At 54.1% G+C, this 57671-nt stretch carries 54 protein-coding genes; 42 read left to right on the top strand and 12 right to left on the bottom strand.

What is annotated here, in order from left to right; translation table 11 throughout:
- The first annotated feature begins 70 nt into the window (after positions 1 to 70).
- The 7 genes from ABX75_RS22965 (at position 71) to ABX75_RS22935 (ending at position 5761) form a co-directional block, all read left to right on the top strand.
- Complete coding sequence (locus tag ABX75_RS22965; protein WP_047882723.1) at positions 71 to 1039, top strand: AAA family ATPase; 969 nt, start codon at positions 71 to 73, stop codon at positions 1037 to 1039.
- A gap of 75 nt (positions 1040 to 1114) precedes the next feature.
- Entirely contained in the window at positions 1115 to 2314 is a 1200-nt protein-coding gene (locus ABX75_RS22960; protein WP_047882722.1) for a DUF3150 domain-containing protein, read from the top strand.
- An 80-nt stretch (positions 2315 to 2394) separates the two neighbouring features.
- Entirely contained in the window at positions 2395 to 4209 is a 1815-nt protein-coding gene (locus ABX75_RS22955; protein ID WP_047882721.1) for a nitric oxide reductase activation protein NorD, read from the top strand.
- Between the two features lie 69 nt (positions 4210 to 4278).
- Positions 4279 to 4695 carry a hypothetical protein gene (locus tag ABX75_RS22950; protein ID WP_011077959.1) on the top strand — a complete coding sequence of 139 codons (417 nt, stop codon included), beginning with the start codon at positions 4279 to 4281 and terminating at the stop codon, positions 4693 to 4695.
- Positions 4696 to 4768: 73 nt separating this feature from the next.
- A complete protein-coding gene (locus ABX75_RS22945) occupies positions 4769 to 5155 on the top strand; it encodes a hypothetical protein (RefSeq protein WP_011077960.1) in 387 nt (128 codons plus the stop codon).
- Positions 5156 to 5204: 49 nt separating this feature from the next.
- The gene (locus tag ABX75_RS22940; protein ID WP_047882720.1) at positions 5205 to 5450 is read left to right on the top strand and encodes a hypothetical protein; all 246 of its coding nucleotides are present in this window, start codon (positions 5205 to 5207) and stop codon (positions 5448 to 5450) included.
- Positions 5451 to 5515: 65 nt separating this feature from the next.
- The gene (locus ABX75_RS22935; protein WP_016502341.1) at positions 5516 to 5761 is read left to right on the top strand and encodes a hypothetical protein; all 246 of its coding nucleotides are present in this window, start codon (positions 5516 to 5518) and stop codon (positions 5759 to 5761) included.
- Between the two features lie 227 nt (positions 5762 to 5988).
- Here the strand turns inward: ABX75_RS22935 and ABX75_RS22930 are convergent, their stop codons facing one another.
- Positions 5989 to 7023, bottom strand: a complete 1035-nt coding sequence (locus tag ABX75_RS22930; protein ID WP_047882718.1) for an IS481 family transposase — start codon at positions 7021 to 7023, stop codon at positions 5989 to 5991.
- 343 nt (positions 7024 to 7366) lie between these two features.
- Between ABX75_RS22930 and ABX75_RS29795 the strand changes: the two genes are divergently transcribed.
- The 5 genes from ABX75_RS29795 to traN all read left to right on the top strand — a co-directional run bounded on the left by ABX75_RS29795 (position 7367) and on the right by traN (position 11214).
- Positions 7367 to 7501 carry a hypothetical protein gene (locus ABX75_RS29795; RefSeq protein ID WP_256203872.1) on the top strand — a complete coding sequence of 45 codons (135 nt, stop codon included), beginning with the start codon at positions 7367 to 7369 and terminating at the stop codon, positions 7499 to 7501.
- 270 nt (positions 7502 to 7771) lie between these two features.
- Positions 7772 to 7978, top strand: a complete 207-nt coding sequence (locus tag ABX75_RS22925; protein WP_011077965.1) for a hypothetical protein — start codon at positions 7772 to 7774, stop codon at positions 7976 to 7978.
- A gap of 1 nt (position 7979) precedes the next feature.
- A complete protein-coding gene (locus ABX75_RS29790) occupies positions 7980 to 8111 on the top strand; it encodes a hypothetical protein (RefSeq protein ID WP_011077966.1) in 132 nt (43 codons plus the stop codon).
- A gap of 142 nt (positions 8112 to 8253) precedes the next feature.
- Entirely contained in the window at positions 8254 to 8451 is a 198-nt protein-coding gene (locus ABX75_RS22920) for a hypothetical protein (protein WP_011077967.1), read from the top strand.
- 141 nt (positions 8452 to 8592) lie between these two features.
- A complete protein-coding gene (gene traN, locus ABX75_RS22915) occupies positions 8593 to 11214 on the top strand; it encodes a conjugal transfer mating pair stabilization protein TraN (protein WP_047882719.1) in 2622 nt (873 codons plus the stop codon).
- A 50-nt stretch (positions 11215 to 11264) separates the two neighbouring features.
- Here traN and ABX75_RS22910 read toward each other — a convergent pair whose 3' ends face one another.
- From ABX75_RS22910 to ABX75_RS22875, 7 genes are all read right to left on the bottom strand, one after another.
- Complete coding sequence (locus ABX75_RS22910; RefSeq protein ID WP_177329708.1) at positions 11265 to 11615, bottom strand: hypothetical protein; 351 nt, start codon at positions 11613 to 11615, stop codon at positions 11265 to 11267.
- Between the two features lie 131 nt (positions 11616 to 11746).
- A complete protein-coding gene (locus tag ABX75_RS22905; RefSeq protein WP_047882718.1) occupies positions 11747 to 12781 on the bottom strand; it encodes an IS481 family transposase in 1035 nt (344 codons plus the stop codon).
- Positions 12782 to 12879: 98 nt separating this feature from the next.
- On the bottom strand, positions 12880 to 13308 hold the full coding sequence (locus ABX75_RS22900; RefSeq protein ID WP_177329707.1) for a hypothetical protein: 429 nt from the start codon (positions 13306 to 13308) through the stop codon (positions 12880 to 12882).
- A gap of 81 nt (positions 13309 to 13389) precedes the next feature.
- Entirely contained in the window at positions 13390 to 13563 is a 174-nt protein-coding gene (csrA, locus tag ABX75_RS22895; protein WP_016502343.1) for a carbon storage regulator CsrA, read from the bottom strand.
- A gap of 10 nt (positions 13564 to 13573) precedes the next feature.
- The gene (locus ABX75_RS22890; protein ID WP_047882717.1) at positions 13574 to 14482 is read right to left on the bottom strand and encodes a KorB domain-containing protein; all 909 of its coding nucleotides are present in this window, start codon (positions 14480 to 14482) and stop codon (positions 13574 to 13576) included.
- 409 nt (positions 14483 to 14891) lie between these two features.
- Positions 14892 to 15740 carry a DsbA family protein gene (locus ABX75_RS22880; protein ID WP_011077972.1) on the bottom strand — a complete coding sequence of 283 codons (849 nt, stop codon included), beginning with the start codon at positions 15738 to 15740 and terminating at the stop codon, positions 14892 to 14894.
- Between the two features lie 6 nt (positions 15741 to 15746).
- Positions 15747 to 16304, bottom strand: a complete 558-nt coding sequence (locus ABX75_RS22875; RefSeq protein WP_047882715.1) for a hypothetical protein — start codon at positions 16302 to 16304, stop codon at positions 15747 to 15749.
- 422 nt (positions 16305 to 16726) lie between these two features.
- Here ABX75_RS22875 and ABX75_RS22870 point away from each other — a divergent pair, with 422 nt between their 5' ends.
- The 24 genes from ABX75_RS22870 (at position 16727) to ABX75_RS22760 (ending at position 46100) form a co-directional block, all read left to right on the top strand.
- Positions 16727 to 17245: a single-stranded DNA-binding protein gene (locus ABX75_RS22870; protein WP_047882714.1), complete on the top strand. Its 519-nt coding sequence runs from the start codon at positions 16727 to 16729 to the stop codon at positions 17243 to 17245.
- Between the two features lie 67 nt (positions 17246 to 17312).
- Positions 17313 to 18404 carry a RecT family recombinase gene (locus ABX75_RS22865; protein WP_047882713.1) on the top strand — a complete coding sequence of 364 codons (1092 nt, stop codon included), beginning with the start codon at positions 17313 to 17315 and terminating at the stop codon, positions 18402 to 18404.
- A 234-nt stretch (positions 18405 to 18638) separates the two neighbouring features.
- On the top strand, positions 18639 to 18848 hold the full coding sequence (locus tag ABX75_RS22860) for a hypothetical protein (RefSeq protein WP_017848002.1): 210 nt from the start codon (positions 18639 to 18641) through the stop codon (positions 18846 to 18848).
- Positions 18849 to 18943: 95 nt separating this feature from the next.
- The gene (locus ABX75_RS22855) at positions 18944 to 19123 is read left to right on the top strand and encodes a hypothetical protein (RefSeq protein WP_047882712.1); all 180 of its coding nucleotides are present in this window, start codon (positions 18944 to 18946) and stop codon (positions 19121 to 19123) included.
- Complete coding sequence (locus ABX75_RS22850; RefSeq protein WP_013100893.1) at positions 19104 to 19607, top strand: hypothetical protein; 504 nt, start codon at positions 19104 to 19106, stop codon at positions 19605 to 19607. The genes ABX75_RS22855 and ABX75_RS22850 overlap by 20 nt, the downstream gene beginning before the upstream one ends.
- Before the next feature lie 184 nt (positions 19608 to 19791).
- A complete protein-coding gene (locus ABX75_RS22845; RefSeq protein ID WP_016502347.1) occupies positions 19792 to 20835 on the top strand; it encodes a YqaJ viral recombinase family protein in 1044 nt (347 codons plus the stop codon).
- Between the two features lie 100 nt (positions 20836 to 20935).
- Positions 20936 to 23488: a MobH family relaxase gene (mobH, locus tag ABX75_RS22840; RefSeq protein ID WP_047882711.1), complete on the top strand. Its 2553-nt coding sequence runs from the start codon at positions 20936 to 20938 to the stop codon at positions 23486 to 23488.
- Positions 23485 to 25314 (top strand): conjugative transfer system coupling protein TraD, encoded by a 1830-nt coding sequence (traD, locus tag ABX75_RS22835; RefSeq protein ID WP_011077981.1) that lies wholly within the window; start codon positions 23485 to 23487, stop codon positions 25312 to 25314. Before mobH ends, traD begins: the two co-directional genes overlap by 4 nt.
- Before the next feature lie 14 nt (positions 25315 to 25328).
- On the top strand, positions 25329 to 25685 hold the full coding sequence (locus ABX75_RS22830; protein WP_011077982.1) for a hypothetical protein: 357 nt from the start codon (positions 25329 to 25331) through the stop codon (positions 25683 to 25685).
- Positions 25678 to 26325: a DUF4400 domain-containing protein gene (locus tag ABX75_RS22825; RefSeq protein ID WP_016502349.1), complete on the top strand. Its 648-nt coding sequence runs from the start codon at positions 25678 to 25680 to the stop codon at positions 26323 to 26325. The genes ABX75_RS22830 and ABX75_RS22825 overlap by 8 nt, the downstream gene beginning before the upstream one ends.
- Before the next feature lie 87 nt (positions 26326 to 26412).
- The gene (locus ABX75_RS22820) at positions 26413 to 27198 is read left to right on the top strand and encodes a thioredoxin domain-containing protein (protein WP_011077984.1); all 786 of its coding nucleotides are present in this window, start codon (positions 26413 to 26415) and stop codon (positions 27196 to 27198) included.
- Entirely contained in the window at positions 27195 to 27482 is a 288-nt protein-coding gene (traL, locus tag ABX75_RS22815; protein ID WP_011077985.1) for a type IV conjugative transfer system protein TraL, read from the top strand. The genes ABX75_RS22820 and traL overlap by 4 nt, the downstream gene beginning before the upstream one ends.
- Positions 27482 to 28120, top strand: a complete 639-nt coding sequence (locus ABX75_RS22810; RefSeq protein WP_011077986.1) for a TraE/TraK family type IV conjugative transfer system protein — start codon at positions 27482 to 27484, stop codon at positions 28118 to 28120. The genes traL and ABX75_RS22810 overlap by 1 nt, the downstream gene beginning before the upstream one ends.
- A gap of 184 nt (positions 28121 to 28304) precedes the next feature.
- Positions 28305 to 29345 carry a type-F conjugative transfer system secretin TraK gene (locus ABX75_RS22805; RefSeq protein WP_047882710.1) on the top strand — a complete coding sequence of 347 codons (1041 nt, stop codon included), beginning with the start codon at positions 28305 to 28307 and terminating at the stop codon, positions 29343 to 29345.
- A 12-nt stretch (positions 29346 to 29357) separates the two neighbouring features.
- Positions 29358 to 30674, top strand: a complete 1317-nt coding sequence (locus tag ABX75_RS22800) for a TraB/VirB10 family protein (protein WP_047882709.1) — start codon at positions 29358 to 29360, stop codon at positions 30672 to 30674.
- Positions 30675 to 30684: 10 nt separating this feature from the next.
- Positions 30685 to 31185, top strand: coding sequence for a type IV conjugative transfer system lipoprotein TraV (gene traV / locus ABX75_RS28735; RefSeq protein ID WP_011077989.1), 501 nt, complete (start codon positions 30685 to 30687; stop codon positions 31183 to 31185).
- A gap of 128 nt (positions 31186 to 31313) precedes the next feature.
- Positions 31314 to 38708: a DUF4165 domain-containing protein gene (locus tag ABX75_RS22795; RefSeq protein ID WP_047882708.1), complete on the top strand. Its 7395-nt coding sequence runs from the start codon at positions 31314 to 31316 to the stop codon at positions 38706 to 38708.
- Positions 38709 to 38877: 169 nt separating this feature from the next.
- Complete coding sequence (gene traA / locus ABX75_RS22790; protein WP_371264005.1) at positions 38878 to 39192, top strand: TraA family conjugative transfer protein; 315 nt, start codon at positions 38878 to 38880, stop codon at positions 39190 to 39192.
- Positions 39193 to 39310: 118 nt separating this feature from the next.
- Positions 39311 to 40024 (top strand): DsbC family protein, encoded by a 714-nt coding sequence (locus tag ABX75_RS22785; protein WP_011077994.1) that lies wholly within the window; start codon positions 39311 to 39313, stop codon positions 40022 to 40024.
- Between the two features lie 11 nt (positions 40025 to 40035).
- Positions 40036 to 42501, top strand: a complete 2466-nt coding sequence (traC, locus tag ABX75_RS22780; protein WP_011077995.1) for a type IV secretion system protein TraC — start codon at positions 40036 to 40038, stop codon at positions 42499 to 42501.
- Positions 42501 to 43073 (top strand): S26 family signal peptidase, encoded by a 573-nt coding sequence (locus ABX75_RS22775; RefSeq protein ID WP_011077996.1) that lies wholly within the window; start codon positions 42501 to 42503, stop codon positions 43071 to 43073. Before traC ends, ABX75_RS22775 begins: the two co-directional genes overlap by 1 nt.
- Entirely contained in the window at positions 43067 to 44305 is a 1239-nt protein-coding gene (locus ABX75_RS22770) for a TrbC family F-type conjugative pilus assembly protein (RefSeq protein WP_011077997.1), read from the top strand. Before ABX75_RS22775 ends, ABX75_RS22770 begins: the two co-directional genes overlap by 7 nt.
- Before the next feature lie 22 nt (positions 44306 to 44327).
- Positions 44328 to 45344, top strand: a complete 1017-nt coding sequence (locus ABX75_RS22765; protein ID WP_371264004.1) for a TraU family protein — start codon at positions 44328 to 44330, stop codon at positions 45342 to 45344.
- A 36-nt stretch (positions 45345 to 45380) separates the two neighbouring features.
- Entirely contained in the window at positions 45381 to 46100 is a 720-nt protein-coding gene (locus ABX75_RS22760; protein WP_126588711.1) for a nuclease-related domain-containing protein, read from the top strand.
- 232 nt (positions 46101 to 46332) lie between these two features.
- Here the strand turns inward: ABX75_RS22760 and ABX75_RS22755 are convergent, their stop codons facing one another.
- On the bottom strand, positions 46333 to 47019 hold the full coding sequence (locus ABX75_RS22755; protein ID WP_011078000.1) for a DUF1845 domain-containing protein: 687 nt from the start codon (positions 47017 to 47019) through the stop codon (positions 46333 to 46335).
- A gap of 409 nt (positions 47020 to 47428) precedes the next feature.
- Between ABX75_RS22755 and ABX75_RS22750 the strand changes: the two genes are divergently transcribed.
- From ABX75_RS22750 to ABX75_RS22720, 6 genes are all read left to right on the top strand, one after another.
- The gene (locus ABX75_RS22750) at positions 47429 to 47737 is read left to right on the top strand and encodes a hypothetical protein (protein WP_011078001.1); all 309 of its coding nucleotides are present in this window, start codon (positions 47429 to 47431) and stop codon (positions 47735 to 47737) included.
- A complete protein-coding gene (locus ABX75_RS22745; protein WP_011078002.1) occupies positions 47734 to 48357 on the top strand; it encodes a hypothetical protein in 624 nt (207 codons plus the stop codon). The genes ABX75_RS22750 and ABX75_RS22745 overlap by 4 nt, the downstream gene beginning before the upstream one ends.
- Positions 48358 to 48404: 47 nt before the next feature.
- Positions 48405 to 49520, top strand: coding sequence for a toprim domain-containing protein (locus ABX75_RS28725; RefSeq protein WP_011078003.1), 1116 nt, complete (start codon positions 48405 to 48407; stop codon positions 49518 to 49520).
- Between the two features lie 118 nt (positions 49521 to 49638).
- Positions 49639 to 50664 (top strand): thioredoxin family protein, encoded by a 1026-nt coding sequence (locus tag ABX75_RS22730; RefSeq protein ID WP_011078004.1) that lies wholly within the window; start codon positions 49639 to 49641, stop codon positions 50662 to 50664.
- Positions 50661 to 52061: a conjugal transfer protein TraH gene (locus ABX75_RS22725; RefSeq protein WP_011078005.1), complete on the top strand. Its 1401-nt coding sequence runs from the start codon at positions 50661 to 50663 to the stop codon at positions 52059 to 52061. Before ABX75_RS22730 ends, ABX75_RS22725 begins: the two co-directional genes overlap by 4 nt.
- 11 nt (positions 52062 to 52072) lie before the next feature.
- Positions 52073 to 55288: a conjugal transfer protein TraG N-terminal domain-containing protein gene (locus tag ABX75_RS22720; RefSeq protein WP_011078006.1), complete on the top strand. Its 3216-nt coding sequence runs from the start codon at positions 52073 to 52075 to the stop codon at positions 55286 to 55288.
- A 64-nt stretch (positions 55289 to 55352) separates the two neighbouring features.
- Here the strand turns inward: ABX75_RS22720 and ABX75_RS22715 are convergent, their stop codons facing one another.
- The 3 genes from ABX75_RS22715 to ABX75_RS28720 form a co-directional block, all read right to left on the bottom strand.
- Complete coding sequence (locus ABX75_RS22715; protein WP_177329706.1) at positions 55353 to 55715, bottom strand: hypothetical protein; 363 nt, start codon at positions 55713 to 55715, stop codon at positions 55353 to 55355.
- Between the two features lie 115 nt (positions 55716 to 55830).
- The gene (locus ABX75_RS22710) at positions 55831 to 56865 is read right to left on the bottom strand and encodes a hypothetical protein (protein WP_011078008.1); all 1035 of its coding nucleotides are present in this window, start codon (positions 56863 to 56865) and stop codon (positions 55831 to 55833) included.
- 10 nt (positions 56866 to 56875) lie between these two features.
- On the bottom strand, positions 56876 to 57445 hold the full coding sequence (locus ABX75_RS28720; RefSeq protein WP_082136195.1) for a transglycosylase SLT domain-containing protein: 570 nt from the start codon (positions 57443 to 57445) through the stop codon (positions 56876 to 56878).
- Positions 57446 to 57671: the final 226 nt, after the last annotated feature.

The following is a 57671-nucleotide window of genomic DNA, read 5'->3' as shown; positions in this document are numbered from 1 at the left end:
CTGGGGGAGTCTTCCCCTATGGGGATTCTCCTTTTCTTGGGCAACTGCTTTCGAGAACGGAGAATATAAAATGCAATTCAATGCAAAAGTTGAGATGAAAGAGTTCGGCTTCAATACCAACGCGCAAGCGCCAGGCTTTGCAGAAGGACACCAGTGGATGCATCACGTCGCGCCGAAGAAGAAGTATTTCTTCCGCGAGATGCTGGTCAAGCCGTTCATGAGTTGGCTCTACGCTCCGTTTGGGGATAGCTGCATGCTCCTCGGCCCAACTGGATCGGGTAAGTCTTCGCTCGTAGAGCAAGTCACTGCCCATCTTAATTGGCCCTGCATCACCGTTTCGGCACATAGTCGGATGGAAATGCCGGAGCTTACTGGTTACAACCTACCTGTCACTGATCCGGTGAGCGGCGACCTGAACACGAAGTTTGTGGATGGGCCGCTGACCCAAGCAATGCGTAATGGGTTTGTGTTCGTGCTCGATGAGTACGACACGCTTGATCCGGCAGTAACTGTAGGTCTGCACGCTGTCATGGAGGGGAGACCCTTGGTGATTGCGGAAAACAATGGTGAGGTTGTGAAGCCTCATGCCAACTTCCGGTTTGTCGCTTGCGGCAATACGGCGGGACAGGGTGATGCATCGGGAGTACATGCTGGCACCATGCAGCAGAACCTGGCATCGCTGGATCGCTTCCGAGTGTTTGAGGTTCCGTACCTTGAGGCTGATAACGAAGTAGCAACTTTGATATCTGCTTTGCCAATGCTTCCGGAAGATATGGCGAAAAACATGGTGAAGGTTGCGAACTCCATTCGTAATCAACATCAAGGGTTAGGTGGTAATTACCTAAGCGTCACGATGTCCACTCGGACATTGCTTCGCTGGGGGCGTATCTCTTGTGGATACACTCACCAGGGCGCAGCTAATCCGCTTCAACTTTCGCTGGATGAATCGCTGCTCAATCGCTGCGATTTAGTTCAGAAGACAGCAATTCGTAAGATCGCCCAAAGTGTCTTTGGTGGCGATTGGAAAGTTGCTGCGTAAAAACCCTAAGGGGGAATCTCCCCCACCGGGCGCGATTCCCCCTTTTTCATGCATGTGAGAAAGGAGAATCGTGAAATGTCCATTCAACAGAATGAGATAAAAATCCTAGACCAACTACTGCTGGTCGATCTTTCCGGTATCCATCTGTGGACTGCTCGGAAAAAGCTTAAACCTGAGATGCTGGAGGGGAAGATTCCTCCTGCTATTTTGGCTTCACTCGGCTCGATGCGTGTAATCGACCCGGAGAAGCTGAAACCGTTTGAGAAGATCAAGCGGCAGGCTACAAAGGTGGTGGAAGAGTGTGGTGTGCGGTTCCTGGGTGGCTATGCAGTTTCCCAGGACAAGATCCAGGAGGTTGTTGACCGACTGGAAGCGCTCAAATCTCAATTCTACGACTTGAAAAACAACTTTCTCCCTAACTACGAACGCTGGATCACTGAGTGGATCGACAAGGGCTGGGAGAAGCAAGAATGGCGTGATGCTATCCGCACCTCGGTGACACCGAAGGCGCAGGTAGATGCAGGGATGCATTTTGGGTACGCGGCATGCCGTGTTTCCCCTGATGGCGACAAGCACCTCTCTAACACGCTGGGTACGCAGGTCCGTGGTTTGTCAGATCAGCTGTACGCTGAGACGGCAGATACAGCCGAGCGCTTGCTTGAAACTGGCTTGGCCACTCGTGGCCATGTCACACAAACGACGCTGAACACTGTTCGGAAGATCAACGCCAAGCTTCGCGGCCTGATGTTCCTGTCCAGTGAGGTCAAAGCCCTAACCGAACACATTGAGGAAGTCCTTGCGGCTCTCCCCAAGTCCGGGGTGGTTAATGGCTCTCAGTACAACAGCGTTGTAGCTCTTGTGTCGGCCCTCTCTGATGAGGACTCGATCAAGCGGCTGATCAAAAACCTGAACAATGCCAACGGCCCACAAGATGTGTCGATGGCTTTCGTTCCAGCAACGCCTTTAGTTGAAACCGAGGCCCCGGCCGGTGTTGAAACAAAGGCTCCTACAACAGTTGAGATCGAGGCTCCGGCCGAGACTGTCGCTGCTGTTGCTGTACCTGCTGCTGAAGTACCCGAGTATGCCGTAACGATGGTCGAGGAAGAGCTGAGCGCAAGTGTCGCTACTCCGAGTTGTCACGACAGCATCAACGAAGTACCAGCAACATCCGAGGTTGTTGAACCAGATGAACCCGTTCCAGTGGAGCAGTCTGAAGAACCCCTCGTAATCAATCCGTCTGAACCCGATATGCCCTTCGGCACGTTCTGGTTCTGACATCACAAACAAACCCCGCGCGGGAGTAACCCTCCTCGCGGGGTTACTCCTTTTCGCGGTGGCGAGAAAGGAGATAAACGATGAGCAATCAATCCCTGGTCGGCACTCTGCCGATCTACGCACAGCACCTTGCCGAGCTAACTGGCGTCAAAGTGCATGTTGAGGGTGTCCAGGCTAAGACAGATGGAAAAAACGTATTTGTCCCCTTCACCGAGGACGATCTGCCGCTGTCCTTCGGGTACATCGCACATGAATGCTCCCATGTCCGCAACACAGACATGGGCTGCTTTCGCGACTCAAGCCCGACACCCTTCCGCAAGAATCTGCTGAACATTCTTGAGGACATCCGCATTGAACGATTGAGCATGGATCAGTACCCAGGTACTGAGTCGGACATCCGTTACCTGAACCGCAAGGTTCTGCTTGAGCCGTTCCGGCCAGAGCAGGTGGATGACTGCCCGGCGCTTCATGTGATTCACAACGGAATTCTCTACGGCGGTTACTGGCTACTCCAGGAACCGCAGCTTGAGGTTCCAGCAAAAGCCTACCTTGCCCGTATGGAGATTCTTCTTGGGGCTGACCTTACGGATCAGATCCTGACCCTGGTGAAGAACACCCTGGCGTGCGAGAGCACAACAGATGTTCTCGCTCTGGTGGACGCGATTATCGACCTGCTGCCTTCGCAAGAGGATGAGCAGGAAGATGAGCAACCGCAGCCCGAGCAAGGCTCTGAGGGTGCTCCTCAGGACTCGCAAGAGTCGGGTGGAGGCGATCAGCAGCAGGAGCAAAATCAAGGCGGTGGTGCGGGTGCAGGTGATGAAGGCAAAGAGGAGGGGCAACCCGAATCCAAGCAGGAAACATCTGATGGAGGCCAGTCCGGCTCCGAGCCGCAAGACCAATCCCAACCAAGTAGCGGCAGGAATGCCGGCGACGATGGCCAAGAAACCTCGCAGTCCAGCAATGGCAGCGGCAAACCTTCCCCAGAAGCCAGCAACCTGCGCGAGCAGGCCAAGGATGCAACCGAAGCCGACCTGAAAGGGTTGATCTCGGAAGTTGGCGACAAGGCGGGTGAGTTGCTAGGCCGTAAAGCAGTGCGCGACGGCAATCCGATCCGACCATTCTCTCTGGATGGGAGGGGCAGGAACCGATCCGATCAAGCGAGCGTCCGCCGTGTGCAATTGGGCATCGAGCAATCGGCCGGTCTGCGACAGTGCCTTAATGGGCTGTTACAGGCGCAGGTTGATTGCCGTGTTCGGCTGAAGCGGCAGGGCAAGCGGATCGACACTGGGCGTATCGCCATGATGAAAGGCGGCGAAACGCGGGTGTTTAGAAGTAAGTCTCGAGCAGAGCGTCAGTCTGCATCAATCCAGATTCTTCTCGACAAGTCGGGGAGTATGAAATCTGCGATGGATCAGGCCGAAGCCGCAGTCTACGCGGTGCTAAGCGCGCTGGAGGGACTTCCGCTGGTGACAACCGGCGCGATGTCGTTCCCCAACAAGGCGAACGATGGCGTTGAGCGCTGCGCACTGATCAAGAGCCCGAAAGAGCGATTGATCAAGGCGGTAAGCGAAGGTGGCTTTGGTGCGATGTCGGAGGGCGGTACGCCTCTTGCGCAAGCACTGTGGCCGGCTGCTGTTGAAGTTCTTCGTGCGAAGGGCGAGAAGAAGATTCTTTTCGTCATAACGGATGGTGAACCGAACGCAGGTACTACTCATGCAGCGAAGGAGTTTCTTCAGCGGTGTGAGGTCAGCGGCATCGAAGTGATTGGACTTGGTTTCGGAAGTGCCAATGAGCACATCCTGAAAGCATTGTTCAGCCAATACCGTGCTGTTGGGGAGGTTGCGAATCTCAAGAACTCGCTCTTTGAGCTTGTTCGCGAAGCATTAGCCGCCTGACAAATAACCATTCAACCCACTGGGGGCTTTCCCTAGTGGGAGGCCTCTGTCGGTTTGAGGAGGTCTGAAATGGAAAATACTGCGACTGCGTTGCCCTTGCTGGATCTGTTTGGGGAGCAAGTAATTATTCAGCGCCGCTCGTTTGAGCGGAGACCACGGAGAAAGGCAAGCCATGCGCGAGTTTTTCAACTTGGATTTCTCGACATTCTTGAAATGTCAGACGCTGAGCTGGAAGCCCTGCGGGCACGAGACGAAATCACCGATGATTACGTTGAGTGGATGCGGGAGTACCTGCTGAAAATCACTCTGAGGCAGATCATTCATCCTCAGGTCAGTGAGCAGAATTGGCGCGAAGCAATGGATTGGGTTCTTTCGGACGAAGTTCATCCGTTTAGCTTCCGGGTCTGTTGTGAAGCAATGATGTGCGACTTCGAAGATGTTCGTGCTACCACATTGAAAATCGCAGCCAAAGAACTGTTTAAGTAAATAGAAGCCCGATAGGGGGAAAGCCCCCTACGGGCTTTCTCCCTTTCTGCGCTTCGTGGAAATGGAGAATCAGATGAATGCTTATAGGGACGCCCAGGCAGGCGAAGCCAAGATGTTCGTTACTCGTAACGATCAGGTGGTCAAGCTAGTTGAAAGGCTGCTGAAGCGAGCCACCAGTGTTCTCGTCGAGAAGGTTTGCCGCAAGGCTATGACGGATGGCGAGTTTCAGGTTGTAAAGCAAGCGACTCAGCGTGGCGAGCTGTACAAGGTATTCAGCCTTGTTCGTCCAGCTGCCGACCAGATGCGACGTGTAGACAGCACGAACATTTACTGGGACTGGATTGACGCCTTCGGGAGCTATTCGGACGCAGTTGGCTCTTGTTGGCCATACATGAGCCAGGAGCGAAGAGCTTACGCTCTGCTTCGTGCTGAAGAGCTTGCCAACGCAATCTGCAAATAACCCTACCGGGGAACTCCGGCGGGGTTCTCCATGCAAATGGAGATTAAAAATGCATCGATTTGTAGAAGAAAAAATGGCAAAAGTCGCGCCTGTTCCATGCGATTTCATGCTTGGCGATACCGTAACGGTGACAAATGGGTACGGGCTCGAAATCAAGGGAAAGACAATCCTTGGATTCGTTCGTGAGATCGATGAGTTTCGGCCCGGGGCCATCATTTTCCTGGACTGGGATTGCTACTGGTTTCCAGTAGCACCGGAAAAGCTGAAGCTCGAAAGCCGAGACGTAGCGCTCTAATTAAACCACCTATGGGGGAGAAATCCCCCATGGGGCTTCTCCCTGTCGGATATACGGAGAAGTCGATGAACGCGATCCTTGAAGCTGCTCGTTTGCAAGGTCAGGCCTCGGTAGCCCGCAAGGCTTGGGTTACCAAAGGCGAAACAAAGGTTCACCTCTGGGAGCTGTCAACAGGGGGAGTCATATACCTGAAGCACTCGCGGGGGCATGGTTTTTTCCCCCCGATCATGCTGGAAGAACCAATGGAGATGGTTGTTGACCGTTTCCGGAATAAACGCGGTCATAAGGTGTTCTCACCGAGTGGGCTATGAGTGTGAAAGGGTGGCCTTCGGGTCACCCTTTTTTTTGGTTCAGCGTCTTGTTAAAGGGCATCGGTTTGGTATCATCGCAGCCACAGAGTGGGCTTCAGGTCGAGCTCTCAAGAATCCTTCCAGCACAGAGACCTCTGTGCTTAGAACTTAGCGCCATGCATGAGCTGTAGAAACTCAGACTTCATCTGACAGTTACCGGATTTGAGGTCGTGACTGTCAGGTCAAATTCAGTTGATCATTTTGACCAGCCAGATTTTCTTTCCATCCTCAAATGTCTCTGCCGGCGTCCGGCCACAGCACATTTTTCCCTGATGAGTCCGTTCATCATTATAGTGGGCCACCCACTGGTCAAGATCGGCCTGCAACTGCTCCATGCTTTGGTAGATCTTTTTCCGGAAAGTAACCTGGTAAAACTCCTGCAAGATCGTCTTATGAAACCGCTCGCAGATACCGTTAGTTTGCGGTGACGCGGCTTTCGTCCGGGTATGCTCGATGTCATTCATTGCCAGGTAGAGCTGGTAATCATGCTGCTCCAGCTTGCCGCAATATTCCGTTCCACGATCCGTCAAAATCCGCAGCACGGGGACGTTTTGCTCTGCAAAGTACGGTAGCACTTTGTCGTTGAGCAGGTCTGCTGCCGTGATTGGCGTCTTCGTTGTATAGAGTTTGGTGAACGCGACCTTGCTGTAGGTATCAACAAAGGTCTGCTGATAAATACGGCCTACGCCTTTCATAGTGCCGACGTAGAACGTGTCCTGGGAGCCAAGATAGCCCGGATGGGCCGTTTCGATTTCGCCGCAGGCGATATCGTCATCACGTTTCTTCTCTAGAGCAACGACCTGGGCTTCGGTCAGAACAGAGCCTGTAGCCGCAACGTGCTTTTCCAAAGCAGTCAGACGCTGCTTGAAGTTCGCCAGCGCGTGCCGCAGCCAGATTGATCGTACACCTGAGGGACTGACGAATGTGCCACGCTTACGCAGTTCATTGCTGACACGGACTTGGCCGTGGGCGGGTTGTTCAATGGCGTAGTCCAGTACGCATTGTTCAACAGCCTCATCGACACGGTTTTTTAGGTTTGGCTTTCTGCGATCTTTTTGTAGCAGGGCTTCGACTCCACCGTTCGCCTTGGCTTCCTGGTAGCGATAGAAGGTGTCTCGCGACACGCCCATGATTTTGCAGGCCTGTGAAACGTTGCCGAGTTCCTCGGCCAGGTTCAACAAGCCCAACTTGTGCTTAACAATCGGTTGATTTACAACGTTCATGCGGGGCTACTCCTCTTGGGTTGGTGATTGCTCGCACAACCATCAAACCCGGTAGCCCCGCTCTTTTTCAAGAGGGGTGTCAGATTAAGTCGAGACTTCTACACATGAGCATGTCCGCCAAGGCCTGAAACGTGTATGCGTTCAGGCAGTGTTCTCATCATGCATGTGATGAGTCACAAAAAAGCAGAGCCACGCTTTCAAACCGGCTTAAAAATAGCACTCAAATTATCGGCATCCAGGCAACTGGATATTGATTTTTCTGCGTGCCTAAAAACCCGCAGCGGGGAGATTACTTCCCGCCAGGGTGGTTCTCCGTCTGCATCCTTTGCTAACGGAGAACACCATGAAAACTCTTATCGTCCTTACCGCTCTTGTTGTTGGTGGCATTCAACTTGGCTTAAAGGCATTCGATTCCGGCGTTGCAACTGCTCAGCAGTCTCACACCGCAGAAATGATCAAGGCGCGTCACTCGCTTTGATTCAATAAGGCTCTTGGCAAATTACTTTCGGTTCTCCGGGAGTCTTTGCTCCATAAGAGGTCTTTCCGATGTTTCATGTAAACGCAATTGACGCTGTTCGCAGCGCATCATCGTTGGCTGAAAAATCGAAATGTGCCTATGCGATTTATTCGCAGGCAAATGGCTTTATTGTTGTTCTACTGACTCAGCCGAACGGCTCGGAGTTGGAAATAATTAAACCCTGACGGGGAATCCCGTTGGGACTCCTCGTCTTTTTGAGGAGTAAAAACTATGTACAAAAAAATACTATTCGACTGGATTAAGGCTTCACTTATGGGCGTTGGCTGTAGCTTGTTGGCAGCCGCTTTCGTTTCCATCGTTACACCAGGGACGCATCCGCTTGTCGTATCGTTCTGTCTGGTGCTTGGCGTGGTAATGATGATCGCCGATTTGGTGGTATCCTTGATTACAGCGATGAGCAATCCGAAAGGAGAATGAAATGGACTCGATGCAGATGCTTGTTTACGCAATCGTAGGTGTGGTCAGCGTTTTGGCCCTAACCGGCGTGATCGGTTATGTGGTTGCTGACCGTCTCGACAAGAAGCACGGCACCAACATCAAGGCCCACTGAGCCATCCCTTAGGGGTTTGCCCAGTGAACGGATTCAAGCCTAGCTTCGGCTAGGCCGCTGCGTGGTCACCCTCCGTGGGTGATCCACCAGAGCCCTTCCGTGTGAAGGGCTCTGGGGATCACCCACACCAGGAGAGTTGAACATGACCGCAGCAAACGCACTATTCTGCCAAGAACTCAAAGAACTGATGGTCGAGTCTGGTCGGGTGTTCAAAGTCCCCGAGCAGATCGCCAGAACTGTTTCATCCTCTGATCCGGATACCCGGTTCGTCAAATCATGGGCGGTGATTCATCGCTTGATCCCGAGTGATGGTCAGGTCTTAGTAGTGCCTCAGGCATGATCAAAAACATAGCGAGCCCCGGCCGGTGACACCACCAGCCGGGGCTTTGCTTTTTCAGGCGGTTTTATTGCCTGAAACCGCGCCATCGTGTTTCCCCCTTGCCATAGCATCGAAGCATCCCTCTTTCTGGACATGCGATCGATGCGACAACCACTCAAAACCACGCTCATACGCCTGGTCAACGCGACCGTCATAGGCCTATATCTCAATAGCATGACCTTCACTGCTTGGGCTGACGCAGTGACCGCAGGATCGGCGGCGGGCCAATCGGTAGGCCAACAGGCACTTCAGGTTTTCGACGGTGGGAATGCCTCGGTCACGCTCCAAGATCTTTTCCCTGACGCTGGCGATACGGTCTCGCTGGAGAAGGTCTATGGCGACGATGTGAAGACGATTGATCTTGGGTTGCGGGCCAATACCCGTCTGAAATCGGAATCGTCCTCTGAGGGGGAGGCATATAGAACGCTTATCGACAGCGGCAATCGCATGTCTGTAGATCTGTCCAAAGACCCTATGCTCAACCAGGCTGATAAAGTTCGCTCGCCCGACTTCATGGACGGGTTTAAGCAAAATTTCGCAGATTGCAAATCGACCGATGTATTTGAGAACGTGACGAAAAACGCCCACGTTGCTAACTACAAAACATGTGAGCGTGTAGTGGATCAGGGCGGGAACGTTGAGTTCTTGCATGATTACAAGGTAGGTGTAATCGAATATGTTTCCGGGCAGCCAAACTTCCAGTCATGCGGTCGCGGCTGCTTGTATATATGGGTCGGCACGGTCGGGGACAACTATTGGGGTGGTAACTGCGCGATTTATGAGGAGTACACCCGATTCCGCGTGATAGCTAAGGATGCCATCATCTCAGCCACAATTGACAGAGCTGTTTTCGATGACTATTTCCAAATTCTGTTCAATGATCAGATGCTTTGGACACATACACCAGGCGTTTTCCCACCTGAAACATCTGGCTCCTGCGAGCGTGGAACAAGCTGGAACGTAGCTCCGAACAAGGTGATCACTGACAAATTCGGCAGTGATGATGACGTGATTACGTTCAAAACTCGCACCTCGGTCACCGGCGGTGGTGAGGGTTACGCCCGTATCAAGATCATTTATGACCCGGCAAAGGCGTTTGTCGATAAAGGTTGGGGGCCGGAAGAGCGCCTGCCTATGTTCGACATGATCGAGGATGGGTTCTGCACCAACGCGCAGATGTCGTGCACGTCTATGCCGGCAGTGGATGCCAATGGCTGTACTGAAACCAATGGCGTTCAGATCTGCCGCTCGGACATGCCACCATCCCCGCATCCGAACATCGATCCGCTTTGCAAAAAGGCCAAGGTAAGCGCCGAGTGCTCTTACTACAAGGGCAATATGGATTGCTACACGGACGCCAAAGGTGTGCAACGGTGCCCCTCAAATGATGGCGGTAACCTGAATACCTGCACCCAGTACGAGCAGAATCCAAGCTGCGGTTTTATCTCTCAAGGCTGTATTGATGGCGCAAAAGGCGAGACAGGTGCTTGTTATGCCTTCGAGGAGGTCTGGGACTGCGGTTATGACACCAGCTACGAAACAATCGTGAACACTGGTGCCCAAATCGAATGCCCTGGTGGGGCGCGGTGCATGGGCAGTGAGTGTTTCGACTCGTCGAACACTAAAAGTGGCGATTTTGCCTATGCGGTGGCCATGCTTCAGGTTGCTCAGTTTGCTGAGCACGACCTGGACTGCGGTGGTGATGGTACCGATATCAATGAAGCCAATGACTGCAAAGTGTTCAAGGGCGAGGCAATGGAGTGCAAAAAAGCACTCGGCGGTTACGTCGATTGTTGTGAAGCGCCAGAAAGCGTATCCATCTTCGACTATGTGAACCTGACGATGAACACGCTCAAGATGACCAGTTCGCTGGAAGCGCTGAACAGAACGGGTAGCCTGTTCGCGCCCGGATACTGGGCTGCGGGAAGTAACGCTGTGATGGCAGCTGGTACCTCGGTCGTGAAGGGGCAATGGGGGTCTATCGTGGATGCTGCTACAGGCGCATTCGAGAAGACGCTCAGCGGCACCCTTGAGCAGACAGCCTTGAGTAAGCTGCAAACCTGGCTCATGCAACAGGCATATGACGCCATGGTGGATATGGGAGCGACCGCGGCAGCAGATGCTGTGTTTGCAACTGGGGCCGATGGCGCAGTAACTGGTCTTGGGGCAAACGCTGCGATGGTGGTGAACATTATCGGCTGGGTGTATATGGTCTACGTGATCGTAGATCTGCTGATCAATATCATTTGGGAATGCGAGGAGAAAGAGTTCGAGCTAGGGGCGAAAAAGGAAACCCGACAATGCCATTTTGTTGGCAGCTACTGCGCTTCCGAAGTGCTTGGGTCTTGCGTTGAAAAGCGCGAGGCGTATTGCTGCTTTGGCTCAGTTGTTGCGAGGATCATCCAGGAGTCGGCTCGTGAACAGCTAGGGTTGGGATGGGGAGAGGTGAAAACCCCGACCTGCGAGGGGATCACACCCGATCAGTTGGGCAAAATGGATTGGTCGCGTGTGGATCTGTCCGAGTGGATTGGCATGTTGAATCTCGCAGGCAGACTGCCAACTGCTTCGACTGTTTCTCTTGAAGATGTAACGGGAAGCGGTAGTGGCTTGGGACAGTTTTCTGAGGGAACCAAACGCCTGAATACCCTGGATCGCAACCTGGAGCGATTGGAGGGTTTCGACGTCGACGCGGTGAAGAAACAGTATGAGCTTGATATGAAGTGATCAAGCAGTAAAAAAGCCCCGCAATGCGGGGCTTTTTTATTGCTGCTGACTTATTTGCCGACGAAGTACTTGGCCTCGCCTCGATTGAAAATTGCTGCGGGAATTGAGTTCTTCCGCAGCTTCTGGCCAGGATGGTAGATGTAGACCCAATCCGGTAGGTAGCGCGATGCGAGTAGCATGGCTTCAGATGGCGTCATGCCATTTTTTGAGGCATCAAGGACGAATTGATTGTCCCGAATGAAGATAGGCCCGTATGCAGCGGCTGACTTCACGAAGTCAGGTGCAGGGGCGGCGTTGTCGGTGAATGGGATAGGACGTTCAGCGTAGCTATCAGCCAACGATGCGTAAGCACGGGAATGGCCATCCGGGTATTTACCAACATGCATTGGTAGCTTCGACATCCCTTTTTCAAAGACCTTCTTGCGGGCTTCTTCTACCTTCTTGAGTGCAAGTGCAGATGCCTCTTCAGGTGTAGAAACTCAGACTTCATCTGACAGTTACCGGATTTGAGGTCGTGACTGTCAGGTCAAATTCAGTTGATCATTTTGACCAGCCAGATTTTCTTTCCATCCTCAAATGTCTCTGCCGGCGTCCGGCCACAGCACATTTTTCCCTGATGAGTCCGTTCATCATTATAGTGGGCCACCCACTGGTCAAGATCGGCCTGCAACTGCTCCATGCTTTGGTAGATCTTTTTCCGGAAAGTAACCTGGTAAAACTCCTGCAAGATCGTCTTATGAAACCGCTCGCAGATACCGTTAGTTTGCGGTGACGCGGCTTTCGTCCGGGTATGCTCGATGTCATTCATTGCCAGGTAGAGCTGGTAATCATGCTGCTCCAGCTTGCCGCAATATTCCGTTCCACGATCCGTCAAAATCCGCAGCACGGGGACGTTTTGCTCTGCAAAGTACGGTAGCACTTTGTCGTTGAGCAGGTCTGCTGCCGTGATTGGCGTCTTCGTTGTATAGAGTTTGGTGAACGCGACCTTGCTGTAGGTATCAACAAAGGTCTGCTGATAAATACGGCCTACGCCTTTCATAGTGCCGACGTAGAACGTGTCCTGGGAGCCAAGATAGCCCGGATGGGCCGTTTCGATTTCGCCGCAGGCGATATCGTCATCACGTTTCTTCTCTAGAGCAACGACCTGGGCTTCGGTCAGAACAGAGCCTGTAGCCGCAACGTGCTTTTCCAAAGCAGTCAGACGCTGCTTGAAGTTCGCCAGCGCGTGCCGCAGCCAGATTGATCGTACACCTGAGGGACTGACGAATGTGCCACGCTTACGCAGTTCATTGCTGACACGGACTTGGCCGTGGGCGGGTTGTTCAATGGCGTAGTCCAGTACGCATTGTTCAACAGCCTCATCGACACGGTTTTTTAGGTTTGGCTTTCTGCGATCTTTTTGTAGCAGGGCTTCGACTCCACCGTTCGCCTTGGCTTCCTGGTAGCGATAGAAGGTGTCTCGCGACACGCCCATGATTTTGCAGGCCTGTGAAACGTTGCCGAGTTCCTCGGCCAGGTTCAACAAGCCCAACTTGTGCTTAACAATCGGTTGATTTACAACGTTCATGCGGGGCTACTCCTCTTGGGTTGGTGATTGCTCGCACAACCATCAAACCCGGTAGCCCCGCTCTTTTTCAAGAGGGGTGTCAGATTAAGTCGAGACTTCTACACTTCAGGGGAGGAGGCCTCATCAGCCGGCACCCAGGCCACAACCTGAGTTGCGTGCGCAGGGTCACTCGACCCGCCAAGCATCATAAGGCCGAGGCTTACGCTTGCAGCAGCTCCACCACTAAAGCCGCTTGGCGGTGCCGCGAGACTGACGCCGGCAATCGCAGCATCAGCGCCTGCTGTCCCGCTGGTGCGGCCTGGTGCTGAATTGGCGAAGGTCTCAGCCATTTCACGCGGCACGTCGCGCTGGCCAGAAATCTTCATGGCAGTCAAAACGTGCATCGCATCGGACCATTTTTCTTTCGGTACATTCTGCGGATCAGGTAGCTGCACGGAGGGAGCCTTCGGCGAGGAAGAGCACCCGACCAGGAGGGCAATAGCTGCGGCGAGAAGCCCGGTGCGGATCGTGATACTGCTGTTCTTCATGGTGAAACTCCTTTTTTCGATAGCCATAGGTTACCGTCTTCGGCGGTGATCCCAAGCGAAGTCGAACAACTGACTATGTGATCAGGGTGTTTTTTCGTTCTGGATGCGCTGGTAGATCTCTTCGCGGTAGATCTTTACCTCTTTCGGCGCTTCAAACGCCAATCTGACCGTACCGTTTGCAGCCTTTGTGACGATCACCTGTATGTCGGTGCCTAGCCGAATCGACTCCCCTACCTTGCGCTCAATGTGCAGCATTACCGCCTCCTCAGGCTTCAGCCGTGTTCTGGCTGGCCTCATACTTCTCCAGGATCTTCAGCAGCGACTCCGCCGCCTTCGAGTCAAGCCGCAACTCATGCTGCGCATCGCCACCGGACTTGAGTTGATCACGCAGGCTTCCTGTAAGGCCGCTCAGTGCGCTGAACGCACTCATGGCCTCCTTAGGTGTCACTTTGAACTTGCCCAGCGCTTTGTTGGCGTCTGAGCCCGTTGCGCGGGTACGGCCGGAGGCCTTAGCCCCCTCGATCATCCCCAGCAGCTTTGGATACGGGTCTTGCCCAGTTCCTCGCAACTCCACCAGAACATCGATGACGGGAGACGCTTTAATTACCCCCTCGCGAACGAGCTGTTTGACGTTCTCCTCTGCGTTGGCGAGAAGCAGCAGTCGCTCAACATGAGTGATGCTCCTGTTCATGCGATCGGCGATCTGGGCTGGACTCCAGTTTTGCCCGGCCAGGCGCTTGTAGCCTTCTCCTCGCTCCAGCGGCAGCAACTCTTTGCCTTCGCTGGTCTTGATCATCATCACAACAGCGTCGGACTGATTTCCTTTGAACTCGTTGACCATCAGGCCTGGAAGATTTGCACCGCGCCCATCTGCGATGCGCGCGCCAGTAAGGCGATGGTGACCTTCTCGGATCACGAGGCGAGGGTTGCCGTCGATGATCTTCAGTTCTGCGACGACTGGAGGCACATACAGGCCCTGCTCATAAGACTTGGCGAAGCCTTCGGCATGGTCAGGATCGATTGGCCTCAGATTGAAGCCTTCTTCAATAGCAAACCAGTCAAGCGGTGCAATGTAGATGTTGTTGCGAATCATCTGTTCGTCGCGTGGAACACCAGTTTTCTTCAGGTGTTCGTCCAACTGGCGAAACGATGCAATGCGTGGTAGATCGGTCATGGCGTATCTCCCTGATACGTTCGTTGAGGTCGTGCCCAGTACATCACCGCTCTGGAATATCCCAAGCACAAGAAAAACCCCGCCGGGGCGGGGTTGGAGTCATCGACTCATGGGTGGTAAATCCGGTAAACGACCAAGCCTCTCCTCAAATACGAGCCGACTATGACCACAATCCCAGAGAGAGAACATAAGTCCTGTACTCGTGTCCGCGGCGATAAAATCCTCTCCGTTTGGAATGAGGCTGTATCCGTTGGCTGAGATGAGATCGAAAACCTCATCCCAGGTACTGGCCCTGCGTAGCGCATGGAAAAGACCCGCCCGACCTTCAAGCTGCTGAGTCATAGCGACACGAGCGCTAGAAAGCGCATGACTGCCCCCGAAATCTAGCTGGTCGGCCCATTCACCCAGCCTATTGAGCACCGATCTCATTGGCCGCGCCCTCAGCAGGGGTATCCAGCTTGTCTTGGTTGGGAGCCTCGTCGCGCATTTTGACCAGCTGCTGCATGGTCTGGAGTAGCACCTGTGTGCTTTGCGCACCTTTCACCAGCAGTTTGTTGCCTGTGAGGTTGTCGACTACGACCGTTGCTGGCGTGCCGGTGACGCCCATGTTCGTGCCTTTCTTCACCTGGCCTTCGATCAAGGCTTGGTATTTGCCGCTTTCCATGCACTGACGATAGGCATCAAGGGGAGCGCCAACCTCCTGCGCAAGACGCTCTACGTCCTCGACACCTTGGCCATTGAGTTGAGTGCGAGCGAACCATTCGCCAGTAAATGCCCAGAAGGCTTTGTTGCCGGCGACCTCTCCCACGCACTCAGATGCGTGAGCTGCCACTTCGGCCACAGGGTTATGGAAGGCCAGGGGGTAATGCTGCCATTCCCAGTTAATACGTCCTTCGGACTTGTCAGCCATCTGCTTGGGCGTGTCATGGAAGCGCTTGCAATACGGGCATTCCAGGTCACTGAACTCGACCAGGGTAAATTGCGCATCCATGCTGCCGTAGATGTGCCGACCTTCAATGCTGGTGTCAGCTGCGCCGCTCCAATTCGAGAGGATTTTCGCTTTCGCGGCGTTGATCTTCTCGATCTCGCGATCCTTGAGGGTTTTGTCGACGGCCCCTGGCAGCTGTTCAACGAGTGCTTTCTTCACCGCCATTTCGGTGTAGCTCTGTCCCATGTAGACAGAGACACCGACAGCAACGGCAGAGGTCACGATTGAAACGCCAATGGCTGTAGCGAGAGTGGGATTGAATTTAGGCATGACTGATCACTTATAGGAGGGCGGAAGAGATGGTTTCAGGTGAAGAGGGACATCCTTCGGGGTGCCTTCGACGAGAATGACCCACTCCTCGTAGCTCAACCGTTGAGCCCCTTTGCAGAGCTTGTTCCGGACGGCAATGTAGTCATCGACCGAACCGGCCGCGTTGGCCAAGGTGACGATGCGCTCGCTTGCGGCGGGTTGGCCAAGAGCAAAGGCCTGCGCCACATTTGCGGAGTCAGCACAGTTGGCCTGTAACATGGATGAGGGGACTGCAACGCTATCGTTCGTTGTAAGGCGTGCTTGCAGCTCTGGGTGAAGCTTCCCGGCCGGGGTCTCGAGAACATCGAGGCTGCCAAGAACGGGTTGATAGGTGGGTTTTCGCAATGCTGCACCGCCTCGGCCCGTATGCCCCCAGCTGGTGTGGTATTCGCGCATATCGGGCTCGTAGCTTGCGACCTCGAATGGCGTGCCTGGGGCAGGGGGTTCTGGCTTGTTGGCACAACCCGCTGTGAGCGCCAAGCCAATGGCCAGGCCTAGCGGCAATAGAGATTTAAGGTGGTGCATGGTTGATCCTCTGAGGCTGGTAAGGATCATTTTCCTCCGTACAGAAAAGGGGATGGCCCGTTTTCAGGACGAAAAAGCGACTGAAAAAACGCGGACAAAAAACCCGCTTGCCATTGGATTCTGCTTGTTGCAGACTTCCTATCACGTCGAGTAGCTCGGCGTTATAAATCCGGATTGCATGCCTTGCAGTCCATCTACAGGCCCAGCGCCTCATGGTTGAATCTCAACCATCATGAATTCCCAGATTAAGTCAGCCCACATGTGTGGACTGATTTAGTCATGCGCCTCGTCGCATGGTCGGCTTGTTGGCCGTCTCAAAAGTACAACCAAAAACCCATGAAAAACCAAACCCCAACGGGGCTGCTATTGCCCCCGTATTGGGGTAATGCCGCCCCGTAGTTCTATCTAAATGGAGAAATACTATGGCTCGCGGCGTAAATAAAGTGATCTTGGTTGGCACCTGTGGTCAAGATCCAGAAACTCGCTACTTACCTAACGGTAATGCAGTAACCAATCTCAGCCTTGCAACAAGTGAACAGTGGACTGACAAGCAAACGGGACAGAAAGTCGAAAGGACCGAATGGCACCGTGTTTCATTGTTTGGGAAAGTCGCTGAAATCGCTGGTGAGTATCTGCGGAAAGGATCGCAGGTATACATCGAAGGTAAGCTTCAAACACGAGAGTGGGAAAAAGACGGTATCAAACGGTACACCACCGAAATTATCGTCGACATGCAGGGCAGAATGCAGCTCCTGGGTGGAAGGCCAGAGCGCGACAACTCTCAAGGGCAATCCCGTGAGCAGCGTCCGCAACAGCAACAACAACAACGTCCTAGTCAGTCACCACGCGATCCTGCTCCACAGCATGATCAGCACTTTGACAGCTTCGACGACGACATCCCTTTTGCCCCAATTAGCCGTTTGCTTCTAAACATCATCTAATCAGGCAGAAGTCAGTCAAGAATTAACGCACCTTCGGGTGCGTTTTCTTTTTAGAAAGGAAAATGAAATGAGCGATAACTTCCAAAACGCAGTTGCAATTATTGCGAAGCAAGAAGAAAAGTTCATCAAGCTAGTGGAGTCGTCGAAGACTGACGTGATGTTCAAAAATGAGCTGCTGTTTGCATCGCAGGCCATGATGAACAACGACTATCTGTGCAAGTGCGCTACGACTAACCCTCTAAGCCTTAGAAATGCCTTTAGCCAGGTTGCTGCTTACGGATTGACTCTTAATCAATCCCGACAGCTCGCCTACTTGGTGCCCCGAGACGGGCAGGTGGTTTTGGACGTGTCCTGGAGGGGCATGGTCAAGGTCGCTGTAAACGACGGTGCGATCCGTGATTGCATCGTTGAATTGGTCTACTCGAAAGACAAGTTCGAGTACAGAGGGAAGCGACAGAGCCCGACCCATACGTTCAACCCTTTCGACAAGAAGGCTGATCGTGGGGAGTTTGTAGGTTGCTACGTCGAAGCTCTTCTGCCTGATGGCCGCGTTCACGTTGAGGCGGTGACCGCGGATGAAATCAATGCTGCTCGAGATGCTTCGGAGCTGTGGAAACGTAAGAAGAAAGGCCCCTGGGTCGACTTCGAAGACTCCATGCGCAAGAAGTCGGCTATCAAGATTGCAAGGAAATACTGGCCTCAGACCGGCTCAAAGCTGGACGGAGTGATTCAGTACCTCAATACAGACGCTGGGGAAGGGTTCTCTTCCAACGATGTGCCAGTTGAAGTTGTTGAGCGATACATGGGCGCTGCTGATGTCGTGGAACCTGAGCCGCTGCCTACCTCTAACCAGGTTGATCAGCAACCGGCATCTGATGCTCAGCCCGAACAGGCGGCTAATCCAAAAGTTGCAGATCCTGCCCCGGCAGATGACGTGATTGAAGGTGAAGTTGTCCGTGACGGAAGCCAAGTTCCGCCCCCTGCTGATCTGCCTAAGAAGACGATCAACAAGGTTGCGGAAGTCGTTCGGCGCGCCCGTGCTGCCAATTGTTGGGAACCTGCTTTCGAGTACGTTTCAACGTGGCCTGTAGTTGCTCGGGATTACGCTGTAACTCAGTTGAAATCTGCGCAGTACGTTGCTCAGTCGCAAGGCGAGTGACGCCAAAAAACGCTTTGGGGGGCCTTTTTGCATAGGGCGCTTCGAACTGACCACAACCCTACGGGGCTTCCCCGTAAGGGGGGCTTCGTCAGTTAAAAAGGAACCAATCAGATGGCTGACTTGATCGTCTTCATTCTGACCCTGCTGCTGCCGTAAGGCATCTGCAAACAAACTCCCTGACGGGGCATATCCCGCCAGGTGATTGCCCTTGTCGCTCTCTGAAAGGAAAACGATATGGCAACTCATACCCAAGATGCAGAAAGCCTAGATCCCCCTGTTGAACAACAGAGGGATCTACTGGCCTCCGCAATCGGAGACGCTTTGGTGAAGGCCGGAATGATCGGCCCAAACACGCCCCTCACAGGGCCTCAGCTTCTTTATTTCCTCGATCAGCTGGTTGATCACTACAACGAGCTGTGCCGCTCGGTCGACGTTGTTTACTGAGACTTAGCCGCAATACACATCACCCTGAGGGGGCATCGCCCCCACAGGGAAGGTGCCTCTTTTTCAGGGCTAAAAATCTGAGAAGGAGATACACCATGCGGACTTACATCCTATCGATGACCATCCTGCATACACAGCAGAAGGTTACCTTCCGTTGTGATGCAACCACCTTCGGCGACGCGATCGACAAAGCAGAGAAGGCCCATCCGGGTTTTTTTGCCGTTCTGACCCACTCCCTTCCAGGAGAGCAGAACAATGCGACCGTCAACCGTTGAGGGGCTGAAGGACTCCCTTGCTAGCTGGGGGGAGATGAAAGAAGAGGGTGGGGCGTTCGCGGAATACGCTGACGAAATGATCGAGCAATTTCAGGTGAAGCTCATTCTCCTGGAGTACCTGCTTTGTCAGTTCACTATCCACGGACTTGGCTTGACGCTGAAGCATCGGAGCCGGGATGCCTGGGGTGTTCTTATCCCAGACGCATCTCAGCAAGGGCGCTTTCGGTGGCAGGCGTTTCAACGTGATGGCTTCACCGGTCATTGCACGCATGACACGCCGGAGCTGTGCATTGGCGACATGCTTGACGATGGATACGCACTTCTAGATATGGGGGCGCTTGATCGATTGTCGGGTACTGCTGAATGGCAGCGCGGCATGGAGATCGTCGCAGTGATTCAGGCTTGCAATGCAGGTCAGTTGAGCTTCGAGGATGCCATGCGCAAGCGAGAAGAAATCTACTCCCGCTACGCGAAGGTTGCGTAAGCGTGAGCATCACTGGAACACCAGAGAAAGAATATCCCCCAGGGGGCGAAAGCCCTCTGGGGTTACGCCTTTTCGGGGGTGCCACTTGGGTTTTCGAGCCAGAGTGGTGAACTTGAGAAAAGGAGAAATCAGATGAAGACCTTTGAATCCAGCTGCTTGCTGGAGTTCTATGAGGGTGTCAGCAATGAAGATCGTTGACATCGCACAGCGGACTCCCGAGTGGCATGCGTGGCGAAGGGAAGGCATGAGTGCAACCAGTTGCGCGGTCGTCATGGGTGAGAACCCTGATAAAACGCCACTGGAACTCTGGAAAGAACTGGTCGGAATTGTCGAGCCAGCTGACTTGTCGGTAATCCCGCAGGTTAGGAGGGGAGTCAAATTCGAACCGCTAGCGCTACAAGCCTTTGAGGATAAGTACGGCAAGATGGCTTTGCCGTTCTGTGCAGAGTCGACCGCATACCCTTTTATTCGGGCATCGTTCGATGGGGTTCTGGATGACAAGTCTCCGGTAGAGATCAAGAATCTCTCCGAAACCAACCATCTGGAGGTGCTGCAACTCAGGGAGCATAGCAAGGCATTTAAGCTGTACCGCTGGCAAGTGATGCATCAGATGATCGTCAGTGGAGCACGGCGCGGTTACCTGTGGTTTTGGTCGCCGAAGCATGAACCCTGCTGTTTGATCGTTGACTGGGATGACCTTCTGGTGAGACGAATCATTCAGGCAGAAGAAATCTTCTGGGGGCTGGTGATGCGCGGTGTGCCGCCTGAGGCCGATCCAAAGCGGGACGTTATTCCGTTGGATAGGCTGGACCTGGCTGCATGGCGTCCGCTAGCAAATGCCAGGAGGGCGAAGGAGAGCAAGATTGCTGAGCTGAAGGCCCAGTTGAAAGTGCTCACCAAGGAAGCAAAAGACCTTGAGGCCGAGATCCTGCCGTTGCTGGGGGAGTTCCGCCGGGCCGATGCTCTGGGTGTGAAAGTCACTAGCTACGAAGTGGCTGGCACTGTGGATTGGAAAGGTGTTGCGCAGGAGCTGGAGGCGGTTATTCCGCCCGATGTGATCGCGAGACACCAGACCGGTTCGTCAATGGCTACGCGGGTCTCTGTGGATGCCTCCTACGATGAAAGTAAGGCCAAACCTGAGCCGTTGCCCCGCATACGGCAAAAGGTGGACACAATAAATGAGACGGTCGAAGAGCCGTCACAGTTTTTCGGAACCTTCTGGTTCTAACCCCTCAGCCCGGCACTTGCCGGGCTTTTTTTCGACCATAAAACTGCCTGAAAACGAAACTCAAGGCGGTATCCCTCACGCATCATTCTCAGCACACAACATGGCCGAGAAGCGTATGCCTCCATTTTCATTCCTGAAACGCCTGTGGCCTCGAAGCGAGCGTGCCCTTACGGACAGCTTCGCGCATCCGGCCGAGCAGATGATTACTCCTGAGATCAAGCGGTACCTGGAGAACCATAACTGGCGAAATCTTCGGTACCCACCCTACCAAGAGGGTTATCCAGGGCTGGTTAGCGGGCAGTGGTTCATGCGCAATTATCAGCACGAACTGTTCGATCGGATTATTCATTCAGTCGGGATGCCTGCCAGTGACCTCAAGCTCTACGTTGAGCCGATCCTGGTGAATTTCGCCGAATTGGCGCACATGCTGCCGGCGTCGGAGAACCACCATCACTCCGGCCCAGGCGGATTGCTCCGACATAGCCTTGAGGTCGCCTCGCTCACCCTGGATGGGTGCCTTACTACAGCCTTTGATACAAACGAGACCCCGGCACGGCGAAGCATGCGCTTGCGTCGGTGGTACGTCGCGGGCATCGCGTCGGGGCTGCTACACGACGCAGGGAAGCCTCTCACAGATATTCGTGCCACCGATTTTGAAGGCAACAACCAGTGGATCTACGCGCAGGAAACGCTTCATGACTGGTCTGTGCGCAACAAGCTGACCCGCTATTTCCTGCATTGGAATTCCAATAGGCATGGGAATCACGTTCAGGTCTCTGTAGCGCAAGCAACACGGATCATTCCGCCAGCCGTACAGGCATGGCTGATTGAAGGTGGCCACGACATCTACGAAGCGCTCCTCGATGCAATTTCCGGGAGCGGAAGCTCGCCTCTGACCGAGTTGGTCAAGTGGGCCGACTCTGCATCCACCAAGCGTGACCTCAATCGAGGCTCGAATAATGGCGGCGGCAATGCAACAGGTGTTCCGGTACCGCGGTTGGTGTCGGATGCAATGCTGCGGTTGCTGAGTGACGGAACCTGGAAGATCAACACGCCTGGCGGCCGCGTATGGGTTGCAACTGATGGCATCTACATCGTTTGGAACCAGGGTGCCGAGGAGATTGTGAGCATGCTGGTCGGTGATGGGGTTGTGGCCATCCCGCGATCACCTGACACGCTAATTGGTTCCTTGGTAGAGCACGGGATAGCAGAGAGAGCCCCAAACGGCGACCTGTACTGGCTGGTTACGCCCCACCTTCTCCGCAAGAACGGCAAAGGCCCGGCGCTGCGCTGCATGAAGCTTGTGAATCCGGACATCCTTTTTCCAACCACACCGATTCCGCCGCCAGTTTCCATCGGCCTTGGGAAGGAGGGAAAGCAGAAGGATGTCATTGCTCCTAACGATACGGCTGGCGCAGCAGCGAACGCGCTGAGTGAGCATCAGGAAGACCTGTTTGGGGCCGATCTAACTGGAGACTCGAGCGGGGATACTGACGCTGATTCGGGTCCTACTCCTCCTAAAGAATCCGCATCGTCGAAGCCAGCAAGAAAGAAAAAAGCGGCTCCAAGGCAAGCAGCTCCGGTACCAACAACCGCCTCTTCAGGGGTTAGCCTCAAACAAGCGCAGAACCCCGTCGAAGACGCCCCTGTTAATGTGGATTCAGAGCCGGCGGCTGACGAAACGGCGGTAATTGCTTCCTCCCAACCAGAGGAAGCTTTGGATGCTGAGGAGGAGGAAGAAGCACCTCAGGAGCCACCTGCCAGCCTTGAGGAAATGCTGCTTTTCTTGAGTCCTCACTCGCCGGCGGCTGATCCCCATCAAGAAGAAACACTCTCGGCCGCTGAGGCTGAAATTAGCTCCGATCTCTCTGATGCTGATCCGCAGGCTGGATCAGGGCAAGGTTCGCAGGAGCTTTTGCCTCGTCAGGAAAAGATTTCCCTCAACTCCATCATGGGGCAAGGCAAACGCACGCCTAAAACTACGCCTCCGGCGGAATCGAAGAAGCAGAAAGACGGAGAGGTCGGACGCGTCGTGGAGGAGGTGCCATGCGCTTCCAGCATCTTGCCAGCCGATGTCGTCTCGAAGCTTACAGCGCACGAATGCTATCTGTTGGAACAACAACCTGATCTTGCCCAAAAGCTCATCACCGCGACTCAAGACCCCGAGAACGCGGCATTAGCAAGAAACAAGGTATTCGTTCGACTGGGAAAATCTTCCTTCCTTGCTGAGGACATCCACCCGCTCGTCCATGCGGGCTGGTTGTGGCAGGACATTACGGTCGAAGGTCCGGCCCTGACCCGGACCCTACAGTCCCGTGAAGGCTTCATGCTCACTGCCGACTACAGCGTCATCTACTGCAAGTTAGCGGAGCTGGACTGGGCTATTCCTCACCTGTCGCGGCTTCGTGAAGCCGACATCCCAAGCCTCGAGCAGGCTGTGAAGTCGCTGATCGAGAAGGCCGTACTTGAGGAGATAGGCGGCTCACCTGTGCTCAGCCTCACAACCTACATGCTCACGAATGTCGCTGAGCAGTTCGGGATCACATCAACATCCCTAGAGAACGCGGTGTTCTGCTTCCGCGATGCCGTGAAGGTCGCCAAGCGCAGAAAGATTTTCGTTCGCCCCCTTTACGAGGAGCTTCCCAAAAAATGAGTGAATGGGATTACACGAGTTACTGGCGGAAAAACTACGAGGCGCGGGAAGCTGTTGCGTGGGGTTCTTCCATGCTTGCCGGCACCGCCGTTCAACTGATTACGGAGATGCCGGTAACCCCATACCTGATAACGCTTGGCGTGCAGGCTGGATTCGCCCTGGCGGCCATACCAAGGGCCCTCCGTGTCCACCGGGCAAAAGCCTGTCTCGTTGGAGCAGATCTATCCTTCATCACATTGGAGGAGGTGATCGAGCTGGTGAAGAGACACCCACACGAGTTCTATTTCGGCGAGGCGTTTCCTTGGCGACAGCGGCACGGGCAGTACGCATTCGAGCTCCAGGCGATGGATATTGAGGCCATTATCGGTAAGCGTGGCCGCCGCAACGCTGAGGTTAAGGGTACGAAATGGATACACGGGATCGGCATGGATGAGGAGGAACCATGTTTCCGTCCAGCAGATCAGCGTTCGATCCACCACCTCGTCCTGGGCACAACAGGGGCCGGTAAGACCCGCTGGTTCGACCTAGCTATATCTCAGTGTATTGCTCGTGGTGAACCCGTGATCGTAATCGATCCCAAAGGCGATAAAGGCCTAGCAGAAACGTGTGAGCGCACATGCAGGGCGATGGGGAAGGCCAGCCTGTTCAAATACTTCCACCCTGCACATCCGGACAAGTCGGTTCGTTTGTCGCTGACAAAGAACTACGGCCGGGCAACGGAAGTTGCCTCCCGTGTGGCAGTGTTGATGAAAAGCGAAGCCGGCGATCCATTCCAAGCCTTTGCTCAAATGTCCTTGAATAGCGTGATTCAGGCCATGTTGATCTGCAACATCCTGCCCACGCTTGTTGGTCTCAGGAGAACCCTTGAGGGAGATGTTCCAGGGTTAACCATCAAGGTGGTCATGGCCTTCGGTTCAAAGGTCTTCGGTGAAGATGAATTCGCGAGGATGGCCGATTCAGCAATTCTCTCGGCCAAGGTTCGGAACACCGAAGAGAAGGCGAAGGTATTACGGAAGGTCTATTACAACGATATCGCGAAGGTTGAGGCGAATACCGATCTGGAAGGTCTGCTCACCATGCTCGAGCATGAGCGATCGCACTTCAGCAAGATGATCGCTGGCCTTCTTCCAATTCTGGTGATGCTCACCTCCGGTGAAATGGGGCCGCTGCTTTCCCCGCACATCGATGACGAAGACCCGCGGCGAATCAGTGACCTCAACTCGGTCATCAATGCCGACCAGGTTCTTTACCTGGGCCTCGACTCGCTTGCCGACCCGATGGTGGGCTCAACCATCGGGTCGCTGGCCCTGGCCGATCTGGCGTCGACCGCGGGCGAGATCTACAACCACAGGTTGCCTAAGCCGGTGAACATCTTTGTCGACGAGGCCGCCGAGGTGATCAATGACCAGCTCATCCAGCTGCTGAACAAGGGCCGCGGCGCAGGGATAAACCTCTACATCGCAACCCAGACCATCGCCGACTTCAAGGCCCGCATGGGTGACGAAGCCAAGGCCATGCAGGTTTTGGGGAACGCGAACAACATCATCTGCCTCCGCATCCTTGATACCGATACGCAGGAGTTCGTGGCGAAAAAGATGACGCCAACTCGCTACAAATACGTGATGCGTACTCAGGGAAACTCGGCAGGTGAAGGCGGGGTGGTGCAGGGCGGGAATGTTGGTGAGCGCCTTATGCAAGAGGAGGGTGAGCGCTTCCCAACAGCGCTCCTCGGCGAGCTACCAGACCTCGAATATCTCGCGGTGTTTGCGGGCGGTGATATCCGCAAGGGGCGACTACCCATTCTTACCGGCCCGACTGCCAACTGATTCCGGAGCAAAAAATGACTGTCTCGATTCCACTAGAAATTCAGCGGCTCACTGGCCTGGATGAGGCCTCAACAACTCGGCTGCGCACGTTTGACCTGGAATGGCGTTGTGGCACGCAATTCATCTTCAAGATGCTTGAGGCGGGTCATAAACCCGAGGTGATTGGCGCAGCCCTGATCGACGTGCTGGTGGCTTACCAGCGTATGTGTCGCGAGGGCATCAGCGACTTCATCCGGCTTCGCGTAGTGCTTGGCCACATCCTCCAGATCCTCACGAGCTACGGCAACGCCCCTGCACCGGATGATGTTGTCCTGTGGTGCGAAACAACCAACGTCCCGCAACCTATCCGGGAGTACCTGATCAATGGCTGAGATGCTTGAAGAGAAGTGGCCAAAGGGCGTTATGGCCTCTATAGCGTTCTTCTTCGTCCTGATCCTGATGCTGGCAACCGTCGCGCCGAACAAGCTTGTGGATACGGTGATGCTGAAGGAGCGGAAGTGGGGCATTGAGTTGCTTGGCGATTCGGACATGGAGAAGGTGCTGGAGAAAACCAATCGCTACTACTCGGCACTTGTCATCGACTCCGGGGCAAAAAAGGTGGTCTCCGACATGTTGATGCCTCGAGGGGGCACCGTGGATGCCTTCGAAAAGAACGTGGATTGGTGGTTTCGGTACCTCGAGTCCCGAGGTGAGGCCGTCCAGAAAATCATCTACCAGATGGTTTACCGGATAGTTCTAACGCTTTACTGGTTACCACTGCTGATCGCGGTTCTGGTGCCGGCTATTTACGCCGGATGGATGCGCTGGAATGCGAAGCGGCATGGATTCGACTACTCATCACCGTTCCTGAATAACAACGCCGCGATCGTCCTGTCATGGGGCGGAATGCTCATCGTACTCAGCGTGTTGATGCCTCTGCCTTTACCGCCGCTCGTTATCTCAACCTTCATCGTCATCATGCTGCCTGTCGTGCTGTCCGTGCTGATCAGCAACCTGCCAAAGCGCATTTGAATTCTGACCATAAAACCGCCTGAAAACGGAACTTTCAGGCGGTGTTTGTCCGCAAAATGCCCCTAACACCACGACAGGCTGATCCTTATGGCACCGAAAACGACACCATCGAAAACGATCCCTTTTGCTATTGCTATCACAGCCCTTGCCACCGCTCTGGTAGTTGGCTCGTACTACCACTTCACCACGATGAGCCAGCTACAAGGCCAGGTCAAAAGCCTTGAGGGTGAGTTGTCTGTTGCGAAAGCACAGGCAGTTGACCCCGCCGCGATCCAAGAGATCGTCGACAACCTCAAACAGCTTCCAGAAGATGTTATCCCCGCAGCTCCGGACAACTGGATCTATGGCTCCTCATCTGCTCGGTACACGCTTATCGAGATGACGGACACGGAATGCCCTTACTGCCGCGATCACTTTCCTCTGTTGAAAGCACTCATCGAGTCGTCGGCTGGGCAAATCAATGCCGCGATCCTCCATGTCCCCGCGCTTGGTGAGGCCTCTCGGCGACAAGCCCTAGCTATCGAGTGTGCTGGTGAGCAAGGTGGCTCAGATGCTGCCTGGAAGTACACCCAGACGGTATTCGATAAAACAGGTGGCAACGGCAAGGGGGTTTCAGAATCGCTCGTGTCCCTTGCGACCGAGCTCGGCCTGGATGGGAAGCGTTTTGCAGCCTGCACGGATTCAAAGCAGGCCATTGAGCGAGTAACTGGCGACCTCGATCAAGCAATAAAGCTGGGCATCCAACAGACCCCTTCGACCCTGCTCCTGGACAATCAGACAGGTATGTCGATGGTTCTTCAAGGTGCCAACGCTAGTCATGAAGGCATCCTCAAAGCGATTGCCAGCATCAGCAAAGCAGGGGGTGCCAAGTGAGTGAGCCAATCAAAATCCCGGCATACATCGACCAGCCGCCTCACGTTATGTTTTGGCGTTTGGATGAGGTGATGCCGATCGGAATCGGCTTGGTTGCCGGCGTTCTTCTGGCACAGCTGATTCTCTGCACGGTGGTAGGTCTGTTGCTCGCTCGCTTCTATCGCCGCTTCTGCGACAACCGCCCTGACGGCTTTCTGCTTCACGCCATTTACTGGCACTGGGGAGCTATCGGCCGGAAGAGAGTGCGATCCATGCCCAATTCCTACGAGAGAGAGTTCGTCTGATGCTTTTAAAGTCGCTTAGCAATTCGTTTGATGGCATGCGCGGAGAAAATCAGTTTCTGCGCATTGCCGTTGCTGGCCTTGTCTTGAGCAATCTGCTGGTGTCCTGCTCTGCACTCAACAAGGATGAAGTGGTCACCGTGATACCACCCACTCTGACTGAGACGGCCTGGGTCAGCAAAACGCAAAGTTCCGGTGAATACGCCGACGCATGGGCTCTGTACATCGCGATGATGCTGGGCAACGTCACCCCGCATAATGCCTCTGTAGTGAAGGATGCCCTGGGTCCTATCCTCGATAAGGCGATCTATCAAGACACGATGAAGGTTCTCGATACCCAGATTCATCAGATCCGCCAGGATCGTGTGACCCTGAGCTTCGAGCCGCAGAAGGTGCTCCGCGATAACCTCAACGAGAACAAGTTCTACGTTACCGGCCGCTCCGTTAGCGAAGGGCCGGCTGGCGATAAAAAGCGTAGCAACCGAACCTATGAGTTTGAGCTTGTGATCAAAGACTACAAGCCAGTACTGAGTTGGCTCAGCACGAACTCTGGCGATGCTCGAACTCAGGATGTGGTTGATCGCGAGAACAGCAAGGCCGAGAAACAAGCAGAGCGCGAGAAAAGAAAAAAAAATCAGTAGCGCCAAGTTGAGGCACAAGAAGCCCATGCCGATGTTCCTGGCATGGGCTTTTTTGTGAGTATCGCCGGTCAACGCACATACGGAATAGCCCTCTGTTTTCAGACGCAAAAGTTGCTTGAAAACGCAACTCAAGCGGCGGAATGCCCCCCAGAATTGACGACAACTCAGAGCAGAGGTCCTCTCGATGTCACTTCCAGTTTCCCTCCATTTTTTCAAGCCAGCTGCGCTGGTACTGGCTATGGCGGCTGCATTGCCAGCTATTGCCCAGGATCAGATTCAGATACCAGGCATGAACATGCCAGTTGCCGCCAGCGTGCAGCCTCACGTGGTTGCCAAGCCTGTCGCTACTCCAGAGAGCGTCCCGGAACGACAGGAGGAGCCTCAGACGGAAAAGAAGCAACGTCTGGTCGCCGTCACTCCGGGCTCTGCTGAAAACCCCAGCGTGCCGGCCAGCGTTATGAAGAAGCCTGTGCCAGCGCAGCCTATCGAGTCCCGCCAAGACGTGGTTGTTTCGAGCGGCACCAATACCCTGATTCCGATCAGCCGTGGCCAAATGAACCGTATCGTCACGCCGTTCGATGTACCTAAAGTCCAGACAGTGAGCACGGCCGACATTTCGGTAAGCGGTAACGTTCTTTACGTCACAACTTTCGAAGATAAGCCGGTGACTATGTACGTCACGCCGGACGACGATGAGACCGTAGCAATCTCCCTGACCTTACTGCCGCAGGGCGTTCCCCCCATCCAAGCAAACCTGATTCTGGCGAAAAATGTGCAAGGCCTTGCGAGCGGCTTGCCAGTCACTTCGTCTACGAACTACAGCGGCCAGGCCCGGAAGTGGGAACGCTCTCAGCCGTACATGGACACGCTTCGCTCCCTGATGCGCGAAATGGCGCTGGGCAAGCTACCACGTGGATACAGCTTCGGTGCTCTTACGAACGGCAACAAGATCCCTGCCTGCGCGCAACCAAGCCTCAGCTTCGATTTCAGCAAGTCGCAGCTGATCGAAGGGCATGACTTCAAAGTTTTCGTGGCCACGGCGGAGAACGTGTCGGCCAGGACTGTCGAGTTCGATCACGCCTCTTGCACTCACCCTCATCGAGCGGCTGTAAGCGCATGGCCAGATGAGGTGCTTGAGCCTGGCCAGAAAACAGAGGTGTTTGTAGTCACTCGGGTTCCGACCGAAGTGCCGCAAAGCTCCACCCGCCCAAGCCTGTTGCAGTAAGGGGAACCATCCGTGAAAGCGATTCAGCAATTCCTCGAAAAACTCACGCCGAGGGGCAAGCTCATGCTTGCCATCGGTGGGACGGTTCTGATCGTCGGTACTGTCGTTGGCGTGGCCATGAACGCAGCAACTCCCGAGCGTAAGTCACGCGCAGCGGCAAAGCCACAGGTCGAGGCCATCCTCACCGACGAAGATCCTCGTGCGCTGGGCATGGACTCCATTGCGAGCCAACTTCGACAGCTCCAGGCGCAGCAAAACCGCCTTGAGCGGACGATGGGGCAGAAAGAAAAAGACGTTCAACTCAAAAACACGCAAGAAAAAGTGAGCGGCTTGGAGCAAGAACTCCAGCTGGTTCAGAAAGAGTTGGCGAAGGTTGGACGCGAAAAGAAGGGCACCGGTGAGAGTGAGGATAACTCGTCCGACAACTCCGCCTCCAACCAGGCACGATCCCCTATCCCACCTCGCGAATCGGTATTCGTCAACAAGGCAACGAGCTCGCCGGCAGAGCTGACAGACGTTTACTCGAACTTGCCTCCAGAGCAACCGGAAGACCCAAAGTCGCGATCCAGCGAGAAAACGGAAGCGCCGAAGATCCGGGTGATCAAGGCGAAGGAAGATGAGGGAAAGAGCGATAAGCCAGAGGAGCTTTCTGTGACGCTGCCCGCGGGTTCGATTTTGTCGAGTGTCTTGGTCACAGGCATGGATGCGCCGACAGGGAAGCAGGCACAGCGTGACCCCTTTCCAAGCCTCGTCCGTATCAAGAATGAAGCAATTCTCCCCAACCGCTTCAGAGCGGATTTCCGTGAGTGTTTCATGATCGCTAGTGGGTGGGGGGATCTCAGTTCTGAACGGGCCTATATGCGTGCCGAACGTTTGTCGTGCGTTCGCAATGACGGCTCGGTACTTGAAGCAAGCATTGAGGCGTATGCGACAGGTGAGGACGGTAAAGCAGGCTTGCGCGGCCGACTGGTAAGCAAACAAGGGCAAATCATCGCTCGAAGCTTGGGAGCGGGTTTTCTCCAAGGTATAGCTGGGGCTTTTAACGTCCAAAAGGTACCGACAATCAACGTAACTCGAGCTAGTGATGACGGCAAGACAGTAGCTCCAGTATACGAGCAGGCATTCGATAGCAACGCGCTTCAGTCAGCCGGATTCAGCGGTGCTGGCTCAGCCCTTGAGCGGATAGCTGACTTCTACTTGGAAATGGCGGAAAGCATTTTCCCTGTTATTGAAATCGACGCAATGCGTGAAGTCGACTTCATTGTTAATAAAGGCATGACCGTCAAGTTCAACGCAACCACTCTTAAAGTCAATGACGTTAATCAGTAAGGACATCGTAATGATCAAGCAACTTATCCTGGCGATTGCAGTAGCGGCACTGACTTCTGGTTGCACTAGTATCATGGGTTTGGGCTCAGACGAATATGCATGTAAAGGCATGCCTAATGGCGTTACCTGCATGTCTGCGAAAGATGTTTATTCGGCCACTGAAGGTGATGATTACAAGACCCAGCTTAAAAAAGAACAAGAAGGCGGGACAGCGAGCAGCGATAAACCATCAACTGGCAATGCTACCCGCGTGCTGATAGCTGAAGGATCAGATAACGCACCGGTGCCTATGAGAGCCCGGAATCCGCTTCCTATTCGTTCGCAAGCTGTTGTGATGCGTATTGCCATTGATCCATGGGAGGACGAGAAAGGCGACCTGTACGTTCCAGGTTTCATTTATACCGAAGTAGAAGCGCGACGCTGGGAGATCGGCGCTCGAAACCCCCAGCCAACACCAACCTTGCGCCCCCTTACAGTTGTTCAGCCGCCGCAGGCTAAACCTGCTAAGTAGAAAATAACGAAGTGCCGGTGGTGGAGCAGAAATGCGCCTTGCGAAAGCGGGCGCATTTGGTCGTTTCAAGACCTGACAAAACACACTCTAAGGTTTCGCTTGCCAACGCGAGTTAAAGGAGTTCCACGATGGGTAAGAATAAAACCCGAGGACCATCGTTCCTCAATAAGGTGAGTGGTGCGCTTTTAGGCGCACTCGCTTTGGCCATTGTGCCAATCAATGGTGCGTATGCCGACCTTGTTAAATACGGTTATACGAACAGTGCGGGGGATCAAATCAATACGGAGCCAGGCACAGGGTTTATCAGCCCATCCTCTGGCATCTCGTTCATGGTTAGCGGTGGTATTGACCGAAAGCTGCGCATAGCGGTGACTGCGAACGGTGCCAGCGCACCTGTTTTCACTAAGGAAAGCTCAAGGGTTCTTGGGGCGAGCGACGTTATCTCTTACAACGGCGACAACTACTACGCGGAAGAATTTGTTAGTCCGAAGCTACCCGATGGCCGCTATACCGTGAAAACAGAAATCCTTTCTAGTGCAGGCGCGATTGTTCAAACTGAGAATGTGCCTCTTGTCATTGATACTGCCGGCCCAGTAGCAGGGAAATTTGCCCCACGTCCATATACATGGGGTGATCCCGTTCTCTCTGGCGAAGTGTGGAAACTCGGACTTGCAGCAATTGATGCTTTGACGTACTCGAGCTTCGTCCTAGATGGCTTCTCTGACTCATCGGGCATAAGCAAGGTCACTGCTAAGGTTTACCGCGAGTCTGGCGCTCTTTATAAAGAACACAATGTGCTGTTTTCGGAAGAAACTAAGACGGCCTCGATTCAGTACCGGACAAATTTCTTCCCTGACTCCGATTTGGATGAAGTATTCGGGCTAGAGTTTGTTGTTACCGACAAAGCAGGAAACTCGACAGTAACCAAGCGTCAGAAGGTTATGTTCGACAATATTGCAAACGTTCCAGCTGAACCGTTTGGTGTGTATGACCCAAGTGTGACGACTACCCTCGCACCTGGCCTAAAAGGGTTTGTTCCCTATGTAGCAGGGTCTTATGTAAAGACTAACCCGATACGACTTGCATGGAGAATCCCTAAGAGCAACTGGCATACCTATCGGCAGGGAGGGTTACGCTTCATCAATAGCTTTGGTGAAAATCAAGTTGCTGGTGAGGATTCTGCATACGTTTATCTTGTCGGATCGCTTCCCTATCGCGCTGAGGATAATAACTACATCAGGTTTTACAACTTCGGCGAATGGGGCTCGCAAGGTACTATTTCTTACAATTTGGTATTGCACCCATCAGCTCCGAAAACGCCTGTTATAAGCCGTATAGAATACTACTTTAGTGATAAAGGCTGGCTCAATTATTCCGGTAGGGTGGTTTCGCCGCAAGAACTCCCGCTTACTGTAAGCAAAGTTCGCTATACCGTTGAGGCGCGGCCGTTTGATCAGGTTGCTACCCATATGGGTACTTGTACTATTCCCGCTGGGCAGACCCAGTGCGAAATTACGGTTAATGTCCAACTCAATAAAGGCACGGCTGGTTACCTACATGACCAAGGGGTTCTAAAGAGTGCGGACGGTTCGTTGATCGCAACCGGGCAATGGGCGAATGTTTACTGGAACGACCTGTACCTGCCAATCCTCAGTTACACATATGACTCGTCTAGTATGGTTCTGACTCTGAACGTCAGACAGCCGCAGCAGGGCGCATTTCAAAATGCTCTTAGCCATAGGGCATCATGGCTTGAAAATTCTAGCGGTACAGCGCTAAGCGTTACAAAAAAACTTACATCGTCGTCTGGTGAGTATTTTGAGTACGAATTTGATTTGAAAACCTTGCCGGAAGGCTCTCATGACCTTGTTGGTGTCGCTAGCGAAAACTTAGGTGCTATAACAAAGCTCCCGCTGTTCAAATTTCAAAGTGACCGGACAAAACCTGTTGTTACAGTAAGCAAAGGTGCGAGCGATACTATTGATACACTCGACAAAATCACTTTTACCGTAACAGACAACAAAGATCCTGCGCCCAAGATCACTTCTATTGCATTGACCGGGGGGCCTGCAAACGAGTCGATTGCTCTTTCGTTCCGCAAAATCAATGCGACTACCTACGGCCTCGAGTATCCGATCCTTTTCCCGTCGCTAACAGCGGGAGAGAGTTATACCCTTCGAGTTAATGCGCAGGACGCACAGCAGAATATGGGCGTCGGCTCAACCACATTCCTCTATAGTCCTAAGATGGCTGGGATTGTGGGGCATGTAAACGGTCTCGTTAATATCCCTGCGGTACCAAAAGAGTTTAATCGTAACGATGGGTCTGTAGTGATTAATAGCGAGCAACTAAAGCTTGCTGATGGGACGCCAGTTTCTGGTGTTTATGATCTGCTTGCAACGCTCAGGTCTGACGCAGCAACACCTCTAATGATTGGCGGTGTGCTCGTCAATCCGGGAGCAACAGTTACCATTAGCCAACTCAACTTCACGAACACCAGCGGTAAAATATCACTCCCTGTTGTCCCGGTAACTCAAGGTGCTACAGGGAGGAATGGCGTGATCATTTCTACCTCCGCGCCGAACGCTCCTGTGGTCTATGCCGATATTAATACCTGGATGCCCAAGGTCACGCTGGGCATCAACGATAGAAATCCAGTTCAGGCAATGACTGACACCACGGTAAAACTGTCAGCTTCAGCTAGCAGCATCTGCCCTCTAACGACATCTCCCGCGGTGGCAAGGTCTGCCGATGCCATCAAGTCGCCCATCTGCTTGCTTGAGTGGACGAGCATTCCCCGAGGCCTTCAACAAGTAGAGGTTTCCGGTGCACCTCACCCGGTCACTCAGCTGACTGGGCGAGTCCTCGACGCAGGCCAGCAGAAGGTTGCTTATTCTCTCTATGTATTCAACAAGGGCACTGAAAAGGTACTGCTGAGCAGCGGTGAAGAAATACTGAGCGTCAAAGCCGCGACCGGCTCAACAACCTTCGTCCAATCGCTGCATGAGAAAAGTGTTACTCGTGCGATGGAGGCTGCATCCGTCACCATGACGCAGCGTTCGGGGCCAACGTGCTCGATCACTGGTGATGACGCAGCGGCAAAGAGCGCAGGCATGAGCGGCGGGGCCTTGAAGTGCTTGATTGAGTTCACGGTCATCCCGAAAGACCTGAACATCAAAGCGCTCGATCCTCTTGAGTTGACCGGCGTTTTCACCCGTTCCGGGCAGCACCCGATTCGCTGGACGGCTAGCGTCTACGACACCACCGGGAAAAAGATCACCCTCGAAGAGGGGCAATCGGTCATTCAGGTAATAGAACCGCCTGTAACGACGAAACTGACGGTCAGCGTCAACGAAAGCTCGTCGGTGGAAGCAACTCCCATCGAGGACTTCCCGGCAGCGTGGGAGAAGAAAACCTATTCAATTCTGTCGAGCGCGTCCCAGGGCTCTGTAGTGGCGACCCCTAGCGGGTTCACCTACACCCCGAACACTGGATACGTTGGCTCCGATGAGTTCAAGTACCGCGTGCAGGACGTGTCTGGGATGAAGGCTGAAGCGACCGCGGTTGTGAATGTCGCGAAGTTCAATTACGCCCCTACCTGGACGGGAGTAACCATTCAGGCTCGTGAAGGGCAAGTGAGTGACCAGGTTGCTCCTGAGGTCCATGACATCAATCTCTGGGACAGCCATACGTTCAAGATCCTCACGAACCCGACGCACGGGACTGTCCGTGTGTTCTATGGCCGTATGGAGTACACCCCTAATCCTGGTTTCTATGGGGAAGATTTGTTCACTTTCAGCGCCACGGATCAGGAAGGGCTCAGTGTAGAAGGAGAGGGGAAGGTCACTGTTGCTCAGTTCAATTTTGCACCAACGGGTATCACCCCTTCGACAGTGAAGATGTATGCAGGAATCGGTGGAACGGCCGATCTGAAAGTAATCGATCCGAACAATTGGGGCTCGCACACATTGCAAGTCGTCAAACAGCCAGCACATGGCCATGTGACGGTGGAGGGGATGAGCATCACCTATAAGACCGATGGCCAGGCTGAAACCTCAGTACAGATTCGTGCCATTGACCAGGATGGCCTCTATGTCGATCAAGATGTCGTCCTGAAGCTTTTGCCGGCCTGGGAAATGTTCAAAGATCGAGAGGTTCAGCCTACCTCGGTGGCCCCGAGCATCCCGGCCGTGAAGCAACAAATGACGACCCGTTTGGGTGCCTATGCGCTCCGAATTCCCGACCAGAAAGTGATTCAGGCTCTCGGCAGCGAGATCATCGCCATCGTCACGCCTGACTCGAAAGTTGGGGTGACACTGGAGCATCGTGAGCTTTCTCAAGGCACTGGTATGCGTCTGGTACCTACTAAAATGACTGCCGATCTGCTGGAGGCCCGTTTAGGTGGCCTGGATGTTGGGGTCGATGGCCAGGCGCAGGTCTATCTAAGTCGCGCCGATATGACTGGCCCTGTCTATTCCGTGCCGGTAACCGTATGGGCTCCGGAGGGCGTACTAACGGCTGATACATGGGAGATTCTACAAGCTTCCGGCCGTGCTCAAATCAGCTTCAGCCCGAGCAATGGGGCATGCAGCATCTTGACCAGCGAAGCTGTCGCGAAGACGAAAAATGCACTTCAGGATCGTGCTTGCTACGTCACTTGGACGAAAACTCCCGATGAATGGCGCAACGCTAGTACTTTGGCCAACCTGATGATGGATGCCGGCGGGAGTTCTTTGGGAAACCAGACTATCGAGGCTACCGCCTATGTGTTTGACCCTAGCGGCGTGAAATACAAGGTTGCGAGCTTCACTCGTGACCTGAAGATCCTTCCGGTCGCTGATCAGATCCACTTTGCCTTGAAGCCAGCACCAGAAGAGGCCTATCAGAAAGTCCAGGAGCTTTCCTTGTCGCTCCGTCACACGGATGGTCCTGTATGTGATGCAACAGCGAACGAAGGCGTTGCAAAAAAGACAGCACAGCAATGGTCGAGCCGCCCATCGTGCCTTATTCGTTGGATGCAGATGCCAGAAGGCATGGCCCAGCAGCGCAACACCGTCACGCCACTCGCGGAAGGAGCAATGAGTCTGCTCGGGGCAAACAACATTTCCTGGAAGGCATCCATGTTTACTCCGAGTGGTCAGGAAATCGATATTGGCTACGGAGAGCACAGCGTAAACGTGATCGAGCCGCCCGCAATCGAAATCGATATGCCGGCCAGCAATCTGGTGAAAGAGGGGCTGTATTCGGTGTCACAACTCGGCGGCTATGTTGGTAGCGCGTCGGTGACCGCAATCGCGGCTTCCCTGGACGTGGCGATTAACCGGGCGGATGCAGTGATTGAACGTTCTACGATTCCGAGCTACGGCCGTTCCCAGCGGTTTACGCGCTACATCGAAGGGGCCGAGGCCCCCCTGTGGAGCGTAACGCCATACTCAGTTGACGTTGGATACACCGCGCTCCCAAATATGAGGTCGACCAAGACCGCATCACTCCTGTCGGTCCCTCACGACAAAATTCTCCCTGTCATTCTCAACGACGAGAGAACCGTTCTGGATACGGTCAGCCTTCCAATCCGCGTGGCGATTAAAGACACCCGCTACATGGAGGATGCGTATCGGCTGAGCAGCATGGGCGACTGGGATATTCGCCTGCTTTCGACAACTGCCGGAGTCAACTACGAGCCGATGACAAACTGGGAGCCAATCGACGAGAACGGGGAGGTTGAGTTCGAGGTCGATTTGCAATCGCTAACGAACAAAGCGGTTCGCATCATTGCTGAAGCGCGTGTTCGCTCGCCTGTGCCGGAATACGAGCTGATTCGGGAGTCGGGCTCGCCAATGGTGCTTTCCGTGCTAAACGGCGAAGCTCTTGATGGTTCAATTCAGGCGCTGCGCGTTATCGGCCCTGCTCCTCTTCGCAGCAGCTTCTACGCCGTCACCAATGATCGCTACCAGTCAGGAGACATTGGTGAGGTTCGCTGGGAAATGAGCAAAGACGGCGGTGTGTCGTGGGAAGGCGTTGAGGCCAATGCGAAGCTGCCGCAACGGCTCAGCATGATCTTTCAGCGGGGTACATATCTGCTGAGGGCAGAGTTGACGAACCGCCATAGCGGCGCGAAATCCATGACGCCTACGGTCGAAGTTATTGCCTATGTCGTGCCTGTTGCCCGCCTCAAAGGCCCAGCAAACGTGTTTATTGGTGATAGCGGCACGTTCAAACTCACGGACCTCAAGGGTAATACGCTCGATACGACCGGAATGGTTGTGGAATGGTCGGAGGATCGCGGTAAGACTTGGGTCGCCGGGGAAGGCTCCTACCGACTGGGCCGTAATTCCGCTGATCGTGTATACCTCACGGCCAGGCTGAAGTACTCAGACTCCCCAGAGGATAAGCGCGTCTACAAAACCCTCCGCGCAGGTGTTGCGTTTAGACCTGTCCGACCGCCTCGTGTACAGATAATCGGGCCGCGTCGTCCTGAGGTAGGAAAGGAAGCTACTTGGGTCGCCAACTTGATGATGCCGTACCCAAAAATGGATATGACAATGGATGGTGAGTTCATCCTGCCGGACGGCACAGTCGTCGACTCCACCGAAGTGAAGTACACCCCCACTCGGGAGGACATGGAGAAAGAAGAGAGCCACATCAGCGTCCGATCTTGGATCAATGGGTATGAGGATCGAGGCGGTTTGGGTCTAACTCAGCACCGCCTGATTTTCTGGTCCTATGACTGGCCTGAGTGGAAGATCAACACGAAGTACTCGGCGAAGTATGCGCCGGCAGACTTGACCATGACGGCTCGATCTCTTGGCTTGTTCCGAGAATTCGAGGGCTTAACCATCGAGTGGGATATCCCACCCTACGCTGGCCTCCAAATGATCAAGGACACCAACCAGACCAGTCGTATCGTGCGGCTGACTGAGCCGGGGATCTACACATTCGGCGCTCACATCACCGACTCGCGGGGCAACTATAGCTATGCCGAAACAGAGATGGAGTTTTTGGAGCCGATTCCGTGGGATGTGAAATTGTCCTGGAGTGGGGATAACGACGCGAATCGTGCCCCGCTGGGCGTTCTGATCCGGCCGTCAATCACCGGCGGGCACCCTAAGGATCAGATACTCAGCAAAACGTTCAGTCTCAACGGGGAGACGCTATCTAGCTCGGGGGACTATGGCCGGGCGACCCTTGAAAAAGAGGGTGTGTATACGGTGAAACTGGATGTCGCCAGCGCAATGGGCCACACAGCAGCAGGCGAGGTTGACATCTCGGTCGCAAGGAATAAGCCCCCTGTCTGCAAACTGGAGGTTGTGGTCGGTCGAACCTCCTGGCTGGCAAAAGCCGTTTGTACTGATGAAGATGGCCGCATGGCCAAAAACCTTTGGTTCATCAATGGTGAGCAGCAGGCTCTCAGCTCAAACAGCATCTCCGTACCAATGTGGCGTTATCCAGATGGCGAACCGGTAATTACCCTGGTAGGCATCGATAACTCTGGTGCCGAATCACCTCCAGTCTCCAACAAGTAAAGGGAAGGGCCGCATAAAGCGGCCCTTTTTAATTTCCGTCGACAAATGCGCTTGAAAGCGAAACACAGGCTTACGGAAAGCACGAAAAATGTCTCCGGAGCGCAGCCCCTGCGCATGTCAACCTCTAGGAGCAAGACCAATGCACGTCAACAAAGCAACCCTCCAAACGATGGCCATCGCAGCGGCAATGGTGGCTGCCGGTACCGCGCTCGCAGGTACCGGCGGCGATACGTTCGATAGCGTGTGGATTACCTTGACCGAGTGGATGCAAGGTACCCTCGGCCGCATTCTGATCGGCCTGATGATCCTCACCGGCATCGGCGCTGGCGTTCTTCGCCAATCGCTTATGCCGTTCGTTACTGGCGTTGGCGGCGGTGTTGGCCTCTATGCTGCGCCGGATGTTATCGAGTCGGTAATGTCGGCAACTATCCCAGCAGCAGCTGTAGTCACCAGCGCTCTCCAAGCCCTGCCTGTAGGCTTCTGATCTAAGTCAGAACGCCTCTCTGAAAGGCCTCTTTTTCCGACGCTAAAACGTCCTGAAAAAGAGGCCTTTTCTTTTCCGGGCCAAATACTCTGGGTGAATCGACTCAGGAGGTAAGCCCATGTTCAAACCAACCCAAACCATTCTTGCTATGACGCTGCTTGCAGTGGCTGGCACCGCAGTAGCTGCGAGCCCTGCGGACAAGAACGCAGACAAGGTAGTGATGCTTCCTGCGTCTGCAATGCTGGCGATCGAGAAGAACGGCAAATTCGCCATCATTAGCGATACCGGCCGATTCATCATCCAGGGAACGGTTTATGACGTGTGGGCGAAGAAAGAGTTGAAAACCATCGAGGATGCTCGGATCGCCGCCAACTACATTCCAGTGGATAAGACCAACCTCGGTTTCAAGGATCTCGCCCCTCTCACTGTCGGCAACGGTGAGAAAGCGATCACCATGTTCTCCGACCCTGCTTGCGGGTTCTGCAAAGAGATCATTCAACAAGCCCGCACATCTCTGCCCGAAGGGTATCGACTCGACGTGCTGATGTTGCCGCTGCTCAGCCAAGAGAGCGCTGTGCGTACTAAAGAACTCCTCTGCGCGAAAGACAAGGTTGCTGCGTGGAAAGCCGGCGCGTCCGGCGACATGAAAACTCCTCTCGAACAGCTCCCGACCGCTCAGTGTGATCTGGATGTGATCTCGAAGCGCCGGATGACTGCTCAGTTTCTTGGCGCTCGAAATGTTCCTTTCCTCATTCGTGATGATGGCTTGACCCGAGAAGGCAAGCCTGAAGAAGGCTTGCGCGCCTGGATTGAATCGAATCGCACCCTCTAAGGAATTCAGAAATGCTCAAAGCGCTTATCCGCTCAACACCTCGGCTCTCGAAACTGATCAACGGCCTTGCCTACGAGCCGAATCTTTACTTGTTCCAGCTGGAAGGGAACCGCCTAGGATTCGCATTCCTGTGTTCCCCTCTCTCAGGCTCAAACGGGGATGAAGGCGACCGCCTGAAGGCTGGTTTAACGGTCGACTGGCCTGAGAAGACGACGATCCAGTTCAGCCTCATTTGCACTGAAAATATCAATGAGATGAAGACGGGATTCCTTCGTCTGCGCCGGGCCTTCCGTGAATCCGGCCGCACTGACCTTCCCGTAGAAACTCAAGCATTGTTGGAGAAGGTGACAAACGCGCGAGCCGATTATTTCAGCGACCGCACCATGCGCCCAGTTGATTCAATCTCGGGTGTACGAATTCGTGAGCAGAGTCTGGTCGTATCCGTAACTATTCCGATCGCCAATGCTTTGCCTACCCAGACAGAAGCGAACGCGGCGAAGGAGCTTTTCGACGGACTGCGAACCTCGCTGGACAGCTGCAACCTGGCAGCCGTGCCCCTCACCAACGATTCCTACCGAGAAATTTTCTCCTCCATCCTGAACCAGGGGCCAACAGCATCGTGGCGCGAAGATCCGGACATGAAAGCGGACACAGACAAGCCCTTGAATGAGCAGATCCTCGACTACAACCGCAGCCTCGACGTGAAGAAAGACCACCTTCAGATCGGAGAGGACTGCTTCGTAAAAACGCTCTCGGCCAAGCGCTTTCCTGATGTCATGTGGCAGGGCGATGCCTCTCAGTATCTCGCTGACATTTTGTCTCAGCGCGGCGGCATCCGGGGCAACTGCATTATCAATATGACCCTGTATTTCCCTCCCCAGCTGGAGACAAAGGACAAGCTGTCGAAACGCCGCCAATGGTCCATCAACCAGAGCTTCGGCCCGATGGTGCATTTCGTTCCCGTTTTACGGAAAACGAAGGAGGCCTATGACACGCTGTTTGAAGACCTAGACAAAGGGCTTCCCAACGTACAAGCGACAATGACCCTCGTGGTGTTCGGCCGGAACCGCGAAGACCTTATTCAGGCGGCATCGAATGCGAAGAGCCACTTTGCTACGCAGGGCTTCAGTCTCATGGAGGACAAGTTCTGTGTGCTGCCCGTGTTCGTGAACTCCTTGCCGATGTGCGCCGACCCGGATGCGATGAAGGAGCTGTTCCGGTTCAAAACACTGAGCCTCACCCAAGCACTGCCATTGCTGCCAATCTATGGCGACTGGAAGGGCACAGGAACTCATGTGGCCCCGTTCATTTCCCGAAACGGTCAGCCGGTCAGCTTCCACCTCTTTGACTCCGACACCAATTACAACGCAATGATTGCCGCTCAGTCGGGCTCCGGGAAGTCGTTTGCGACCAACTATCTCATCACGTCGTATCTGAGTATTGGGGCGAAGGTTTGGGTCATCGATGTGGGCCTCTCCTACCTCAAGCTGTCTGAAGCGTACAAGGGCGACTTTGCACGCTTTGACCAGGAGTCGAACCTCTGCCTCAACCCCTTCGAGCTAATTGAAGACTACAGCGAGGAGGAGGATGTCCTGGTTGGGTTGCTCTCTGCTATGGCTGCTCCGACCGTACCTCTGATCGACTTCCAAACCGCAGGGCTAAAAAGGCACCTTACACAATGCTGGGAAACGCTTGGCAAGACGATGATTGTCGACAGCATTGCTGACTCTCTCCTTGCCGACCCAGACCCGCGTATTCAAGATATTGGTCATCAGCTCTTCGCATTCACCTCGAAGGGACAGTACGGCCGCTTCTTCAACGGTAAGAACAATCTCAACTTCAAGAACCCCTTCACCGTACTCGAGCTTGAGGAACTGAAGGGGCGTCAACACCTTCAGCAAGTCGTACTCCTTCAGCTCATCTACCAGATCCAGCAGGACATGTACCTTGGTGAGCGTGACCGCCCGAAAATCGTGATCATTGACGAAGCCTGGTCGCTTCTCTCCCAGGGCAACGTTGGTGAGTTCATCGAGCACGGTTACCGGCGATTCCGGAAATATGGCGGTAGTGCCATCGTCATTACCCAGGGGGTCAACGACCTCTATCAGAATAAAGTCGGACAAGCCATCGCTGAAAACTCTGCGTTCACCCTACTGCTAGGACAGAAGGCCGAAGCTATTGATGCTATCCAGGAAAACAAGCGCCTGCCGCTGGGTGAGGGCGGGTATCGAATCCTGAAGACTGTTAAGTCGTACAAAGGGCATTACTCCGAGATATTCATGCTCACCCCCCGCGGTGCCGGCATCGTGCGACTCACGGTGGACCCATACTCGATCCTCCTCTACTCGACCGCACCCGAAGATGTGCAAGCGATCCGAAATTACACGCTCACCGGCGTTCCGCAGGATGAGGCAATTCTGCGCGTGCTCCGTGATCGAGGTGTCGAGTACAACCCTGATCCGGCGGAAGTCGCGTAATGGCCTTGTCGAACCCCTTCAGCATTCAGGCCAAGGTTCGAAGGGCAATGGCGAAGGTTGAGCGAGATCGAGCTCCAAAGCGACTCTCGGTGGCCTTTATCGGCAAAGGCCTACTCTTTTCGGCAGTGGTTGCCGGCAGCATTGTGCTGCTGGCATCCCGTTACTCGATCGCTATCGCTAGCCAGGACTCCCTATGCCTGCCCCCTTACAGGCTATGGATCATCGATAAAAAGCAGGATGACTTGGTGCGCGGTGAAATCTACGCCTTTCACTCCAAAGGTCTGAGTCCGATTTTTGCTGACGGCACAATCATCGTGAAGGTGCTTGAGGGGATGCCTGGCGATCACGCCAAAGTCACGCTTGATGAAACAACCATCAATGGAGTGTCCGTAGGCAAAGGGCTTCAGGTCGCCAGCCAGCACGGCATTGATCCCCAGCAATATGTTCGGGAAGGGAAAATAGGCGAGGGCCGTTACTGGTTCTTCGGCCGCACGCCAGACTCTTTCGACTCCCGCTACTGGGGCTCAGCTTCGACAGACCAAATCATCGGGAAGGCGTATCCAATATGGTGAAAAAGCAATTAGCCATGTGCATTGGGTTGGCTTTTGGCTGCACGATGGCCATCGCCGGCGATGACCTTGGCATTCGCAAGTACGACATCAAGGAATTCGATCCTGTGCTCCTGGAGCAGGTTCGGGAAATCAGCCGAAATGCGAATGCCGCGCGCGCAGAAAGCGGCCAAGATGACATGAGTTGGGTGAGTGAGATGGCTGAAAAGGCCATCATTCAAGCCGGTGATGAAAATGTTCAGCAGAGCGACTCAGGGCTAGCTAGCGCGGATGGCTCAGATCGCGAGAAAAAACATCCTCTGGGCGATGGAAATCGCACTCTGATTTTCGTGTCGTGGTCGATGGGCGCTACCGCCCTCAAAGACATACTGCTGTCTTTTGACGGACTGCCTGGTGTTGGCATCGTTTTTCGAGGCATACCTGATGGTATGTCGATGGGCGATGCTGTGACCAAAATGCACCTTCTCACGCAAGAGACGCAAAGCACTGTAAGCGTTCTGCTTGACCCTCTCGCATTCCAACGTCACAGCGTTTCAGCCGTCCCCACCGTGGCTCTCGAAGCACCGAATGATGCTCTGATCGCTAAAGCTGCTGGGTCGTCTTCTGTCAGCTATATCGAGGGAGCGGTTAAGGAGGGGAAGCGGGGGGATTTAGGCACTATTGGCTCCACACAGGAAATCATAGAGCCAGACCTCATGGAGGTTGCGAAACAGCGCATTGCAGAGCTGGACACCGACGCCATGAAAAAGCGAGCAATCGCCCGGTTTTGGGATAACCACAAAGGGCATCCATTGCCGCCGGTAACTGAGAGTGCCACCCGCCTCGTCGACCCATCGGTCATTGTCCCCGATGACATCCTCGATAGCCAAGGCAGGGTCGTTCAAAAGGCCGGAAGGATTAATCCACTCGACATGATGCCGTTTGACCAGAAACTGGTAGTAATCGATCCGACGCAGCCTTGGCAGGTTGCCCTGGCGAAGCGTGAATACGCAGACCACGGGGAAAATCTGACCGTCACGGTAATGGCTACTCAGATTCCCACTTCCTCTGGTTGGGATCTGTTCAACAGCGTACAGGACAGCCTGGATGCGCCCCTCTACCTATTGCCGCCTGACATGGCGGAGCGCTTCCAGATCCTTCGCGCACCTTCTGTCGTAACAGCCGACACAGAAAATTTCATCGTCCGCGAGGTTGCTCAATCAGCCTTCGAGGAGGCCAATCATGAGCATCAATAAGGTAATAGCCGCCGCACTTCTGATGATTGCAGGTATGTTTTCCCTGCCAGGGATAGCGGCTGATACGGCTTCGTCCGGTGAGGTGATGTGTGAGGACTCTGGCCTTTTTGGTCCGAAGTTGTTCACCGACATCTGCTGGGCGTGCCTTTTCCCAATCCGTGTATCTGGTGTGCAAATAACCCCCGGCACAGCACCCGCCAAGGCTACAAAAATGGTCTTCTGTATCTGCCAGGAAGGCTCGTCCTCGATCTACAAGCCAGGAATCATCACTGCTATGTGGGAGCCGGCCCGGATGGTTGAAACTGTCCGCAAGCCTGGTTGCTCGCCAACCCTAGGCGGTGTGACGCTCCCGCTTGGCAACAAGCGCAGCTATGGTCGGCTTCGGCAGGACAATAGTACCCAGACAGGACAGGCCGCCGGTTCGTTCTACCACGCTCACCTGTATGCCTTCCCGCTGCTTCAGATCCTCGATCTCTACACGCCTACCAAATGCAATCCGGACGGTTATCTCGACCTCGATATCATCTCGTTCACTGAGATCGACCCGACCTGGAACAACGGTACGTTGGCGTTCTTCCAGCACCCCGAGTCCGCGGCAGTGGCAAACCCAATCGCTATTGCGGCATGTGCTGCCGAATCCGCGTTGGTTACCGCACGAAAGGAACCTCTTGAGTCGCTTTGGTGGTGTACAGGTACATGGGGGAGTATCTATCCATTTGCCGGCGTAACCGTGGCGCAAGATGCAAACCGGACGACAGCATTGCTGGCTGCGCGAGTGATCGCTCAGCAACACCGCAGGGGCCTCGCTCGACGCACTATGGGTGATGAAAACGTGTGCAAGGCGGGTATCTACCCGACGATTCCGAAAAGCCAGTACAAAGTGACCCAGTTCTGGCCAAAGTCGCAGAACAGCAGAGCAATGTGGCTCGGAGAACCGCCGCAGACTTGGGAGGGTGGGCCTAGTCGGCATGTTCCAGGTACTGGGAACGATGCCATGTACATGTTCTGGCGATGGACAGATTGCTGCTCGAAGCTCTAATGGAGAATCCGCCCGTAAGGGCGGATTTGCGATGGTATGAATGACTTTCTAATGCTGTACCTACCCCCGGTTTTGATTCTGGGGGTTCTCGCGGGCATCGCCCACGTTCGTCTACTTGAATTCCCAGCCTACCGAGGGTGGTGGGGGGAGTACAAGGTGAACTTCATGCTCCGCGTATGCCTAAGTGGCGAATACAAGGTGTTCGCCAACGCGATCTATCGTGGCAAGACAAGGGGAGAGTCGACACAGGTTGACCACATCATCGTGTCGCGCTACGGGATCTTTGTCCTGGAAACGAAGTGTTTCAAGGGAAAGATCATCACCTACCCGGAAGCTCCCGAGAGCTGGTTGCAGATTGTCGGCCGAAGGAAATACCGCGTGCAAAACCCGCTTATGCAGAACTACGCACACGTGAAGGCAGTTCAGAAGGTCACCGGAGTCCACTCTCAGAAAATCCACAGCTACGCAGTGATGGCAGGGCAGGCCAGCTTCACCTATGGAATGCCTGAGCGGGTCTACAGCATTTGGGGCGTGATTCGTAAAATCCAGTCCTACAAAGCCCCGGTTTTTACTCGGGGCCATGTTGTGTCAATCTGCCGGGCGCTGAGCGAGCGCAGAATCAAGGGGGGGTATTGGGCTGCAAGACGGCATGTCGAGAAGCTGAAGCGCCGAGGCGAGGATGGATCTATAACGTGCCATGAAGATAGACCCCGAGAGGAACACCTATCGCCACCCCAACAAGAACGGCAACAGTGACAGAGATGATCGCGACCGTATCCCAAAATACCGCCTCTGGCGGCGCTTCAAGTGATTCGTCGGTGGCCAGCTCTTCTACCCACAGTGGGATAGCTTCGCGTGGAGGAGGCTGATCCGTCGCTTTTCTGCGTCTTCTACTGGTTCTTGCCGGTGTTGACGTAAGATCATCAAGCATAATGACTCTCCTAAGCAAAACGCCCCGCAATGCGGGGCGTTTTCATAACTGGCGCGATCAAGCAACGGCTTCTTCAGGAAGCGAATCGAGAGGGTCGGCATTGCCATCAGGCTCAATGTGACCCGCCGCCTCGCGCTCCTCCTTGTCAGCGTTCACTTTGGCTTCAGCCTTCTCGATATCTTCCTGAAGCTCTGCGACCTTGCTCGCGTATGCCTTTGCACGCGCGCTCTGACCGAGGCCAACGAGCGAGCGGATCAGCCGGGCCATTTGGTTGCTCTTGTTTGCACGAAACTCCTCAGCTTCCGAGCTATCGATCTTCTCATGCAGCCAAGCTGTATCAACCTGGATAATCAGATGGTCAAATGCCTGAAGCAGGCTGCTCATCCTCTTGATTTCCGGGCTGGTGATTTCGAATTCGCGAGTCAGTGGTGAGCTGTACCCTGCAAGCTCTTTGATTCCCAGGCTCTTCAAAAGCGTGTCCATCCGCTCAGACTCGTCACGCACGGCTACTTCCATGCGCTCGATTTTCTTCGAGACCGCATCAACCACCGCTTTGTGATCAAAGGTCTTGAGGTTTTTGGCCAGCTTGCGGGACGTAACGTCGATGATAAAAAGAGCCGTCATGAGGCTATCGAAACGGTTGCCGGCGAAGAACTTCGCCTGCTCAGTGTTCAGTACCATCTTTCCTTTGAGGGATGGTTTGGAGTATTGGTATTTCTTCGGTTGTGGTTGAGTGGTCGCCATTAGCGGTTTCTCCGGATGTTGGTGGCCGGACTATTGCACCAGCTTGCGGAGTATCTGGATCGCGATTTCACGCACGATTAGCGTCGGAATTTGAAGTGATTTTTTCTGGTTGACGACAGACTGAAATGGCGGCGAGAATTACAGCACTCATCGGCCAAGGTCGATTAAGAATTCGCCTCCTGGAGGCCATTGACCCTAAGTGACAGCATGCTGCTGCCACTGGTACCCATGACGTGTATGCGTCTGGGAGCAAGCCAAGCTGAGCTTATCAGCTTAAAAACCAAGCCTGCGTTCGCGTAGCGCCGATCAAAAAAGGAAGCCATTGGCTTCCTTTTTTTGTGTCAAAAAAACCCTGACGGGGAACTCCCGTTAGGGCGTTCTCCGTTTTAAAAAAATGGAGAACTGAAAAATGGCATCTACAACCCTCAAAGTTAAAGTGCTGACCGCGTTTGGCTTCCTCGTTGCTACGTTGGGAGCTGTATACGCACCGCAGTTTGCAAAGCATGTTTTGCCTTTGACTCTCTGCGTGTTCCTCGCCGTGGTAATCCTGAATGCTGAGCAGATCCTGCGTGGTGTTCTGAGCTACCTACGCGGTTGTCTGAAGGCTTCGGCTCCTCAAGCGACCAAGACCTTACCCAACGCCCGTTGGTGTAGCAGCGTCGATTATGACAACTACTACATTCCCTCCTACCTGCGTCGCCAGGGAGAAGAGAAATGATCCGTATTGACTTCGATGTTCCAAGCTATCTCCGACTGCCGCAAGGCCTGTGCATTGTTTCAGAGCGCCTGGCTCATAAACTTCCCGGGCCAGAAAGCAATGAAACGCTGCACCAAGCGCTTGAACCGGTGGTGATCAACACACTGTACCGGCCGCAAGGCCGCAACCAGGTTGCATCGATCGAGAACCAAGAGCAGGGCGAGATCAAAGGGGAGTTCATCCCTCGCGAATCCCAGCCCGCGCATCAAGAAACAGCTCAAGAGATCCAAGTCGCCCAAGGCGATGAAGATCAAGATGAGCGCGCACCAGAACTCAATTTCCAAGGCGTTGCTGGCAGGTCTGTTACCGGCGAATACCGCGGTTCAGGTTTCGCCCATTATCGGTTTCTCAAGAAGAACGGAAAGTCGTTCTTCTTGCGTATCGGTGAACACCTGGTGTGGGGAATCGAGCTCAACGCTCAGCTACGTCAATCTGGAGCGCAACAAGGTGACAATATCTCCCTGACATTCCTCGGCAAAACCGCCGTGAGTGTGCTCAAAGAGGTCCTTGTCGACGGTAAGAAAGAACAGGAGTGGGTTGATACCTACCGCAACTCCTGGGAAATCAAAATCGTGAAATAGCCAGCAATGCGCCCTTCGGGGCGCATCTCAACCAAACGGAGGTACCCATGTCCAAAGACTCAGAAGGCAATTACGCCCCAGAGAAGCAAGATGTGCTGGTAGCCGCTGATGGCCGCTGGCATGACATTTACGCAAGCCTCGCATCTTCATTGGTGCCGGCACACAAGAAAGCAGGACGTGGGGTTCCATGTCCGGTGCATGGTGGGGAAGACGGTTTTAAGATTTTCCGCAAGACGGCTGGATCGTCGAGCGGTGGTATCTGCCGTACCTGCGGAGTCAAGGCTGATGGCATAGCCTTGCTGATGTGGGTCAACCGTTGGAGCTTTCATCATGCTTTACAGGAGGTTGGAGCATTGCTCCGGGTCAAAGACCCGTATGGACGCACCGCTGACGGATTTATCCCAAGCGTTGTAATCCGTAAGGAGCGAGCCCCAGCAAAACCAGAGGCTTCAGACGATTGGCTGCGTGAAGCTATGCGCAACCTGTGGAAGGGAACCGTTCCTCTCACAGACCCATCAGCGGAACCAGCAAGGCTCTATCTTCGCTCCCGAGGCATTCTTGCTTGGGATCGACCAGAGCTGAGCCGCTACGTTCGCTTTCACCCGGAATTGACCTACAAGGACAAAGCCGGCAAGCGTTCTAAGCATCCAGGGATAGTGTGTACGCTCATCGATCCTGAAGGCCAGGCTGTGACCATCAACCGTCACTACCTGACAATGAAAGGTGAGAAAGCCGATCTCGCTGAGCCAAAAAAAATGTTCCCAATCCCCAGCTACCGCAAGCTTCCCGGCTGCGCGGTTCCAACATCGCATCCAGGAGAAGTCTTGGATGTATGTGAAGGATTGGAAACAGCCCTGTCAGTGGAAACAGCTATGGGTATACCAGTATGGCCCTTGGTGAATTCCTACCTGTTGGAGAGCTTCGTACCACCAGCCTGCACTAAAGCAGTCCGAATCTGGGCTGATAAGGACCGCAAAGAAGGTGGCCAAAAAGCGGCATTCGCCTTAAAAAAACGTCTGTGGGAAATGGGGATCAAGGCGCAAATAATGCTGCCGGACATGCCCATCCCTGACGGCTCCAAAGGTGTCGATTGGAATGACGTTCTTCGTGAACGTGGTTCTCTCGGCTTCCTCGGCCACGAGGTCTATCGCGCACAGCGATAGGCCTCTGGCCTTCTCAACTTCCCCCTCTTTTTCCGACCGTAAAAGCGCCTGAAAACGCGCCCCCTCCTGTTGGCCAACGCTCACAATTCGAGCATCCTCATCTTGGCCAGACGGACTCATGACGCCCCTAAATTTTCCCATCTTGTTGCTTGCTGCCGCTATAAGCAGCACATCCCTTGCGGGAGAGACCAAGCCCACCGAGTCGAAAACGCCACAGGTTGGTGGTTCTTCGTTCTACCAGGACAAAGAGCGCGGTTGGTTCTGGTACGAAGATCCGCCTCCTGAACAGGAACCCGAAAAACTCGAGCCCGCGCCGGTTCCAGCGGCCCCACCTCAAGCCGAAAGGGAAGCCTCCGAACCAGCCGCGCCCGAGCTGCCCCCGACCGGCAGCGTGGCGTGGATTCGGGAGATGCTTCCGAAACTGCGTGACGCAGCAATGGATAACCCTACCAAAGAGAACGTGAGTGCATATTTTTGGGCCAACCGAATCATGATGGACAAGGCCGAGCGATTCTCACGCCGCTCAGCTGACGTAATCCGAAATGATCCACTGCTCGATGAGGACATGCGTTATCCGGCTTCCAACGCCGCCTCAGATGCTTTGGCAACTGCGGCCGGCAAGCAGAAAGAAACCCTGTTGAAGCTCATCGCTGGCAGCTCTGCGCTGATGTTCTTCTACAACGGTAACGACTGCATTCTGTGCGAACAGGCCCAGGCAGCGGTCTCTGCTCTCGAGTTCAGGTACGGGTTTACTGTCATGCCCGTCTCGATGGATGGGGCCCCCCTTCCTGGCGGCAAATACCCAAACACACAGTACGACACTGGGCTCGCAGAGCAGCTGGGCATCATCACCTCGCCTGCGCTGGCCCTAGTCATCCCTCCGAATGACGTGAAGATCGTCAGCTTCAGCACCGTCTCAATGGAGACGGCAACCACTCGGATTTTAATGGCAGCGAATGAAGCAGGGCTGATTTCCGATCAGGAATACAACGCTACATCCCGCCTTAACACCATGGGTTTGATCGACGCCACGAAACTGGCTGACGCACCGCCCGACGCAACAAAAAACCCTAACGAATTCGTGAATCGGATGCGCGATGAAGCTCGTCGCGCCTTTCAAAAAGACAACGGAGGTGCCCAGTGAAAATCAAACCGATCGCCCTTGCTGTAGCGCTGATGGTGCCCTTCGGGGCTCACGCGAACATTCAACAGCAGGTCAATGAAATGTTCAGCGGCATGATCAACGTCACCAGTCCAGGGGCATATAAAACAGCCACACGCGGCGTTATTACCGGCGGGTCCGTTGTCCTTCGGAATCGGATATCCACCGCCAACCTCATCAGCATTACCCCGCCAAGCGCAAAGGGTGGATGCGGGGGGATCAACCTTTACAGCGGCTCGTTCTCCTTTATCAACGGCGAAGAGTTTGTAGCGCTCATGAGGAATGTGGCGTCGAACGCGGCTGGCATTGTTTCGGGCTTTGCCTTTGAGTTGGCCCTCGATGCGATGGACGCTCAGACAGGTGGTGTGATCCGCAACCTGGCCAACAAGATCCAGGCGCTCAATCAAATGTTTTCCAACAGCTGCCAGCTGGCGAGTGGGTTGGTTACGAATGCCAAAAAGGCATACGAAGAAAGCACCGACTTCAAATCCGCGATGACGGCCTTCGGGTCGAACGTCTCATCTGACTTCTTTACCGCGAAATCCACCAAAGAAGACTCACCAGCCAACCGGATTGCTGCCTCTGGTAAGGCCGTTCAATGTGAGAACACAGGGAATGTTCTGTGGTGCGCCATGATGAAGTCTGGCCTCCAGTCGCAGATCCTATTCGGCAGCGACGAAAACGCGGAATTCATCATGTCGATGGTCGGCAGCTACAACGTGTCGCTCACCAACGACGCCAGCGGGGGGAAAAACTTCGCTGCGCATCCCATGCCGAAGCTGATCACCGGCGAAGGTCTGAAGATTCTGGTTGAGGGCTCAACCAATCTCGATGTCAAGGTCTACCAGTGCGACCAGGATGACCCTGACTGCTCAGAACCGAACATCCGCACTCTCACCAGCTTCAAGGGCCTCGAAACCCGAATCCTTGAGGATCTTCAAAACAATGGAATCCTTGAGCGTTTTGCCAACGGCACTGCAACCGCTGCTGACGGAAACCGGATTGCATACCTCGCATCAAGCCGCGTAGGGGTGAATCTGATGAAGATCACCCAGAAGGCAGGGGCGCAATCCGGTTATGACTACCTGAATCAGTTCGCCAAGAAAATTGCTGCTGATGCATCGATGAGCCTGATCTACCAGCTGCTTGGGCACACAGAGAAGGGCCTGACCAGCCTAAACATGGCGGACGCAGGGAAGGTGATCGAGGATCTGCGGGCTACAAAGGGTGAGCTCATGGACGAATACCGCTCGTACATCGAGGACGCAATGCAGGGCAAAGATGCCGATGGCCAAGCAGAAAAAATGCTCCAGATGGCCCCTGTGTTTGATAGCGGAACTCTGCCACAGGGAACCATCAACGATAACGCAGGCGCGTAACGGAGATATCTATGGACTTCACTATCTACACCACAGGCAGCGCCGAGTTCCTTGAGATCATGCTCAATGCCTGCGCAATGATCACAGGCAGCGGTGACGCAGAAGATCTTGCCCGTATTGGCGCGCTGATAGGTCTTTTTCTGTTGGCTTTCCAAGCAGTTTTTAATAACCAGGCCATTACCTTCGGAAAGGCGGGCCTTGTGCTCGTCCTTTACATGATGTTCTACGGGCCTACAGCCACCACTGTTATCGAGGATACGGTGTCGTCGCAGGTGCGGGTGGTGGACAACGTGCCTCTTGGCCCTGCCTTTGTCGGCTCAGTCATCTCAACGGTGGCCTACGGCATCACCAAAACCACGGAGCAAGCGTTCTCTACTCCGAGCATGACCGACTATGGGCTGTTCTCGAGTCTGAGTACGTTGTCGAAGGTGCGCGATGCTCTTCGGAACCCGATGGCACTGGACGGTTTTCAAAACTACCGAAAGTCTGATGGGTGGGATCTGCCCCGATCGGTAAACGAGTACATGACATTCTGTTCGCTAAACCCCGTCGCGCTGAGAACGGATAAGACCCTGACTGACTTGTACCGTTCTCCCGGCTGGGCTCAGGTGCTCTCAAATCAGACATCATCGATGTTCATCTATGTCTACGACGGTACCGCCGGCACCATGAAGAGCTGTGCAGAGGCCAGGTCGTTTCTCAACGCGCATTTGCAAAACGTCTACACAGACGTGCTGGAGGACATTCTTCAGAAAGGATTCAGCGAAGAAGTCAAAACCAATCGAATGACCACCGGTATACAGGTTCAAGCTGCTACAGACCAGGCAATTCAAAGTCTGGCACTCAGTAGCAAGTCGGCTCAGGACTACGTTTTGACTTCGCTAATAGCCCCGATTTTTAACGACTCTCGTGTCGACGCCATGAACCATTGGCAAGAACAAAGGGCTGCAATGGCTCTCCGTGAATCGCTCAACCAGCAAGAAATTCAATGGGCGGGGAAGGGCGACAGCTTCAAGCATTACATGAGGCCGATGATCGCCTTCTTCGAGGGCATGCTCTATGCGATGACGCCGTTCTTGGCCTTTGCTCTACTCCTGGGTGGGCCTGGCCTTTCTATCCTCGGCAAGTATCTCGTGTTGCCGTTGGCCGTTGGGTTGTGGATGCCGCTGTTAAGTATCGTCAATGCTTTTACCCTCTGGTATGCCGGTTCCCAGATGGAGGCCGTATTCAATGGATACGATCCGACTGGATCTGGTTTTGCAATGCTTCAACTCATGGACATTGATAAGGCGATCGGCAAGGCTCTCGGTATCGGCGGCTTGCTCGCCGCTTCTGTGCCGCCTTTGGCTCTTTTCATCGTTTCTGGCTCAGCCATGGTTGCGAATAGCATCATGAGCCAAATGACAGCTGGCGAAAAATTCAAGTCCGAAGACGTGAATCCTCGATCTCAGGAGAGCGCACCTGTTCTAAGTACCAATGCTTCGTTCACTTCTGACCAGGTAGGGGCCGGCGTTGCTAAAACAGGTAGCCCGCAACTGGCAGAAACCATCAGCAGCGAACAAGCAGCAAGCGCTGTTGTGCAGAGCGCGAGCATGGCATCTCAAACGGCAACCTCTCAGTACCAAGAAAGCCTCAAGGCAGCTGGTCAACAACTCAACTCATCGGCCACAGGGCGGCAAGCACTTGCGCAGATCGGCGAAAACCTTTCGGCAGGTTCGGTCCTCAGTTCGAATGCATCTTACAACGAGGCAAAAGAGTCCCTGCGGAGCCTCGGCCTATCCGAGTCTTCGCTGAATCAGGCCACGTCCAACGCCGCAATGGGTATTTCTACGCCGCTTGGCGGCATGAAGCGGTCGGATAACACCTCGGCCGACACCATGACTCAGGAAAGCAAAGCCAAGGCGGAGAAAGCACTTGCCCAACTTACGCAGTCTGTCCAGGCAACCGATTCGAGCACATTGACCTTCGCGACGGGCGATGCCTTCTCAAGTAGCGCGTTGGCACAGCAGAGCGCATCGAACACAGACGAGATCGGGAAAACCCGTTCGAGCGCCCTTCAGGCGCAACAGACCTATAGCCAGGCATCTGCGCAACAAGATTCGATCAAGGCCGGTCAATCACTTAACCTTAGAGACGCCGGCGTCAAAGCGCTCACTCGCGGTCTCGGCCGCAATGAAACCGCGCTGGCGCTCGAGAAAATGGCAGGACAAACAGAGTCAGGTAAAGATCTGTACAAACAAGCCTTCGGTAGCCAGAGCATCCAGGATATGTCGAAAGACACGAGCGAGCGTCGAGCGATGGCAGCGATTCGTGCGATCAATCAGGACGGACGCCTTGGTGATCTGTTGATGAGTCAATACAACCCGTTCGATTTTAACGTCAACCAAGGAGATGCAAACTCGAACGCTGGTCTCACAAGCAGTGCCGCCAAGGCCACTGCCGGCACCGACGCCATCGCTGGCAAGCTTGATGCAAAATGGAATTCAAATGCTGGGGCCTATGCAAACTCAAATGACATGAATGCCAGTGGCTATCAAGCTACGAAGGAGGATGGCGCTACGGTTATTGGGCAGCGAAATTCTGAGAACATGCAGCCAGTGATTGATGCTAATTCGCAGAATCAGGATCACGTGGATAACCGTTCCTCCCAAGCTGCATATGACACCCTGGCAGCAAGGGGGCAAGCTGCAAGCCAAGGTACGAATCTGGGCAACATTGTAGCTAATGGCGCGAATGCGGCCTTTACAGGGATCAATACGATTGCTGGAGCTTTCCGCAGCGGCTCCGATAGTGAAAAGCTCGAAAACTATTACGACATCGGTATCAAACAAGGGTTGAAGCCCGAGGAAGCACAATACTTTGCCGCCAAGGCTACTGGTGAGTTTGGATCGGCCGAGGGTGATGCCTATCGAGAGCTGAATGGTTACTATCGTAGCCAAGGCATCCGGGATGATAACTACATCGCAGGGGCTATTACTGCGATCGATGATGCTGCCAAGGCCCCTGAAAGCGGTTCCTATCCCACCCTGACGGCGCTGGCGGATTCAAGGGATGCCGTGCAGTACCAGGCGTACCAGGGCCCTTCGAATGAGGATGTTCCTCAAGTTCCAACACCGGCTACAGCCCCACAACCAGCCAGATCCGCTCCGCCACCTGCACCGTCGCCATCCTCGGCGGGAGCCACAAACCACAAACCTCAGCGACCGACAGGGATCAACGCTGACTAGATGAGGTTAAGCTGAAACGACAAGGCCGGGATTCCCCGGCCTTTTTCTTACCCACCTGCATAGTTTACCCCTTGAAGATTTCAGTCAGCCGATCCTTCACCGCCTTTGCGATTTGCGCCCGGAACAGGAACAACAAAACAGACAGGCCAACGCTTACACCGACCGCCTCTGCACCCAAGCGGGTGAACACAACGATGTTGATCATCAGCAACACGATGAGGCCGTAAAATTCAGCATTCGCCTTTGCACCGGTAAGAACCTGTTCTTCAGTCAGCATCCACTTGGGAGATAGGCAAAACGGGCAAACCGAGGCCTCCGGGTCACGGCCACCAACAGGGACGCCGCTGATGTAGAAAGGGGCGCTGGTGATAACCTTCGGTACCATCATTTTCTTGCAGCACTGGCACTCAACTTTGTCGTTTCGCATGTCGCTCACCATTCAATTCATCTCACCAATATAATCTCACTACCACGCAGAATCCCAAACGGAAAGCTCCAGCCAGGGGGAACAGGGCCTGCGAATAGCTTCACGTGGATGGGATTCAGTGGTTGCACCAGATGCATCGGCCGGGCTTGAGTGCGTAACGAGCGTTGATTTCCTTGCACTTGCTGCATGGAGTGAGAGTGATGTCTCCGGTCTTCATCGCGTTGCTGAGCTGGTAACCGTTGGAAGGGGAGATCATATCGCTGGCCTCAATGCCGACAGCTCTGCACAGCTCTACATACTCGCGATGAGCCGCAACCACCGCCCGAGCATTCGTCCGCCGAAGAGGATTGTCGGCGAGCAGCCTGTATATAGTCAGATAGAGCAAACTGTGAAGAGGGCTTTCGGCCAGTGTCTTATTCGGTGCCTGTATTCGTCCACTCTGGGACTGAACAAGGGGGATATCCCGTAGCAAGGACCGCTTCATCCTGACTACTTCGTCCGCATTCAATCCAGTCCATTGCGCGACCAACTTTGGCTGTAGCTTCTGCTGAAGCAACTCGGTCGCTACCACATCGAGGGGCATCGTCGAGGGATAGTCCTTGATCCGACCTATGCCACTCACGCCAGGCTTCAGAAAGTACCGAAGGTCACCAAGCAATACTGTAGTCACGTCCCTGAGTTGATCGTCTGACGAAGATAGGTTCATCCTCAGCTTCCTGAGGTTGCACCTGGTGCCAACCGAGAACCCGCCGCGGCTAACCAGCATCATCCGAGAGTCGAAAGAGCCTGCCTCGAACACCCGATACCCAACATCGTCTAGGCCTACAGCCAGAATTGGGCTTGTCTGGTTGACGCGGGAGAAGTGGCAAAACTCCATGAACATAACCATTTTGTTACCTATCTCCCTAAACTCTTCATCGTCTAGGTAGCCCCTGCCGACCTTTAGGGTGTTGTAGTGGACCCGGTAGAGGGAGACCGGGAGAGCGTCGACAGCGTTCAACTGACGTTGGTTGGTGCTCAACGAAGAAAGCCAAACCATATCGCTCTGAGTCAAGCGCTGCTCAGCGAGAATGACATTGAAATCTCGCAAGCCAGATGTCAGCCAGCGCAGACCCATTTGTATCATCGATGCGTTGATCTTAACTCGCATGTCCCTGCCCTTACTTTAAACGCTGTAGTGAACGCCAAATTCTGAGCACATTACTCGCATACTCACGTGCGTCAAGTTCACGTTTTGGGTTTCGTGTATGGTAGCCACCGATGGCTAGTTGCATATCGACAGGGTATTGCGCAATCGACTCGCAAAGTATCTGGGCACCGATCCGAATGTTTACTTCAGGGTCAAGAAGAAGCTCTGGGCGTGCTACTCGATTGCCATTCCAGCGATAATTTATTTGCATAATCCCTATATCGGTAAGAATGTCTTCGGCAATATATTTGCCGAGTACAACCTTGGCAGCCATATAGGTTTTAGGGTACAGGGCACCACTAGGCGCGTTCCGAAGCGCAAATGGGTGTGGTGCAACCATCCCTTGTCCGGCAGAAGTTTTAGATTCATTCAGGGCCAGTGAATATAGAAGCAATGGGTCCGGTTTGCATGCGGTGGCCATTGAGGCTCGCTCCCACATTGTCCCTTTTAATGAAAATCCATTAGCGTTTGCGCTTGCTGAATTAAATATTGCAATGCATGCATAGACAGCAACAAAGGAGCTGGCACGGATATTAAACATTAGCCCCCCTTATCCAGCTAGCAACTGGGCGAGACGTAGGCTCATTACTAATTGGTTCTTTTTCGCCCTCAGAGAGATTATTATGCTGCTGAGTATCAGTCTGAATCGCCCCTAGTTTCGTAGACACCTCCAAGCCTTAAAATGAGGCCCATTAGGAGGTGCCATGAGCAACCAGCGATATCCCGAAGAATTCAAAATCCAGGCGGTCAAACAAGTGACCGAAAAG

This window comes from Pseudomonas sp. ARP3 (genome assembly GCF_001029595.1).
GTDB lineage: Bacteria > Pseudomonadota > Gammaproteobacteria > Pseudomonadales > Pseudomonadaceae > Aquipseudomonas > Aquipseudomonas rhodesiae.
The sequence above is the reverse complement of the archived record's forward strand: the minus strand, read 5'-3'. Positions and strand labels throughout refer to the sequence as shown.

Excerpts from the sequence above, each read along its gene's own strand:
- ABX75_RS22965 (WP_047882723.1), top strand. The coding sequence starts at position 71 with ATGCAATTCAATGCAAAAGTTGAGATGAAAGAGTTCGGCTTCAATACC.
- ABX75_RS22960 (WP_047882722.1), top strand. The coding sequence starts at position 1,115 with ATGTCCATTCAACAGAATGAGATAAAAATCCTAGACCAACTACTGCTG.
- ABX75_RS22955 (WP_047882721.1), top strand. The coding sequence starts at position 2,395 with ATGAGCAATCAATCCCTGGTCGGCACTCTGCCGATCTACGCACAGCAC.
- ABX75_RS22950 (WP_011077959.1), top strand. The coding sequence starts at position 4,279 with ATGGAAAATACTGCGACTGCGTTGCCCTTGCTGGATCTGTTTGGGGAG.
- ABX75_RS22945 (WP_011077960.1), top strand. The coding sequence starts at position 4,769 with ATGAATGCTTATAGGGACGCCCAGGCAGGCGAAGCCAAGATGTTCGTT.
- ABX75_RS22940 (WP_047882720.1), top strand. The coding sequence starts at position 5,205 with ATGCATCGATTTGTAGAAGAAAAAATGGCAAAAGTCGCGCCTGTTCCA.
- ABX75_RS22935 (WP_016502341.1), top strand. The coding sequence starts at position 5,516 with ATGAACGCGATCCTTGAAGCTGCTCGTTTGCAAGGTCAGGCCTCGGTA.
- ABX75_RS22930 (WP_047882718.1), bottom strand. The coding sequence starts at position 7,023 with ATGAACGTTGTAAATCAACCGATTGTTAAGCACAAGTTGGGCTTGTTG.
- ABX75_RS29795 (WP_256203872.1), top strand. The coding sequence starts at position 7,367 with ATGAAAACTCTTATCGTCCTTACCGCTCTTGTTGTTGGTGGCATTCAA.
- ABX75_RS22925 (WP_011077965.1), top strand. The coding sequence starts at position 7,772 with ATGTACAAAAAAATACTATTCGACTGGATTAAGGCTTCACTTATGGGC.
- ABX75_RS29790 (WP_011077966.1), top strand. The coding sequence starts at position 7,980 with ATGGACTCGATGCAGATGCTTGTTTACGCAATCGTAGGTGTGGTCAGC.
- ABX75_RS22920 (WP_011077967.1), top strand. The coding sequence starts at position 8,254 with ATGACCGCAGCAAACGCACTATTCTGCCAAGAACTCAAAGAACTGATG.
- traN (WP_047882719.1), top strand. The coding sequence starts at position 8,593 with ATGCGACAACCACTCAAAACCACGCTCATACGCCTGGTCAACGCGACC.
- ABX75_RS22910 (WP_177329708.1), bottom strand. The coding sequence starts at position 11,615 with ATGTCGAAGCTACCAATGCATGTTGGTAAATACCCGGATGGCCATTCC.
- ABX75_RS22905 (WP_047882718.1), bottom strand. The coding sequence starts at position 12,781 with ATGAACGTTGTAAATCAACCGATTGTTAAGCACAAGTTGGGCTTGTTG.
- ABX75_RS22900 (WP_177329707.1), bottom strand. The coding sequence starts at position 13,308 with ATGAAGAACAGCAGTATCACGATCCGCACCGGGCTTCTCGCCGCAGCT.
- csrA (WP_016502343.1), bottom strand. The coding sequence starts at position 13,563 with ATGCTGCACATTGAGCGCAAGGTAGGGGAGTCGATTCGGCTAGGCACC.
- ABX75_RS22890 (WP_047882717.1), bottom strand. The coding sequence starts at position 14,482 with ATGACCGATCTACCACGCATTGCATCGTTTCGCCAGTTGGACGAACAC.
- ABX75_RS22880 (WP_011077972.1), bottom strand. The coding sequence starts at position 15,740 with ATGCCTAAATTCAATCCCACTCTCGCTACAGCCATTGGCGTTTCAATC.
- ABX75_RS22875 (WP_047882715.1), bottom strand. The coding sequence starts at position 16,304 with ATGCACCACCTTAAATCTCTATTGCCGCTAGGCCTGGCCATTGGCTTG.
- ABX75_RS22870 (WP_047882714.1), top strand. The coding sequence starts at position 16,727 with ATGGCTCGCGGCGTAAATAAAGTGATCTTGGTTGGCACCTGTGGTCAA.
- ABX75_RS22865 (WP_047882713.1), top strand. The coding sequence starts at position 17,313 with ATGAGCGATAACTTCCAAAACGCAGTTGCAATTATTGCGAAGCAAGAA.
- ABX75_RS22860 (WP_017848002.1), top strand. The coding sequence starts at position 18,639 with ATGGCAACTCATACCCAAGATGCAGAAAGCCTAGATCCCCCTGTTGAA.
- ABX75_RS22855 (WP_047882712.1), top strand. The coding sequence starts at position 18,944 with ATGCGGACTTACATCCTATCGATGACCATCCTGCATACACAGCAGAAG.
- ABX75_RS22850 (WP_013100893.1), top strand. The coding sequence starts at position 19,104 with ATGCGACCGTCAACCGTTGAGGGGCTGAAGGACTCCCTTGCTAGCTGG.
- ABX75_RS22845 (WP_016502347.1), top strand. The coding sequence starts at position 19,792 with ATGAAGATCGTTGACATCGCACAGCGGACTCCCGAGTGGCATGCGTGG.
- mobH (WP_047882711.1), top strand. The coding sequence starts at position 20,936 with ATGGCCGAGAAGCGTATGCCTCCATTTTCATTCCTGAAACGCCTGTGG.
- traD (WP_011077981.1), top strand. The coding sequence starts at position 23,485 with ATGAGTGAATGGGATTACACGAGTTACTGGCGGAAAAACTACGAGGCG.
- ABX75_RS22830 (WP_011077982.1), top strand. The coding sequence starts at position 25,329 with ATGACTGTCTCGATTCCACTAGAAATTCAGCGGCTCACTGGCCTGGAT.
- ABX75_RS22825 (WP_016502349.1), top strand. The coding sequence starts at position 25,678 with ATGGCTGAGATGCTTGAAGAGAAGTGGCCAAAGGGCGTTATGGCCTCT.
- ABX75_RS22820 (WP_011077984.1), top strand. The coding sequence starts at position 26,413 with ATGGCACCGAAAACGACACCATCGAAAACGATCCCTTTTGCTATTGCT.
- ABX75_RS22810 (WP_011077986.1), top strand. The coding sequence starts at position 27,482 with ATGCTTTTAAAGTCGCTTAGCAATTCGTTTGATGGCATGCGCGGAGAA.
- ABX75_RS22805 (WP_047882710.1), top strand. The coding sequence starts at position 28,305 with ATGTCACTTCCAGTTTCCCTCCATTTTTTCAAGCCAGCTGCGCTGGTA.
- traV (WP_011077989.1), top strand. The coding sequence starts at position 30,685 with ATGATCAAGCAACTTATCCTGGCGATTGCAGTAGCGGCACTGACTTCT.
- ABX75_RS22795 (WP_047882708.1), top strand. The coding sequence starts at position 31,314 with ATGGGTAAGAATAAAACCCGAGGACCATCGTTCCTCAATAAGGTGAGT.
- traA (WP_371264005.1), top strand. The coding sequence starts at position 38,878 with ATGGCCATCGCAGCGGCAATGGTGGCTGCCGGTACCGCGCTCGCAGGT.
- ABX75_RS22785 (WP_011077994.1), top strand. The coding sequence starts at position 39,311 with ATGTTCAAACCAACCCAAACCATTCTTGCTATGACGCTGCTTGCAGTG.
- traC (WP_011077995.1), top strand. The coding sequence starts at position 40,036 with ATGCTCAAAGCGCTTATCCGCTCAACACCTCGGCTCTCGAAACTGATC.
- ABX75_RS22775 (WP_011077996.1), top strand. The coding sequence starts at position 42,501 with ATGGCCTTGTCGAACCCCTTCAGCATTCAGGCCAAGGTTCGAAGGGCA.
- ABX75_RS22770 (WP_011077997.1), top strand. The coding sequence starts at position 43,067 with ATGGTGAAAAAGCAATTAGCCATGTGCATTGGGTTGGCTTTTGGCTGC.
- ABX75_RS22765 (WP_371264004.1), top strand. The coding sequence starts at position 44,328 with ATGATTGCAGGTATGTTTTCCCTGCCAGGGATAGCGGCTGATACGGCT.
- ABX75_RS22760 (WP_126588711.1), top strand. The coding sequence starts at position 45,381 with ATGAATGACTTTCTAATGCTGTACCTACCCCCGGTTTTGATTCTGGGG.
- ABX75_RS22755 (WP_011078000.1), bottom strand. The coding sequence starts at position 47,019 with ATGGCGACCACTCAACCACAACCGAAGAAATACCAATACTCCAAACCA.
- ABX75_RS22750 (WP_011078001.1), top strand. The coding sequence starts at position 47,429 with ATGGCATCTACAACCCTCAAAGTTAAAGTGCTGACCGCGTTTGGCTTC.
- ABX75_RS22745 (WP_011078002.1), top strand. The coding sequence starts at position 47,734 with ATGATCCGTATTGACTTCGATGTTCCAAGCTATCTCCGACTGCCGCAA.
- ABX75_RS28725 (WP_011078003.1), top strand. The coding sequence starts at position 48,405 with ATGTCCAAAGACTCAGAAGGCAATTACGCCCCAGAGAAGCAAGATGTG.
- ABX75_RS22730 (WP_011078004.1), top strand. The coding sequence starts at position 49,639 with ATGACGCCCCTAAATTTTCCCATCTTGTTGCTTGCTGCCGCTATAAGC.
- ABX75_RS22720 (WP_011078006.1), top strand. The coding sequence starts at position 52,073 with ATGGACTTCACTATCTACACCACAGGCAGCGCCGAGTTCCTTGAGATC.
- ABX75_RS22715 (WP_177329706.1), bottom strand. The coding sequence starts at position 55,715 with ATGCGAAACGACAAAGTTGAGTGCCAGTGCTGCAAGAAAATGATGGTA.
- ABX75_RS22710 (WP_011078008.1), bottom strand. The coding sequence starts at position 56,865 with ATGCGAGTTAAGATCAACGCATCGATGATACAAATGGGTCTGCGCTGG.
- ABX75_RS28720 (WP_082136195.1), bottom strand. The coding sequence starts at position 57,445 with ATGTTTAATATCCGTGCCAGCTCCTTTGTTGCTGTCTATGCATGCATT.